Source organism: Streptomyces sp. NPDC052236 (assembly GCF_044548015.1).
Classification (GTDB): domain Bacteria; phylum Actinomycetota; class Actinomycetes; order Streptomycetales; family Streptomycetaceae; genus Streptomyces.
This window is the reverse complement of sequence record NZ_JBIUBL010000018.1, coordinates 57,672-115,342: the sequence shown is the minus strand read 5'-3', so window position 1 is coordinate 115,342 and position 57,671 is coordinate 57,672. Positions and strand designations below refer to the sequence as shown.

Below are 57,671 nucleotides of genomic sequence, written 5' to 3'. Positions count from 1 at the left end.
TCGAAGTACACGCCGGGCCAGCTGTACTGCACGGTGTTTCCGGCGTCCTTGACCCGCCCCGCGGTGTGCGCCTGTGCGAGCACTCCTGTCGCGCGGACCAGTTGCCACTGCTGGTTGGCCCTGCCCCAGTCGGTGAACTGCACGACCTTGGCGCCGTCCGCGGTGGAGGCGTTCTGGACCTCGACGGCCTTGCCGCTGTTGCGGTTGATCAGCCGGACGTGGCCGTCCGACGAGTCGGCCAGCCGGAACTGCTGGTTGGCGCCGCCCGCATCACCCCACTGCACGATCTCCGCGTGGTCGGCGGTGGAGTAGTTGTGGACGTCCAGCACCTTGCCCGAGTGCTGCGCCTTGAGCCGGTAGTAGCCGCCGCCCGAGTCGACGAACTGGAAGCGCTGGTTGGCGCCGCCATGGCGGGTCCACTGCGAGATGCCTGCTCCGTCGGCGGTGCTCGCGCCGGACACGTCGAGCGCCTTGCCGCTGCCACGGTTGACCAGCACGTACCAGCCGTTCGGATCCACCGTGGCCGCCTGCGCCGTCCCGGCGGCACCGATCCCGGCCAGGAGCGCTGCCAGTAAGGCGGTCACCGCGGCCAGCACCCCCGTACGCCTCCCGTGTCCCCACCACGACGCGCTGAATGTCATATGCATGCCATCTCTTTGCATTCGTGTCCCTTTCACTGAGTGTGGCCGCCTGCCCCGGACGCACGCTCCGAGGCGGCCCAGTCGCGTCGAAGTTCGCACCGTTGGCCGGCGATGCTGTTGCGGGTCCACTGCGAGAGGGTGCGTCATCAGCGATCGCGGCCGACCACGCGTCCGTCCCGAGGCGGCGATGGCGGCGCCCCCGGGGCACGCTCAGGCTCCGTAGGTCGCGATGTGATGCCGGTTCGCGTTGGTCCCGGCCTGGTACATGCCGCGCGGGTACCACTCGTTGTCGAAGGCGGGGACGCTGAAGGCACCCCAGTGGAAGTAGATCCCGAACTTCGCGTCCTGGAACCACTCCGGAGCCGGCGGGTGCTGGTCGACCGAGTTCCAGTCGGGCGTGTACGTGCTGGGCGCTGCCTCGGCGACACCGGCGCTGAACACACCTCCGGCAACGGCCGCCGTGGCCACGCAGGTTGCGGAGACCAGCAACTGGCGTCTGTTGATCGAGTTCGACATGGACACATCCCTGATGCGGAAGGGGACAGGAGGAATGCAGGGCCACGCATGAAGATCGGCCATGTCGCCATGGGATGTCAATCAGCGTGCAGGGATGAAAAACACCGTGTGGCCGAGATATTTGCCCTACTTGCCGCACTTTTTTATGCGTATTGTGCGCACTCAGACATGCCATGTCTGGCAGGCGCTTCATGGCTGGGTCCCACACTTGAGCGACCGAGATTGACGGGATGAATCTCGCCCCAAGGGCATCCTTGTCCATCCTTGAGCGCGCTCTGAACTGGGAATTCATGGCAGATCGAGCGAGGGGCCAGACAGCTCGCCAGTCAAACCCCATAAAGACATCCCATCAGTACTGCGCGGCGATACACCGATGTCGTCGAGGCGACACCTCTCCCACTACGGGACCGGCGCGAGGAAAAACCGATGAGACTGAGAACCGCCCTCTGTTCCACCGTCTCCACCCTGTCCGTACTGGCGCTGCTCAGTGCGTGCGGCAGCGGCTCCACCACCGCGGCGCCGGCGAGTGACACGCGCGCCGCGGGCCGTACGTTCGAGGCGATCCGGACCGACTTCGCCGATCCGGCCGCCGAACACAGCGACGAGGACTGGGACCAGTCGGCGCTGGACGACATCCTGCCCGCCGCGCGGGACCTGGGCAAGAGCGTGGTGGCGGTGGGCGTCTTCCACTCGGGACTGCTCGCGCGCGACCGGCCCGCCGAGGGCATGAAGTACGACTACCAGGACGCCCCGCCGGCTCTGGTCGCCCCGGCTCGGGCGATCGCCGAGGTCTGTGCGGCGCACGGGACCACTCTGCCCGCCGCCGCGATGGCCTTCCCGCACACGCATCCCAGTATCATCAACGTCACCCTCGGCATGCGGACTCCGGAACAGGTCGTACGAAACGTGGAACTCCATGATCAGCACGTCCCGGACGGCCTCTGGGACGATCTCCGCACTCAGGGGCTGATCGGGTCGGACATGCTCACGGGGCATAGTGGGGGGAGGGGGCGCGATGTCTCTGACGGACAAGGCCATTGAGCAGATCCGTGAGCTGATCCGGACCGGTGCCCTGCTGCCGGGCTCCAAGCTCCTACCGGAGCCGGACCTGGCCGCACAGCTGGGACTGTCCCGCAACCTCGCCCGGGAAGCGGTCAAGGCGTTGGCCGTCGCGCGGGTCCTGGAGGTCCGGCGGGGCGACGGCACGTATGTGACCAGCCTGCAGCCGAGCCTGCTCCTGGAGGGGCTCGGTGGTGCGGTGGAGCTGATGCAGGGCGACTCGGTCGCCCTGCAGGACCTCATGGAGGTACGGCGGCTCCTCGAACCGATCGCCACGGCCCTTGCCGCCACCCGAATCTCCGACGCCCAACTGGCCGAAGTGAAGCGGCACCTGGACGCCATGCGCGAGGCCCGCGACGACGTCGAACAGCTCAACGCCCACGACGCCGCCTTCCACCGCGTCGTCATCTCGGCCACGGGCAACGAGACCCTCCTCACCCTCCTGGAGGGCATCTCCGGCCGCACCCTGCGCGCCCGCATCTGGCGCGGTCTGGTCGACGACAAGGCCGCGGGCCGCACTCTCGCCGAGCACGAGGCGATCTTCAACGCGCTGTCCACCCGTGACGCCGCCCTCAGCCAGGCCGCCGCGCTGCTGCACGTGAGCAACACCGAGCAGTGGCTGAGGGAGCACCTGCGCTCCGGCGAACCCCTCCCCTTCGGGACGACAGCGCGGAAGTGACGGGCGGGCGCTGCCCGCCACGGTGCCAGGTCAAGCGGGGTCGGCCCCATCGGGGGTCGACCCCGTCCGCGTTCCCTGTGCTGGATCCGCGCTGGTTGACCTGACGTCTCGTCACCTGTCGTCATCCCTGATTGTCCGTACCGCTGCTGGATCGGCGCTGGATCTACCTGACGCATCATCAGCCGGATGAGGCGGCGTCCGGCTGTGAAATCCGCGGCCGTCGGTTCCGCTGTGAGGCTGTACGTGCACGGGTTCGGCGCCGACGTGGCTCGGACCCTGTTCGCGGTCATCGACGGCGAGGAACCCGTGTCCCACCAGGTCGCCACCCCCTCGCTCGCCCCGCGCGGGTCGACGGCGCAGGGGATGTGCGTCGCCCGCCGTGTCAGTCGCCACCAGACGGGTGCCGACGCCTGGCAACGTGCCTGTATCGGCTCCATCCGACCGGCGCAGAGCCCGCATTCCCGCCCGCGGTGAGAGGACAGGCACCTTCATGGAGATCGGCTACAAGTTGGCGTCCGAGGCTTTCGGGCCCGCAGGCACTCATCCGTCAGGCAGTTGCCCCGAGGCCGCCGGTTTTGATTTCGTGGAGATGAGCGACCATTTCCATCCCTGGCTGGACAACCAGGGGCACTCTCCGTTACCTGGACGGCGTTCGGAGCCATTGCCGTCAGGACGGAGCGGGTAGGGCTCGTCACCGGTGTCACCTGTCCTACGATCCGCCACCACCCCGCGGTCATCGCCCAGGCGGCCGCCACGCTCGCTCTGGTGTCGCAGGGGCGCTTCGTGCTCGGCGCCGGCTCGGGAGAGCGCCTTAGCGAGCACGTGGTCGGACGCGGCTTCCCCGACTCCGTCCGGGTCAGGCACCAGATGCTGCGTGAAGCACTGGAGACCATCCGCCTGCTGTGGAGCGGCGGGTACCAGTCGTACGAAGGAGCCCGTGGCCGCCAGCGGGCAGAAAGCCGCCCATATCGCGGCGGAACTCGGTGACGGTCTGTTCGCCACCGAGGCCAAACCAGAGATCCTGCGGCACTACCGCCAGGCGGGCGGTCAGGGGCCCGGTTACGCCGAGGTTCCCATGGCCCTGGGCCACCGACACGGAAAGCGCCGCACGGGCGGCCCTGGAGACGTCGCACTGGGCACTGACGGGCTGGCAGGTGATGAGCGAACTACCCAATCCAGTCAACTTCGAAGCCGCCACCACAGCGGTAACTCTCCTCACCGTGATCAGGCTTGGGTGCCATCTGGGAAGTGACACCGGGCGGGACCTGCTGCTGTCGAGGCTGGGACATGCTCGCTCCTGCGATTCGGTCGAGCTGGAGGAGGCGGCACCAGCCCGCCAGTATGCGCGCCGAAATGCACCAGAGGGGGCGGGTGCCTCGTGGTGTGCGACGCTCACCCAGGCCGGAACTCTGCGCACCACCCATACTCACCCGCCGACCGACGCCCCGCCATGTGGGAACGGCGCGCCGCGTCGTACCACGGCGCATTGGAACCATGGTGTTTGACCTGGGTTGCGCCGTGGCACCTGCGGAGGGCAGAGGTGTCGGCTGCGGACTGGCGCACACGGGCATCTATGGACAAACTGGGGCAAGATCGGCGGGTGGTAGTGGGCAGTGCACGCGTACGGCGAAGTCAGATGCAGGTGACGGTTCCACCGGCTTGGGTATTCGCACACACAGGGAAGAGAACTTCATGGTCGAGAGGACTGTGCGTACTCCTGCCACTCCGGACGCCCTGGTGGATCCGCTCCGCAACCATGGTGTGGGGTTCACGCCGGCCGAGCGGGGTGAGCTGGGTCTGACCGGGCGTCTGCCGTCCGGGGTGCTGGGGCTTGAGCAGCAGGCGCAGCGCGCGTACCAGCAGTTGCAGGCCCAGGGCACTGACCTGGGCAAGAACGTGTACCTGGAGCAGCTGCACGACCGCAACGAGACCCTGTACTACAGGGTGCTCACCGATCACCTGGTGGAGCTGTTGCCGATCGTGTATGACCCCACAGTCGGCGAGGCGATCGAGAAGTACTCCCACGAGTACCGCTGCCCCCGCGGCATCTTCCTGTCCATCAACCGGCCCGAGGACATCGAGAAGGCGTTCGCCACCCTTCAGCTCGGGCCCGAGGACGTGGACCTGATCGTGTGCTCCGACGCCGAGCAGATCCTTGGCATCGGCGACTGGGGCGTGGGCGGCATCCAGATCGCGGTCGGCAAGCTGGCGGTCTACACCGCGGCGGCCGGCATCGACCCGGCCCGCGTCGTCCCCGTGTCACTGGATGTGGGAACGGACCGCGAGGCGCTGCTGAAGGATCCGCTGTACCTCGGCAACCGGCACCCCAGGGTCCGCGGCGCCGCCTATGACACGTTCATCGAGAAGTACCTGCGGACGGCCTCCTCCATGTTTCCGCGTGCGCTGCTGCACTTCGAGGACTTCGGCCCCAGCAACGCCCGGCGGATCCTGGAGAGCTACGGCGACGACTACCGGATCTTCAACGACGACATGCAGGGCACCGGTGCGATCACCCTGGCCGCAGCTCTGTCAGCGGTCAAGGTCAGCGGTGTGCCGATGCGGGAGCAGAAGCTGGTGGTCTTCGGCGCCGGCACCGCAGGGGTGGGCATCGCCGACCAGCTGCGCGATGCCATGGTCCGTGACGGTGCGAGCCGCCGGCAGGCCACGGCACAGATCTGGCTGATCGACAAGCAGGGTCTGCTCACCCGCGACACCAGCGGCCTGCGTGACTTCCAAGAACCCTACGCGCGCGATCCGTCAGAGGTTGCCGACTGGGCGGCCGATGACAACGGGATCTCGCTGCTGGAGACCGTGAGACGGGTCAAACCAACCATCCTGCTGGGCACCTCCACCGTGCACGGGGCATTTACCCGCGAGGTCGTCGAGGCCATGGCCGAGGGCGCCGAGCGACCGCTCATCCTCCCGCTCTCCAACCCGACCTCACGCATCGAGGCCATGCCGGCCGACGTCGTCGCCTGGACAAAGGGCAAGGCCCTGATCGCCGTCGGCATCCCCGTCCCACCCGTCGAGCACGACGGGGTGACTTACCAAGTTGCGCAGGCCAACAACGCGCTGCTGTACCCCGGGCTGGGCCTGGGCACGATCGTCTCCGGCGCGTCGCGCGTGACCGACGGGATGCTGCTGGCGGCCGCCCAGGCGGTGGCCGGCCAGGTCGACGTCAGCGCGCCGGGTGCTTCGCTGCTGCCGCCGGTGGAGGACTTGCGGAAGTTCTCCGCGATCACCGCGGCGATGGTCGTCGAAGCGGCGGTCAGCGAGGGCGTTGCCACCCGCAAGCCGACCGATCCCGGCCGGGCCGTGCGTGAGGCCATGTGGGAGCCCGTCTACGACGACGGAGCGACGGCATGACCACCCGGCGGCCCGCGGCGGCCGGGGCCGACCAGGCCCCGAAGGTTCTCGACATGCCTGTCGGTCTGCACACGACCGGCACCCGACGGGAGACGGACTCGACGGGCTCCGTTGACGTCCCCGCGGACGGTACTGGGGTGCGCAGACCCAGCGGTCTCTGATCCACTTCTCCATCGGGGACGACCGGATGCCCAAGGCCGTCTACCACGCCTACGGCCAGGTCAAGAAGGCCGCCGCGATCGTCAACGGGCGAGGCGGGCGGCTGCCCGCCTGGAGGCCGATCTGATCGCGAAGGTGGCGGACGAGGTCATCACGGGCAAGCTCGACATTGGGCCGGCGGGCGTAGCCCCCGTGGAGCTGGTACTGGTCGACGACTGCCCCCGGGCGGCTTCTCCATTCTCCGTCACTGAAGCACAGTCGGGCTGCCGATCTAGAACCAGCGCCGTGTAGATAGGCGTGGGGCAGGTGTGTCAAGAACGGTCTTTTGCGTGACGATGGGACAGTTTCTGGTGGTGTGTGGTCTCGTCGTTTGTAGTGGCTGGTGCGGGCCTGGTGTTGTCTGCGGCGGCGCCAGTGTGACCAGTGCGGGACATGGTCGATGCTCGGACGGGGCCGGGCAAGTCGGCGGAGTGTGCTGCCGCCGACATGGCCGGCTGGGCCGGTGAACTCGAGGTGCGAGGGTGCCTGAGCCGTCGCCTCGGCCGCGGGGCCCCGGGTCGGCCCGGAGCCCCTGGTGCCGCAGCACGGAACAGACCCGCTCCGGAAGGCGGGCGGAGCCTCAGGTGCGGTAGCCGTAGTAGGTCGAGTTCGGGTACGACGCGATGATGCTGGACAACGACCTGCGATAGGTGTTGGTGTCATGGTAGGTCAGATACGGGACGCCGCTCGCACTCCGGTATGTGGTCATCATGGTGTGGTCCTTGGACCCGTCCTTGTCGAAGTCCATCTGCATGACGTCGCCGATGTCCAGCTGGTACACGTTCGCCAGGGCTGTGGAACGCTTGGCCGTCTGCGTGAACCACGACCACTCGTTCACCCCGATCCAGGAGACCGACTGGCCGGATGTGCCGTAATGCCAGGTGCCGTAGTCCTCGTTCGAGGTCGTGACCGGCTTCCACGCGCCGGCCTTCAGGGACTGGCTCACGAAGTTGGTGCAGTCCCCGCCTGCCGAGCTGAAGCTCCGGTATTCCGGGTTGTAGTTCTTCCAGTGCTTCTCGGCATAGGTGGCCATCGCCGTGTAGTTGTAGCCCGTACCGGTCTTCTTCTTCGGGTTTGCCGGTGCGGGATAGTTGGTGGCGGCGCGGGGTGCGTCGATGACCGCCATCGAGGTCAGGACCGGCGCCGTCGGGGCCGGCTCGTTGACCGGCCGGGGTCCCTTGTCCGTGCGCCGGATGTTCGACAGCCCCCATGTGCCGTTCGGCTGCGCCGTGAAGGTCAGTTCATGATGCGCCGTGAAACCCGTCGTGGCGGGCTCGTCCCCTCGGATCTTCTCGTAGGTCAGCGTGGTGGTCTCGGTGACTTGGATCGTGGCCTGCGGTCCTTGCACCGTGGTCTTGTCCACGGTGACCTTGGTGTCCGCGGCGCTGTAGGCCTCGTTCAGCGCCCCGAGCCGGGACCGCCTGTCGGCCAGCGAGGACAGTGCGCCATTCTCCTTCTTGGTCAGCTCGGCGGACAGACGCACGCCTCCTGCCGCGAACCTCGGCGCCTGACGGGCCACCTGGCTCCGGTCCAGCAGGGCGGCCGTGCGGTCGGTCAGTACGGCGTCCGCGACACGACCGAAGGTGTCGTTCGTCGCCCGGGTCACCTGGGGAATGGTGACCCGCGCGCCGTCGGCCGCATGGGCGTCGGGCAGGGGCAGGGACACGATGGAGAGGGCTACGATCGCAACAATCGCACCGTGGCTGCTCAACGTCTCTGATCTCACTGGGATTCTCCTTGACCCCGGGGCGGTCGCGCCCCGGGGGAAGGATCTTTACATGTTCTCCTTAATCATGATGATCCGGGGGTGACTTCGCGCGCAGCAGCGCAACTCGCGATGCCTGACGGTAAATTTGCCGCCACAGACTACTTCACCACCGTCGACCAGTCCGGTGACTGCGCAGGTTCCAGGCTGCGCAGCTGTTCCAGGACCTCGGGTGTCTGCACATCGAGCCAGTCGGCCAGTTCCCGAAAGGACACACAGCGGACGTCTTCGCGGACGCACACCGTCTTGATGACTTCGTCGACGGCCTCCATGTAGATGCCGCCGTTCCAGTCCTCGAAATGGTTGCCGATGAACAGAGGTGCCCGGCTTCCGTGGTAGACGCGGTTGAAGCCGTCGAGATAGGTCTTGGTGGTCTCCGCCTTCCACCGGGCGTGCTGGGTCGGATCACCCTGGGTCTCACCCTCGGACTGGTTGTAGAGGAAGTTGAAGTCCATCGACAAGCCCTGGAATTTGCCGCCCTCGTACGGGAGCATCTGCAGCGGGAAGTCCCAGATGCCCTCCTTCTTGACGGGCCAGATCTGGAAGTCGCCCGAAGAGCTGGCGTCGTAGCGCCAGCCCAAGTTCTTGATGGCGGGGAGCAGCTTCTTCTGCCCCTCCAGGCAGGGCGCGCGCCCGCCCGTGATCTCCCTTTTCGCGTCGAAGGGCAGCGGCGGCAGGTCGGCGTAGCCGGTGTTGGTCTTCCAGTTCTGCACGAAGGAGTAGAACTGGCGGATCTCGCTCCTCCACTCCTCGGTGCTCCAGTCGCCCCCGCCCTTGTCTTCGCAGAAGTGACCGTTGAAGTGCGAGCCGATCTCGTGCCCGTCCTGCCACGCCTTGCCGAGCTGCTCCAGCGTGGAGCGTATGTGTGGGCCGGTGGGGAAGCTGATCGCGGCGGCTCCCGGCTCGTGCTGCGGTGGGCGGTACAGCGTCTTGCGCTCCTGGGGCACAAGGTAGATGCCGGTCAGGAAGAACGTCATGTGAACGTCGTACTGCTTGGCCAACTCCCGGTAGTGGGTGAAGAGATGGTCGTCGCCTTCCAGGGCGCCGTCCCAGGAGAAGACGACGAACTGGGGTGGTTTCTCGCCCGGCTTGAGCCGCTTCGGCTTCAGCTGTCCCTTCTGTGGACCCGTGTACGACGTGGATCCGTCCCCGAGGACCTTCGTCTTGCCGTCCCACTCGGGCTCCTCGGCTGCCCGGGGTGCGCTCCCCCGGCTGTCGGGACCGTCCCGCTTCCCGCTGGACGCGGTCGGTATGGTGTCGTCCGAGCGGGTGAGCGTGAGGAAGGCCGTGGCGATGGACGCCACGATGAGGAGGACCGCCATGGCCAGGAAGACCGGGCTGGCGAAGCGGGGAGCACCGCGGGACCGGCGGCGACGGCCGGATGTCGACTTCATGCATTGCTCATTCTGCGAGGGGGGTCGGGGTTCGGTGGCGCGGCGCCTCGGCCGTCGGTGTCAGCCGAGCGGACTCATAACGCTCGACCAGATGCCGTACGGAATGCCGGCGTCGGGAGCGCCGGCCAGCCCCTTCAGGGGCAGCGGTTCGAGGCTCTTGGTCAGGTCCATGCGGTAGACGACGACGGCGGTCGACACGGACCGATTCGTGCCGACGTACCAGGCGGCGGTGTCGTTCTGCGTGGTGCCGCTCTTGCCTGCCACCTGGGCCGCGGTGGGGTGCTCGCCGCGGAACGCGTCCGTGAGTGCCTCGGTGACCTGGTCGGCCACCTCGGCGCGCATGGCGCGGCGGGGACGGGGCGTCTCCAGACCGATTTGGGCGCCGTTGCGGGTGATGCGCCGCACCGAGTAGGGCTCGGTATGTCTGCCTTCCGCCGCGAACGTGGCGTAGGCGTTCGCCATCCGGATCGCGCTGGGCGTGGAACTGCCGAGGGACAGCCCGGGCACCTGCGGTCCCATGCTGGAAGGGAGCAGGCCGGCCCCCTCTGCAACCTTGCGGACCTTGTCCAGGCCGGTGTCCATGCCGAGTTGCATGAACGGCGTGTTCACGGACTCGGCGAGCGCCTTGTGCAGGGTGATCGGTCCCCAGGACCTGCCGCCGTCGTTGTGTGCGGCGACCTTCTTGCCGCTGCGGTCCCAGTAAGGTCCCTCGGGTGTGGTGACCGGGACGCCGTCGTTTCCGTCATAGACGGCCTGAGGAGTGAGCGGGGTCGCCGGGATGTCGCGTTGCTTGCGGACTCCGTTCTCCAGACCGGCCGCGTAGACGAAGGGCAGGAACGCCGAACCGGCTTGGACGGTGGTGGCGTTGGACTCGTTGAAGCCCTGCTTGCGGTGATCCAGTCCGCCGTGGACGGCGAGTATCCGACCGTCGTCGGCCACCGAGGCGGCTCCGAAGTGCGCGGTCTTGGCCTTGTCCGGATCGCGGTCCTTCGCCTCCTTGCGGGCTCGGGTGACGGCTTTGGTGAGCGCCGTCATCCGTTGCCGGTCGAAGGTGGTGTAGACCTGGTAGCCGCCCAGGTCAAATTCCTTGTCCGAGATGTGCGCGGACTTCTTGGCGTACTGGACGGCCAGCTCCACGAGGTAGTCGCTCTGTTTGCCGGTCTCGTAGACCCCGTTCTGATCGACGGGCATGGGGAAGCGCGTGATGCTGTCCCGTTCGGACCTGGACAGCTTGCCTATCTCCACCATGCGGTCGAGGTTCCACGACCACCGTTCGACGGCCCGCTCGTGATTCTCGCGGCTCAGGGCGGGGTCGTAGAGACCCGCACCTTTGAGGAGGGACGCGAGAAACGCCGCCTCGCTGACGTTGAGCTCGCCGACGTCCTTGCCGTAGTAGGCCTGGGCCGCCCGCTGGATGCCGTACGTGCCGCGGCCGAACCAGCTGGTGTTGAGGTAGCCCTCCAGGATCCGGTCCTTGCTCGTGCTCCGGTCGAGTTTGATGGCGATCATCGCCTCGGAGAACTTGCGGCTCAGGGAACGGTCCTGGGTCAGGTAGACATTCTTGACGTACTGCTGGGTGATGGTGGAGCCGCCCTGCGTGTCCCCCTCGCCCACCGTGCTCCACACCGCGCGGGTGATTCCGCTGACAGAAATGCCGGGGTCGGAGTAAAAGCTCGCGTTCTCCGCCGCCAGAACCGCCCACCTCACATGCTCGGGAATGTCCTTCAACGGCATCGCCTGCCGCCTCACCCAGCCGGAGCGGGCCATCGGTGTTCCGTCGGACCAGAAGTAGACGTTGTCCTGCTGGGTGGCGTAGGTGTTGAGGTTCTTCGGTATGTCCGTGGTGGCATAGGCGACGCCCAGCAACGCGCCGCTCAGCCCCAGACACATGAGCACGATCGCTCCCCACTGGCGCACGGAGGGAACCCAGCGCGGCCAGCCGCTGCGGCCCGGCCGCGGGTAATGCGGTCGGAGCCGGCGGGCGACCGGCGCGAACCGGTCAACGAAGCGGCCGAGGATGGGGTGCCGTGCGGGACTGCTTCGGCCACCACGACGTGGTGCGTGACCGGCCCCGGCGCCCGTCGGGTGGGAGACCGCCTCAGCGTCCGGGGCGGCTCCGGCTTGTTCCCCGCTGCGGCGGTACCAGGGGGACTTCGGTGCGGCCCGGCGGCGATGAGAGCCACCGCCTTGCGGCCTAGCCACGGCAGGCTCCGGCGTGTGCACCCGCTGCGGGGTGTCCGACACCTGCCAAGCGGCATGCCTCGATCGTCACTGCGTTTACTCTCCCCACTTGAAACTGCTCGCGCGGGCAGAGCAAACGCCGCATTTGCGGCTACGAGCCCCTTATTCCCCGGCCTTTCGGCATGTCGCAGGCCTTCACAAGTTATCAATGAGATTGAAATATTTTCGATCAAGAACCGGATAGAAGTAACATAAACGGTCATCCTCTGCCCTCGACGCAGCAGATTGGCTTGAAAGCGCCGGTCGCAGAAGTCTATCCGCAGACTGCAGATGCAAATCGGTCCGAGGGGAACGTCATGGAGGGAGGGAGTGGCCGCCTTCGGCAGCGCTCGCTCATGCACATCTCCACGCGCCCCCACGGCAAACTGGCTTGATTATGTCTCTGGTCCCCCAGGCACATCCTGCCCCGCGTTGCCAGTTAGGGCAACATGATCACCGAGGCGCCGAGGAAGTTTCGGCACGGGCCCGGGACCGCTGGTGCCGACGAGGCCCGGTCCCGCGAAGCCGGGGACGTTGGCAACGTTCGCGGCCCTGTCGGAACGCGGCGTTCGACCGCTCCGCAAGGCCGACGAGGACCTCGAGTGTCACGGGGGGTTGCGCACGTGGGTGCGGGGAGCCGGGCAGGCCGCCCGGCCCAGGGCCGGTGAGGCCACCGCATGGGAGAAGGAGAACCGGCAGCTGCGGGCCCGGGTGAAAGAACTCGAGCTCGACCGGGAGATTCTGCGGAGGGCCGCGAAGTATTTTGCGGGCGAGGCCTGCTGGTGAGGAACCGTCAATCAACTACTGCACGGTTTGATGTTGCTTGTGTAGCCGGCGATCGTGCTCTGCAGGGCCTCGAGTGTGCGGGGTGGGGTGGGTCCGCCGGGCTGGGCGAGGGCTGCGACGATGTCGGTGTGGCGAAGGCCAGTAGGGGTTGTACCCGCGCCGGTTGGTGCTTCTCTTCTTCTCGCGCTCGCCTTGGCCTCCGCCAGGACCCCGACACCAGGTCTCGAGCTCCTCCACGAGCCGGTCGAACTGCTCGCGGGACATGCCGGTCAGGGCGGGGTGCGTGAGCAGGGAGGTGGCCTCGGCCGGGATCGGGGTGTCTTCGCCTGTTCCGGCCCGGCCGGCGGTGCCCGCTGAGCGTCGTATGGGGCGAGGGTGTAGTTCCACTCCCCGTGGAAGTCGTCACGCTGGACGCGCTGCGTGATCACTTTGCGTTCGGCCTTGGTGAGGGTGCGTCCGGCGGCGTAGTCGTTCTCGTCGAGACGGCGTTGACGGTCAGTCCCGTGCTGGTGCGGGTGGCCGCGATGCTTTGAAGCAGGATCTGGCAGCTGGTCAGCGGTCGTCCGCGCAGGGTGTGGGTGATACGGGAGAACAGGCGGTGCTCGACCTTGTTTTACTTCGATGTTCCAGGCGGGCAGAGCAGGATGCTGATGGTCAGTGCGCACTCGTCGGCGAAGGCGGCCAGGTCCTTCTTGAAGAGGTGGGAGTCGGCCGAGTTCGCTCCTCCGGAGTCGGCGGTGATCAGGAGCCGGGTGGTGCCGGGGTGGTCCCGCCGGTCTGCTGGTTCCACCAGCGGCGGATGGACTCTGCCGCGAAGGCGGCGGTGTTTCGGTCGGTGCCCGCGTTCACCCAGCCGGTGTCCCGCACCAGGTCGTAGACGCCGTACGGGATCGCGATCGGGGTCTACGATCGGCTCCTTCTTCTTCGCGTCCACGCTCACCACCGGCAGGCCATGAGCCAGGAACCGCTCGACCGTGGCAATGATGTGCCGGAACTGGGCGTCAAGGTCAGGGACGTGGTTTCCGGCACGGGTCTTGGCCGTGCCTTGGAGGGGTGAAGCCCATCGAGCGCAACAGCTTGCCCACGACCGGGGCGCTGACCGGATGGCCTGCTGCGGTCAACTCCCGGGCCAGGTCCCGCAGCGAGGTTGTGGTCCGGCGCAGTGGGGAGACCGGGTCGCCGACCTCCCGCGGCTCGATCAGGGCCTCAAGCGCCGGCACCGGTCCCGGGTCGCACTCGTCGGCCGGCCTGCGGCCACCGCCGGGGCGGCGCACCCGTCCCAGCACAGGCGCACCGACCGCGAGCGCGTGCTGCGCGTCGCCGCCGAGCTCGGCTACCGGTTTCTCGCCCCGCCAGAGGTAGTCGCCCTGCTCGGCGAGTACGACTCCGGACATTGCCTTGACCAGCGTGGACTTGCCGGCGCCGTTGTCACCGAGCAGGCCCACCACCTCGCCCTGGTGGATCTTGAAGCTGACATCGTCGAGGACGGTGTTCGGGCCGTACCGCTTGGTGAGGGAGACCAGCTCCAGCAGGACTTCGCCGGTGTGCTCCGCGGTGTCGGCGTCGGTGTTGGTGTCGGTTTCGATGGGGGACATGGTTGCTCCGTTTCCGGCGGTGGGCGCGGCGGCGCTCATTCCGCCTTCCCCTGCCGTCCAGCAGGGCCTGGGCCGCGCGGGTGTGGGCCTCTTCGGTGTAGTCGCCCGTGATGATCCGCAGCCGCTCGGCGGCGATCGTGCCGGTGCCTCCGTCGGGGTGCGCCATCTCGCGGTGGCCGAGCCCGACGGGATGGTCGAGGGCCGGCCCCAGGCCCTGGTCGCGGTGGTCCGTGCGACATCGAGGGAGGGCGAGGCGATCCGGCGGCCAAGTGCCGGCTCAGGGCCGAGCGCGTCGGCGGCGGCCTCCAGCGCCCGGGCACGGGTCTGCTCGCCGGCGCCTGGCGCTTGCGGAACGCCAGCGAGACCAGCGCCTTCGGCACTCCGGCCCGCGCTGCGACATCACCTATCGGCGGACGTTTCGCCGGTAGGTGATGATCATCCCTGTATCTCCCTATATCTCCCGGCATTTCCCTGCGATCGACGCGTTGACCGCGCGCTGAAAGCGCACTACCGGGTATCGACCGGGTCGGGGAGAGCCTTGACGGGGATGGTAGGGCGGTCTAGTTTCAGCGACTAGAGCGCTCTAGTAACGCCTCTGTCGCATTCGGTTTCTCCTGCCATTCACGTCATCCATGCCACCCGTGCGAAAGGGAATCGGTCAGCGACTGCGCAACGCGACCCGCTGCCCGTTCCTCTTGGGCGAATTCACGGCGCACCAACTCGGTTGTCGTACGAAGGGTCAGTTTCCTTGGGTGTTCGTAGACGTCGGAGTGGGCAGGGGCGCGCTCTGGCTGATGAGAGTGGTGACGTCGGCGATGTCGCTGCCCCGGCCGGTTGAGTCTCGCGGAACGCCACGCGCCGGCGGTGGTCGGCAAGCCGAGGGGGCGGCGTCCTCGCGTTCGAGCGGACCAGGGAACAGGGCGCACGGCAGGGAAGGCACCGCATGGTCACCGTACCCATCCTCGTGCTCTCGCCCTGGGTTCATCGGCTGTGCTGTGCTGTGCCGGTCGGTGGCGCGGCGTCGTGTCGTGCCACCGACCGGTGTCGGTGTCAGGCCGCTGTGAGGGTGGCCTGGGAGGTGAGCTGCTGCATGACCTCGGTCAGTCCGGCGACGACCTCGCCGTCGTCGGCGGGGTGGGTGTCGGCGAAGCGGGTGATGGAGCCGGGGATGGACAGCTTGGCGTCCTCCAGCACCTTGCCGCCGGCGATGCCCACGGCCTTGCGGGCCTCGTCCTGCGCCCAGACACCGCCGTACTGGCCGAAGGCGGTGCCGACCACGGCGACGGGCTTTCCGCCGATGGCGCCGGCGCCGTAAGGGCGGGACAGCCAGTCGATGGCGTTCTTGAGGACGGCCGGAATGGTGCCGTTGTACTCGGGCGAGAAGAGCAGGAAGCCGTCCGCCTGGCCGGCCGCGGCGCGCAGCCGGGCGGCGGCCTCGGGTACGCCGGCCTCGACGTCGATGTCCTCGTTGTAGAAGGGCACGTCGGCCAGCCCCTCGTACAGCTCGATCTCGACGCCCTCGGGAGCGTGCTTTACGGCCGCCTCGGCGAGCTGGCGGTTGTGCGAACCGGCACGAAGGCTGCCGACGAGCGCGAGGATGCGAACAGACATGAGCGGTAACTCCTAAGATATGCGGTCCGATCTAAACGGACCAAGGTCCGCTTAAGGTTGTACCAGCTAAACGGACCACAGTCCACTTCTGTTCCCGTGGCGCTACGCTGGAGCCATGACTGCGTCCATTCCGCCCTTTCCCGCACCGATCGACGTCCCGGACGGACGGATGGATCTCACGCTCACGTCTGTCGGTGAGCAGCCTCGGCTGCGGGCCGATGCGGCACGCAATCGCACCCGGCTCCTTGAGGTCGCGGCCGATCTCGCCGCAGAGCGCGGAGCCGAGAACCTGACCATGGATGCCGTTGCCGCTGCCGCGCAGGTCGGGAAAGGCACAGTCTTCCGGCGGTTCGGTGACCGCACCGGACTGCTCATGGCACTCCTGGACCATCACGAGCAGCAGCTCCAGGCCGCCTTCCTCACGGGCCCGCCACCGCTGGGGCCCGGTGTGTCGGCCCTGGAGCGGCTACAGGCCTTTGGCCTGGGTGTCATCCGCCACGAACATGCCCACCGTGGCCTCTACCTGGCCGCCCACGCGGAAGCCGCCCGGCGCTACACCGCCCCGTCGTACCGTCTCCGGATCACCCACGTGGCCATGCTCCTGCGCCAGGCGAAGGCAGCCGGTGACATCGAGCTCCTCGCGCACACACTGATGGGGTATCTCGACACCACGCTTGCTCATCATCTGATCGCCCAGCGAGGAATGTCGCCGGAACGTGTGGCAGCCGGCTGGCGCGACCTTGTCGCACGCCTGGGAACAGCGGCGTAGGCGCTCGGCGGGGTCGGCCGTCCAAGGTCGGTTCCGAGCACGTCGCATCCCGGGTTGAGTAGCTCGCCGTGGATCTTTCGGTATCCCAGGCGGGGTTTCCAGGGTGAGACGGAGTATCAAGCGCGCCGCCTGTTGCCACGTCGGGCGGGTGGCTTCGCCGCGAGTACGACGGCCCGTACATGATCTCCCACAGGCCGTCCGAGTGCTCGAGTACATCCACGGGCACGTGTGCTTCAGGCCGCACAGCTGCTCGCGGAACTCCTCGGCGTCCAACCCGACCCGGGCCGCGAGCTGCGGTATTTCACCATCGTTCAGGTGCAGGCACATGATGTCGGGTACGTCTTCGGACCGGTTGTCGGCGATGCCGAGGCTGCGCACGTACGCGACGGCCTGCCTGCTCACTGAAGCACCCCCTGGTTGGGCCGTCCGGAGGCATCCCGATGGTGATCCGACGGATCACTACGGACGATGGTGCTCGAGCCCCCGGCGCAGCTCCAGGTCTCCTGGGTCCGCTGCGCGGATCGGACGATCCGCGACGCCACCGCGAGGTACGTGCCGCAGGAAGCCGGCAGGGGCTCGTCAGGCGGTGCTTCACCCGTGCAGTGCCCCCAGTGGCGGTCGAAGGAGATTCCCCATGTCGTTGTCAAGCGGCTGCCGTGACGGGTGGTGTGGCTTGGTAGCACCGTCCGTCACGGATCAGGGCCCACAGGACATTGACTCTGCGGCGGGCGAGTGCGAGCAGGGCCTGCTTGTGTCCTTTGCCCTCGGCGCGTTTCCGGTGGTGGTAGATCTTGGATGCGGGGCAGAGTCGCAGGCTCGTCAACGACGACAGGTAGAACAACCGCAGCAGGCTGCGGTTGCAGCGGCGAGGCCGGCGAGCCGGTCGCTGGTGCCGAAGGCGTTCATGTCCCCGCCGGTCGCGGCGAGGAACTCAGCGCCGAGTTTGGTACCCATCCCGGCCGGGCTCAGGATCGCCTCTGCGTGCCGGTGCTCGCGAAACCGAGCCTCGATCAGGGCGTCGATCTCGGCGATCTCCTCTTCGAGGGCGATCACCCCCTTGGCCGACCGCACGATCACGGTGGCGGCCAGTTTCTTCCCGGCCGGCGCAGTGTGCTGGGCGTTCGCTGCATCCACCGCGGTCTTGGCGAGTGCGGTGGCTCCGCGGACTTTGCGGTTCCTCAGCCAGGTCTCGATGCGGCGGGCACCCGTCCGGCGTATCGCCGCCGGGGTCTGGTATCCCGTCAGCAGCGTCACCGGCCCCTGGTCGGTCAGGTCCAGAGCCCGCTCCAACGCGGGGAAGACCTCCAGGAGTTGAGCGCGCAGCCGGTTGATCTGCCGGGTCCTGTCGGCGACCAGGTCGGTCCGGCGAGCGGTCAGGACGCGCAGGTCCACCGCAACGTCGTCACCGGGCCGCAGCGGCGCCAGGTCGCGGCGCATCCGGGCCTGGTCGGCGATGACGAACGCGTCCTTGGCGTCCGTCTTGCCTTCGCCCCGGTAGCTGCCCGAGGCGCGGTTGACCGCGCGGCCGGTGATGTAGATCAGCGGCTGGTTGTGGGCTGCGAGCAGGCCAATCAAGAGTGCTGCCCCGCCGTGGTTGAGGTCGACCGCCCAGGTGACTTCCTCGTCCGGGGCGAGCACGTCCGCGATCAGCTCCAGCAGGGCCATCTCGTCGTTGAGCACGCGACGGGACAGCAGCCGTCTGCCGTCAGTGTCGATCACCACGCCGTGATGGTGTTCCTTGCCTGCGTCCACGCCCGCCCATATCCAGGGCACAGCCACCTCCGTCAGCTCGTCGTTCACCGTTCCCGGCAGACGACCTCGCCGACGCGTCCCTGCACAGCGATATTGCGTCGCACATCCCAACTGGCGGCCGAGTCGTCGCGGGGCTCCAGGCAGCCAATCTCCTTAAGCCGTCCAGCGGCTACACCATGCCGGCCACACCCGGAGCCCCTGGGCCCTCCGATCCCACGAATGACCAGATCAGACCCGACAAGAAAGGTAGGGACACCCCATGGGTCCTGTTGGCGTACGCCGGTGCCGACCGGCGGGACTCTTCCCGGCCGGCTTGGGTGTGTGTCCGGTCGCGGTCACCGTCGGCACGGCCGGCACATCGCGCACGGCCTGCGGAGTCAGGAGGTGATCACGTGAGGATTCCCCCCGGGTCCGGCGTCGGCTCGCGCCCGCCGGCGCTACGGATCCCGTCGAGTCCCGGAAGGTCACTGGCGGTCTTGGTGGGGATCCTGCTGGTCCTCCTCCTGTCGGCGTTTCTAACGGGTCGGTTCGGCATCGCGAACGTCAGCTGGGCCCTGACCTACACGGGTCGCATCACCGGTGCCATCCTCATCCTGGCTGCGGCCACCACGGTGTTGGGCGCTGCCGCGGTCGTGGACCACTGGTACCGGAACAGCTTCCCCTATTCGGGAATGGTCGCGCTGATCGGCACAGTCGCGGCATTGATGACCAACGGGATGCTCCTGCTCGAGACACTCAAGGGCGATTCCACGGCCTACCGGGTGCTGTGGGGCCTGCTCACGGCGGGTTCCCTGTGGGCTGTCATCGCGGTGTGGCGGACATCGGTCGTGATCCCCGCTCCCAAACGGGTGGCCGCGGCAGTGATTGTCTCCTCGTGTCTTGCGCTGGCCAATTTCGGCTACCAGTCCTTCTACAAGCCGTACCAGAGCGGGGCCAAGCCTGTCATCAAGTTGACCGTAGGGAAGCCGATGCTGAGTCAGAACCGTAAGGCGTTCTCAGTGCCGGTCGACATCAAACTCGAGAACCAAAGCGATCTGGGGTTCTACGTGCTCGGCGCGGAGTTCCACGCCATGGGGGAACGGGTGCCGCTGAGCCCGAGAGACCGGCTCCGCACGCAGTGGCGAGCCGATGCCGAGCAGTGGAGCAAATCCCACTTCCTGGAGACGCACCCGCTTTCCCGCAGGGAGATCCACCAGCCCGGCCAGTTGGTGGCGGCGCAGCCATGGATGCCGCCTGGACACTGGATCGAGTCAAATGACGAGTTCGTCACCCGAACGGTTGTGCAACTGCCTATCGGCACGCCCTACGACCAGTTGGCGTTCTACGCCACCGCGAGCTTCGCGCGCAAGGACCGGCTCGGCCTGGAGAAGGTCGACCCGAAGGGGAACTCCTGGTCTGGCGGCAAAGTGCCCCGCTGGATGAAGACGCAGAAAGACGTCGACTCCGTCATCTACCGCGGCAGAGTGCGCGAGAACAACGCGATCGACGAACAAACGAGGGATCCACGCTTCGTCACTGTCTATTGGACATTCGGCCCGCACGGCGCAAGCGTGCTCGAAACCATTACGCGAAGCGGTGAGGAAGACCGCAAGATGAGCGACGCAGAAACGCACGACTTGGTGAATCGGTACGGAATCGTCGAGGCCCAAACGGGCCCGTTCGAACAGACGCTGTGGGACATCAAGAGTCAGCGATGAGCGGCATGACCGCACCCCGCGTGCGGGGGCGCCGACGCAATCGCTCCAGCCACATCACCAGGGCGAGAGAGCTGTTCACGCGATCCCAGGAGTAGGCGTCCCCCACGCCGAGCTGCGCCTCCCTCACCGCCCGGCACAGCGTCTCGACGTCGAACATCTCCGCGACCAGCGGATGCCTCGCGGCGCGGCAGAGGTCGATGAGTTCCTCGCCATGTGTCCGCAAGCCGCGGGCGTAGACCTCGTCGAAGGGAACCTTGACCACCCGGCCGCGGATCCCGGGCGGGAGCATATCTGCCATGGCCTCGCGCAGAACCGCCTTCGGACGGCCCGGACGGAACGTGGCTTCGGCGGGGAGGCGGCGCATCGTGGCGATGACCTCTGGGTCGAGGAAGGGATGCGACAGGAAGAATCCGTCCTGCCGTGCGCGGTGCCAGGACAGTGGGTCGGGAGCGGCGATGTAATTGGCCGCCTCGTAGAGGGACTGTTCCGGCTGGCGTCCGAACATGAAGTGGCTCTCCGCGATGCCGGCCTCACGGTAGCCGTGAGCCCGCGCGAATCCGGACCGCAGCCATGGGGGGCGGGTGAAGCTGCCGAGGCCGCCGAGCACCGTTCCGCGACGGCGGACGAGCGCTGTGATGCGTTCGGCTGCCAGCGGCAGCGTCGGCCGCACGACGTAGGCGGAGACGACGTCCCGCAAACCCCGCTCGCTGCCCGCGGCCCAGGCACGTGCCTGCTTCGTCATCTGCCGGAGCTGTCCTGTGCGGGCCAGCCCGTGCAGGTGAAACGGGTTGGCGTCGGCAATCGGATCGGCTCCGCAGCCGGTCAGGAGGATGTCACAGCCCAGTTCCGCCGCAGCGGCGTGCAGCCTGCTCCAGAACGGGGCGCGGAAGGCGTGCGCATGAGGCTCGTCCGGATCTCCCGCGTGGTGCTGGAAGTCGTCGAAGTCGGCCACGTCGTCGACATCGACGACGACTGTGCGCGCCGCAGGTGCGTGACGGCGGATCTCCTCCATCGCCTCGTCGAGGTACGGCTGCTCCCCGGCCAGTTCTCCCCTGCCGAAGCCCCCGGCGAGAAGGACGAGGTCCCCGGGGTGGCCCTCTCCCGCGGCGAGCAGACGCGCTGCGAGCAACGCGATGCTGGTGGAGTCGGTGCCGCCGGAGACATGACATGCCGTCATCTCGCCCATACGGCGCCCAACAGCGTTCTCCAGTGCGAGGCGCAGGCTCTTCGCGGCCCCGCTCAAGCCGCGTCCGTCTGATGCCGGCAACGACGGGTCGTCGGCCTGACGGTCGCGTCGCGACACCCGACCGCGCATCTGCCCCGTGAGCGAAAGTTCCACCACCTCGCCGCCAAGGACGCGGTGCACCCCGGCGAAAGGGGTGAGTTCCGAGTGCGGTTGGGCCATGTTGCCCGTCAGGTACCGGCAGAAGTAGTGACGTTCCAGCTCCGCCGCGTCGCCCAAGCGGCGCGCCGAGGTACTCACCGAGCTCACGCGGCCACCGGACTCCCTGAAGTACAGGGGGGTGCGTGCCTGCTCGTCCCGTATCAGCAGGATGCGGTCGCGGCACACCAGGACAGCCGCGTAGTCGCCGGTCGGCAGACGCGGTGCGGCTCCCGGTCGGCCGAAGTCGTCGAGGAGGCGGCGCGCGCCCGCCACGCGGTCACGGAACGAGCCGACCCAGCCGACGACCGCCGCGGTACCGGCCCGTGAGGAGACCGTCGTCACGAGTCCCTGCCGCGCCATGTCCCCGGCCGCCCAGAGCTTCGGTGCGCCCTCGGCCCATTCGAGGCCGAGTGCTTCCACGTCACTGCCCTCCGCCGTCGATCGAGAGAACCGGCGCGAACGTGTGCCCGTGCGGATCGGCATCAGGGATGCACATGTCGGCCGAAGACGTCCAGGTATGCACGGCGAACGGATGCTCGCGCACACCGACATGCAGCACCGCCTTCAGGCCACGCCGCCGCAGCAGAACGAAAGCCGTCACGGCCTCGGCCTTGCAGTCGTCGTTGACGAGCCAGCTACTGCGGCTGTGCGATGTGACTGCTCGCTTCAGCCGTGCGACGTCCTCCGCGGAGGGGGTGTCCGCACGGGCGTACTCCGGGGCTGCCAAGGACAGGAGCCGAAGGACGCGCCCGAAACCCATGGTCCGGATCAGCAGGTGCACTCCGCGCAGCCAGAGCCCGACCTCGGTGTCGGAATGCTCCCTCGGGCGGGCCGTGGCACACCCGGCGTGCATGAGACTGGTGACGAGTTCCGCGCGTTCCTCAGCGCTCCCGTCGGTGAACTTCTGGATGTCTGCGGTTGCCATTCCCAGGAAACGCGTCCGCCTCCAGTCCGCGATCAGCGCTCCGCTCGACATCCTGGTGACACGGCAGTGCGGTGACAGGATCCGCGTCATGGCTACCAGGGCATCGGTATCCTCTGCCACCGCACATCCTCCAGGCGCGTGATGTCAGCCCATGTATCCGTGTCCGTCGTAATAGCTACCGCTGTAGCCCCGGATCAGACTGCCCTTGCCGAGAAGAACAAGCCCGCGTGGCATACGACGGCGCAGCAGTCGGAGAAACATCGCCCACCTCCAGGGTCAGGCAACCGTCAGTTAATTCCAGGCTACTCGGCCCCGGATGCCCCGCAAGCGGATTGCCGGTGACCCGCGCCGCGAAGCACGAGCGGTTCGCCGGGCTGCGTGGGCGGCAGTTCTCATCCGGCCGATTCGTTGGCAGCCAAGCACGGAGGGCATCCGCATCGCAGAATCGGCGGGCCAGGTCTTCGCCGAAGAGGGCAAGGCCGCCGCGCCGCAGGTAGCCGGTGCCCGGCAGGACGGGCCGGTCGGTGAGGCGCCGGTCGGCGGGAGTGAAAGGAACCTCGGGCAGAAGGGCTGCGGCGCTCCCTCGTCGTCCACATGCGCGTCAGCCTTCCCCCGCCCCCAGGACCAGCACCTGGATGGCCAGGACCGCCGCCCCCTGCGCCCAGTCATGGAAATCGGACACCTTCATTTCCAGCACCACCGGGTCCGCCAGCGGGTGGCGGTTCGCGAGGATGGCCTCCTGGACGGCCGTCCCCGCCACATCCACCAGGCCGACGCCTTCACCCGCGAGCAGGATCTTCTGCGGCATCGCGAAGTTGGCGATCTGGGCCACCAGCGTGCCCAGGCCCCGAGCCGCCTCGTTCAGTACGCGCGAGGTCAGGGGGTCACCCTCGGCGGCGAGGGTGAGGATCTCCGCGTAGCTCACCTCCCGGCCGACGGCCGCCTGCACCTGGTGGCGGATGCTGGGGATCGTCAGCAGTGCGATGGCGCTGCCGCGCTCTCCGTCCGGGGTGAGGGGACCGTACGGATCGACGATCCAGCGGCGGCCGACGCCACGCCCGTCCTCGGCGGTGCGGACTCGCTTGCCGCCGAGGACCAGGCCGTACCCGATGCCCGCCCCGATGGTGAGCACCGCGAATCTCTCCAGGCCCCGGCCCGCGCCGAACCAGGTCTCGGCCTCGACCAGCGCCGCGACATCGTTCTCCACGACCACCGGCAGGCCCGTGCGCTCCTCCACGAGGTCGGCGAAGTGCACTTCGTCCCAGCCCAGGAAGACGGACTCAACCACGGTGGACCGCTCCCGGACGCGACCGCCCACACCGATGCCGACTCCGGCCAGCCGGGGAAAGCCGCGCGCGAAGCCGTCCGTCATCTCCTGGAGAAGATCGGCGACCGCGTGCGGCTCATGGGTGGTGAGCGGACGGTCCTGGCGAGCGACGATGTCGCTTCTGAGCGTGGTGACCACGCCGTAGACCATATCCTCGGTGATCTTGAAGCCGGCGAAGTACCGGGAGTCCGCGACGATGTCCAGGGGCTGCGAGGGACGGCCCTGCCGGGACGAGGCCGTGGGCGTGCCCTCCTCCACCAGCAGGCCCGACTCCAGCAGCGGCTTCGTCAGCCGGGTAAGGCTGCCCGCCGAGAGGTTGAGCCGGCGGGCAATCTCGCTCCGTGAGAGCGGGCCGTGGGTGAGTACCTCGATCGCCACCGTACGTTCGCCGGGGCTCAGCGGCAGCCAGCTCTCGACACGTGTGCTCATGGAAACCTCTCGCACGAAGGAGTCATCCCCAAGATTTATTCTGTTACGGAACTAATGTCAACTGAACTTCACTGCCGCACTGCCGCAAAAGGTTCTTCCCGCCTGGCTATTGACGGGAAGTTTATTCCGGGTCGAAAGTAAGGGCTCCCCGAGGACGAGCCGCACATCAGGGAGTCCCAGATGACTGTCGCCTCCAGCAGTCCACCATCGCGCCTCCGCTTGCGCGGCGCGGTGAAAACCCGGACGAGACCGAAGAAAGAGGCCCATGAACGCGACGGCGGCGGGCGCGGAGACGGCGCCCTGGCAGCGCTCTTCATCGCGCCGGCCATGCTCGGCTACCTGGTGTTCCTGCTCTGGCCCACCCTTCGGGGCATCTGGCTCAGCTTCACCCGGTTCAACCTGCTGACCCCGGCCGAGTGGGTAGGCCTCGACAACTACGTACGCATGGTCAACGATCCCATCTTCTGGGCATCGTTGCGGGTCACCCTCGAGTACGTGTTCATCAACATCGGGGTGCAGACGGTCGCCGCGCTGGCCATCGCCGTACTCATGCAGCGGCTCACGCAGTCGTCTCTGCTGCGCGGCATCGTGCTGACGCCCTACCTCATCTCCAACGTGGTCGCCGGAATCGTCTGGCTCTGGATGCTCGACACACAGCTCGGCATCGGCAACGAGATCATCGGCGCCCTGGGCTTCGAGCACATCCCATTCCTGGCGGACGAGACCTGGGCGATACCCACGATCGCGCTCATCAACGTATGGCGGCACGTCGGGTACACCGCGCTGCTGCTGTTCGCCGGTCTCCAGGCCATCCCCCACGATGTCTACGAGGCCGCGAAGATCGACGGAGCGAGTGAGTGGCGCATGTTCTGGCGGGTCACGCTGCCGCTGCTGCGGCCGGTACTCGCGGTCGTTCTGATCATGACCGTGATCGGATCGTTCCAGGTCTTCGACACGGTCGCGGTGACGACCCTCGGCGGCCCGGCCAACGCCACCAACGTGCTCCAGCTGTACATCTACAGCTCCGCGTTCGGGCGGTTCCAGTTCGGCTACGCCTCGGCGATGTCCGTCGCGCTCCTCGTGGTGCTCAGCGTGATCACCATCATCCAGTACCGGGTCACCCGGGCCGGCCACACCGACCTCGGCTGACTGAAGGGAGTTGCTGACATGACCGCTGTGACGACCCCGACGCCCCCCACGCCCTCGACACCCTCAGTGCTGCCGACGCCTGCGACGCCCGTGGCGCCTCTGACGTACAAGCGCCTCCGGCGCCGGCCTTCCTTCGGGCGCATCCTGGCCTGGGCAACGATGATCGTGATCATCCTGATCACCCTGCTGCCCTTCTACTGGATCCTGCGCACCGCCGTCTCCACGAACGCCTCGCTCCGCGCCGATCCCGGTTCCCCCGGACCGGTGGGCCTCACCGCCGGCGGCTTCGCCAGGGTGCTAGGGCTGCAGAGCCAGAAGGAGGCGATGGCCCAGGGTGGTGCGGGCGGTTCCCTGGACTTCTGGCGCTATCTGCTCAACTCGGTGGGCGTGGCGACGCTGATCACCGGCTGCCAGATGTTCTTCTCCGCCATGGCCGCCTACGCCTTCGCCCGGCTCCGCTGGCGCGGCCGGGACAAGGTGTTCGCGCTGTTCCTCGCCGGGCTGATGGTGCCGTCGATCTTCACCCTGCTGCCGAACTTCGTTCTCATCAAGCAACTGGGGCTGGTGGACACCCTGTTCGGGATCGCCCTGCCCAGCCTGTTCATGACCCCGTTCGCGGTCTTCTTCCTGCGGCAGTTCTTCATGAATCTGCCCCGTGAGATCGAGGAGGCCGCCCTGCTGGACGGCGCCGGCAAGGTCCGGATCTTCTTCCGGCTGCTGCTGCCCATGGCGTCCGCGCCGGTGATCACTCTCTCCGTATTGACCTACATCACGGCCTGGAACGACTACTTCTGGCCGCTGATGGTGTCGTACACCGACAGTTCGCGGGTTCTCACCGTCGCGCTGGGCATCTTCCGGGCGCAGTCGCCGCAGACCGGCACCGACTGGTCCGGGCTGATGGCAGCGACGCTGCTGTCCGCGCTGCCGATGCTCGTTCTCTTCGGGTTCTTCGCCCGGCGCATCGTCAACTCCATCGGCTTCAGCGGAATCAAGTAGGGAGGCACCTCATGCTCATGCGAATTCGTCGCAGCGCCCCGCTCCTGGGCGCCCTCGCACTCTCCCTGACAGCCGGATGCGCGTCAGGTACCTCGTCCGACAGCGCGTCCTCCTCCCGCGAGGTCTCGTACTGGCTGTGGGACTCCAATCAGCTGCCCGCGTACCAGGCGTGCGCGAAGAGCTTCGAGAAGCTGAACCCCGGGCTCGACGTCAAGATCACCCAGCTCGGCTGGGACGACTACTGGACCAAGCTCACCGCCAGTTTCATCGCGGGCACCGAGCCGGACGTCTTCACCGACCACATCCAGAAGTTCGGCCAGTTCGCCGATCTGAAGGTACTCGCCCCGCTCGACGAGCTTCCGCTGACCAGCAAGATCAAGGACTCCGACTACCAGCCCGGACTCGGTGCCTCCTGGACCGGCCAGGACGGCCACCGGTACGGCGCGCCGAAGGACTGGGACACCGTCGCCCTCTTCTACAACAAGAAGATGGCCGCGTCGGCCGGCCTCTCCGCGGAATCCCTCAACACCCTGGACTGGAACCCGACGGACGGCGGCACCTTCGAAAAGGCCATCGCCCACCTCACGGTCGACGCGAAGGGCGTACGCGGCGACGAGCCCGGCTTCGACAAGAACCACGTCAAGGTCTACGGCCTGGCCACCAACGACGCCGGGGACGGCGACGGCCAGACGCAGTGGAGCAGCTTCACCGCGTCCGCCGGCTGGACCTACACGGACAAGAAGGCCTGGGGCACCCACTACAACTACGACCAGGAGGCGTTCCAGTCGACGATCAGCTGGTACTTCGGCCTCGCGAAGAAGGGCTTCCTCGCCCCCCACAAGGACTGGTCGCAGTCCAACGGGACTGATGTGCAGGTGGGCACGGGCAAGGCCGCGGTCGCCATGCACGGCTCCTGGATGATCAAGAACTTCTACGGCCTCAAGGGCATCGACGTCGGCACGGCGCTGACACCGGTCGGCCCGACCGGGAAGCGCGCCACCATGCTGAACGGCCTCGCGGACTCCATCACCAAGAACGCTCCGAACAAGAAGGGCGCGGAGAAGTGGGTCGCCCACCTGGCCTCCAACGCCTGCCAGAAGACGGTGGGCGGGCACGGCATCGTCTTCCCCGCGACCAAGGACGGCACGGCCGCGGCCGTCGCCTCATTCAAGAAGCAGGGCATCGACGTCACCGCGTTCACCAAGCCGGTGACCGACAAGACGACGTTCCCCTTCCCGATCACCAACTACGCGGCGGATGTGTACGCGCTGATGCGACCCGCCATGCAGGACATCTACGCCAACGGCGCGCCGGTAAGCGGCCTTGACCGGACCAACAGCCAGATCAACCTGCTGCTGTCCCAGTGACCCGGCACAGTGCCTGTCGTCCCCCACACGCACAACCTCAACCTCAGCGGAGGAAACCCCTATGACATTCACCCTGGGCATTGTCGGTGCCGGGCAGTTCGCCGGCCAGTTCGCCAAGCTGTTCCACGCCCATCCGGGAGTCAGCGAGGTCTTCGCCACCGACCTGCTCCCCGAGCGTGCCGCACAACTCGTCGCGGACGGGGACTTGGCAGGGACCTTCCCTTCGTACGAGGCGATGCTGGAGTCGCAGACCGTGGACGCGGTCGCGATCTTCACGCAGCGCTGGACCCATGGCCCGCTCGTCGTCCAGGCGCTGCGGGCGGGGAAGCACGTGTACTCGGCGGTGCCGATGGCCATCACGCGGGAGGAGATCGCGGCGATCATCGACGCCGTACGCGAGACGGGCCTGACGTACATGATGGGCGAGACCAGCCAGTACAACCCGGCCACCGTATATGCCCGCAACCAGATCGCCGAGGGTGCGTTCGGCCGGCTCTTCTACGCCGAGGGCGACTACGTCCACGACATGGATCTGGGCTTCTACGAGGCGTATCAGTACAGCGGGGGCGAGGAGTGGAAGGCCACCGCGAGCTATCCGCCGCTGCTGTATCCGACGCACTCGGTCGGTGGGGTGCTCGGCGCGTGGCAGACGCACGCCGTGAGCGTCTCCGCGATCGGTGTCCTCGATGATCGCGGGGACGGCGTCTTCGACAAGGAAGTGAGTCAGTTCGGGAATGACGTCTCCAATGCCACCGCGCTGTTCGAGGTCGCGGGCGGGGGATCGTTCCGTACGAACGAGTTCCGCCGGGTCGGCTATCCGTCGCACATACGCGAGTCGCGATTCCGGTTCTTCGGTACGGACGCCAGCATGGAGCAGCTGGCCACGGTCAGCTTCTGGCAGGACAAGAAGGAGGTCACGGATATTTCCGAACACCTCCAGCCCAAGCCCACGCTGCCGCCCGACGACCCGTCGCTCCAGCACATCGCCCCGGCGCTGCGGGACGTCTTCACGTCCGGGTCTGCGCCGGTGCACGACCGCGCCCGGCTGCCACGCGAGTTCGATCATCTGCCGAACGGCCACGAGGGAAGCCACCACTTCCTGGTGGACGACTTCGTGACGGCGGTCAATACGCGCACCCTGCCGCCGGTGAACGCATGGGTGGCTGCCCGCTACACACTGCCAGGCATCATCGCCCACGACTCCGCGCGGCAGGGCGGCGTCCGGCTGGAGATCCCGGACTTCGGGGACGCGCCCGGGGCCGCCTAGGTTCTGTTGCGAAAGTGCTGGTCACAGCCACTCGATGATGGCGGCAACCTGCACGGTGGCTTCGTAGCGGACGGCTGGTTTGTCGTATCTCGTGGCCCCACGGCCCGGTGCCTTTTCGGCCGGTTGATGCCGCACTCCGCCGCGCGGCGGTCGGCCACCGCGGGAACCGAGCTTTTTGCGGTTGCGGACTTGATCGGCATTCTCCGGGATCGTGCGGCCGATGCCACGTCTGCGCAGGTAGGCGCGGTTCGCGCGGGAGCCGTAGGCCATATCCGCGCGGGCCTTGTCCGGCCTGGCTGCTCGTTACAGCAGGTCCACAGGTGAGGAGCCATCTTCGGATGGCCCCTTTCGCGCGTCCGGGCGCGGCTGCGGAGCCCTCTTCCGCTCCTTGCTCCCATCGCTCCCCAGCGCCGCGGTCGCGGTCAATCGGGGTACGCAGCCGTTGCGGCCAGTAGGTGGCTGGCTTCGGGCCGGGGGAGAAGGGGCGAGGGGCTATGGCCAGGGGCTGGCTGGTCAGTTGGGCGGCCATGGTGCCTGATCTACGCTGTCGCAGCGGACGCATCAGGCAGGCGTTCATCACCAAGTACCTGAGCACCGAGGGCGGCCAGGTCACGGCGAAGACGGAGGACAACAGCCAGTCAGCGCTGCTGTGGGTCCTCAAGCTCGGGTTCTACGAGACGGAAGCCCAGCGCCGCACGCTCGTCGCGCTGCTGGCCGACAACATCGGCAACGACGCGGCCTACAAGGCGACGCATCCGAACAGCAGCCGGGTCAAGTACGCCGAGAACACGCTGTCCGTAGGTTTCCTCGGCGTCAACGTCCTCGCTCTGGTCCTCGCGGATGAGGGCCGTGGGGACCTGGCGTACAAGCTGCTGCACCAGGACGCGCTGCCGTCCTGGCTGTACTCGGTGAAGAACGGTGCCACCACCGTCTGGGAGCGCTGGAACTCCTACTCCGAGGACGCCGGCCTCGGCCCGGTCAGCATGAACTCCTTCAACCACTACGCCTACGGCGCGATCATGGAGTGGATGTACGCGTACATGGCCGGCATCGCCCGCGACCCGGACAACCCCGGTTTCAAGCGCTTCCTGCTGCAACCCCACATCGATCCGACCGGCAGGATCACGCAGGTGTCGAGCTCGTACGAGTCGCCGTACGGCGAGATCAGAAGCGAATGGACGCTCGACCACGCGGGCCGGACCCTGGTGTACGACGCGGTCGTGCCCGCGAACAGCGAGGCGCCCCTGCGCCTTCCGGCGGCCTCCGCCGATTCCGTCCGCGAAGGACGGACGCCGTTGGCACGCGTGGACGGGGTGCGTTTCCTCGGTCACGCGGAGGGGGTGTCCTCGTACCGGCTCCCGTCCGGCCGGTACCACCTGACCGTACGGCTCCACTGAGCGGCGGACGCGGTACGGACGTGACGCCGAGAGCCACATCGCGTGGTCAGCCGGTCGTGCCGGTCACCGAGGTGCGGGACTTGGTGACGTGGTACGTCACCCCGGCGCACTCGATCGTGGTCGTGCGCGTGCACCACGGCCGCACCGTCAGTCGAGTACGGCCGTGGTGGGGAGCACCTGTCAGGCGGACCGCAACTCGAACCAGTCGAAAGCCGCGCTGCCCCGCGTGGCGTACATGCCGAAGACGCGACCGGTGAAGCCGCCGGCGACCTCGGTGGTGAGGTAGCGGCCGTCGAGTTCGGCGAGGATCTCGAAGTCACCTCCGTCCGTCTCGTAGCCCAGGCGAAGCGTGTCGGGGCCGCCGACGCGGAGGCCGGGCGGGGGAGTTGCCTCAGGGTCCGTGCCGCGGGAAGTGACCGTGGGCGGCAGGACGTCGGACGTCGTGACGTCGATCCGCAGGGTCACGGGGCCGGACGGCACGGCCCGTTCGGCGATGGCATGGCGCAGTGGGCCGATCCTGGCGACCGCGCGGACCATGCCGTCGCCCGCCTCCACCTCGTAGTGGTGCGCCTCGTCCAGCCGTACCGCGAGCCCGCCCCGGCCGCCTTCGGCGACATCGGCCAGTGTGCGCGCGGTGCAGTCGGCGTCGCGCTGGCGGCGTCCTACGAAGAGCGCGCCGGGCTTGTCCAGGCTGTCCGCGCGGGCGTGCAGCACAAGGTGACCCGGCTGCTCATCGAGACGCACGGCCTCGGGGTCACTCCGCCGGAGCGAAACCCAGCAGGGAGCGAGCGCGGGGGAGTCGAAGTCGTCCCGGTCCGGCTCCTGCGGCCAGGGATGCGGCGGCAGCGCCGGGGCCTGCGCACGCAGCTCCAGCGGGCCGGGCAGCGGCCATTCGTCCTCCCACCGCACCGGTGTCAGGAACGTCTCCCGGCCCATGCCGTGGTACATCGGTGTGTCGCCGCGAGGCCTGGTGCCGAGCAGCATCATCCACCACGTGCCGTCGTGCGCCTGCACCAGATCGCCGTGGCCGGTGTTCTGCACCGGATGGTTGGTACTGCGGTGGGAGAGCACCGGGTTGGCCGGGTGCGGTTCGAACGGTCCCGGCAGCGTGCGGGCTCGGGCCACCGACAGCGCGTGGCCGCGTTCCGTGCCGCCCTCCGACAGCAGCAGGTACCACCAGTCGCCGATCCGGTACAGGTGCGGGCCCTCGGGGTACTGCAGTCCGCTGCCCGACCACATCGGCACCGGCTCGCCCAGCAGTTCGCCGGACTTCGGATCGATGCGGACCCCGCGGATCCCGCCCGACGAGAACACGCACCAGCAGGTCCCGTCCTCCTCCCAGGCCAGGTCGGGGTCGATGCCCGGTACGGCGACCGGCACCGGGTCCGACCACGGTCCCGCGGGGTCCTCGGCGGTCACCAGGACGTTGCCCGCCCCGGCGACCACGGTCGTGATCAGCCAGAACCGGGCATCGTGGTACCGCAGTGTGGGCGCGTACACCCCCGTGGAGGACGGGGCCGTGTCGGGCAGCGCAAGCTGCGAGGGCCGGTCCAGCGCGTGCCCGATCAGCCGCCAGTGCACCAGGTCACGGCTGTGCCAGAGCGGCACGCCCGGTACGTACTCGAAGCTGGACGTTGCCACGTAGTAGTCGTCGCCGGCCCGGCAGACGCTCGGGTCCGGGCTGAAGCCCGGAATCACGGGATTGTCGAAGAACGCCATGTCCATGAACGCCATGTCCATCCTGAGGAGTGTGGTCGGGGGAAGTGCGCCGCGCGGAATCGTCCGCGCGGGGTCAAGGGGTCCGGGCGGTGGCTATCGGAGCGTGAAGCCGAAGGCCGCCAGGCGGAGTTCACCGGTGAGCACCACGTACAGGTCGTGGACACCCGGGAGTCGGTCCGCCAGGTCGGCGGTGGTCGTGGTCCAGGCGTAACGGTCGCCGGTGCTCGGTACGGGCAGAGCGGCCAGCAGGGTGCCGCCGGGGCCGACCGCACGTGCCCACACCTTGAGCCGACCCTGGCCCGGCGCGGTACGGGACACCTCGGCGATGACGCCGCGGGCGTCGGTGGGCGCATCGGGGTCCGTCGGCGTCACGGGGTCGCCGGCCGCGCGGGTGGTGTCCACGAGGACGATGCCGGTGTAGTCGTGGCAGCCGGCGGCGTTCACCCGGCGCCCGACCGCCGTACGCGGTGCCGGCTCCGGGCCGGTGACCGTCAGCGGCGCGCTCAGCACCACGTTCCCGGCCGAGCGCGCGACGAGCACCGGGTACTCGCCGGGGCCGACGACGAAGGCATCCTCGGCGACCGACCAGTGGGCCGGCGCTTCGGACGCGTCCAAGGTGACCTCGACCTCCCGCGAGGCGCCGGACCCCGGGCTCACCTTGCGGAAGTCGGCCGGCTTCAGCAGCGGTGCCTCGTAACGCGTGCCGAGCGTGCGGACGTACAGCTGGACGGTTTCCCTGGTGACGGAGACGGTGACGCTGCCGTCCAGGGTGGTGCGCCGCGTGCTCAGCCGCAGTCCCGCGTGGTCGAAGTGGGTGTAGGACAGGCCGTGGCCGAAGGCATACAGCGGCTGTGCGCGGTGGTACTGGTAGGTCCAGCCGGCCTTGACGAGGTCGTAGTCGAGCCGGGCGGGCAACTCGTCGGCCCGGTACCAGTTCTGCGGCAGTCGGCCGGCCGGTTCGGCGTCGCCGAGCAGGACCGAGGCCGGCGCGTGGCCGCCTTCCTGGCCGCCGTGCGCGGTCCACGCCGCGGCTGTCGCGATCCGCTCGGCGAGGGTCAGCCGCGACGGCAGGTTCTCGACGCGTTCGGCGAGCGGGCGGGGCACGGAAGCGGGACTCACAGCGGGCAACCCCTTGGTAGCGAATGTCCCCCGGACGCGGTCGGCGATGACGCGCTCGCCGCTGAGCAGCTGCACCCGCTCGCCAACCGGGCCGCGGCACACGGCATCCGGATCGCGTACGAGGCACTGGCTTGGGGCCGCCATGTCAATGAAATCCGGCCGGACTGGCACTCCCCGGTCGAGAACGCGACTGTGCCCGCACACCGGATGTGCAGCCCACCACCTGGTCAAAGCCGCTCGAACCGGAACGCGGCCAGGGCTTCGCCCAGCTTCTCGCCGAGCGCCTCGGCCGCGACCAGGTCGCCGGCGTGGACGCTCAGGGTCGCACCGCTGTGCGAGACGGCGAAATGGAAGTTGGGCAGCTCGACCGCCCGTCCCAGGACCGGGAGGCCGTCGCTGGGGATGGGCCGTTCACCCACCCGAACGCTTTCCACGGTCGCGGCTCGGATCCCGGGGTACAGCGCACGGCCCGCCTCAAGCACTCTTGTCACCGCTGATCGCTCAACGCTGATCTCACCGGTGTCGGACACGTAGGCCGCACTGTCGGTCTCAGGGGTGTGCAGAAGGAGCCGTCCGGCGCCGTCCGGGCGTAGATGGACGTGCGGGGCGTGGATGACGCGCGACACCGAGACCGCGACCGGCGAGGTGTAGATGAGTACACCGCGGGTGTTGCGCATCGGCAGAACAAGGCCGGCGAGCTCGGCGATCCTGGCAGCCTGCGGCCCCGCACAGTTGACGACCGCGTCCGCGGAGAGCTGCCGCCCCGAGGCGAGCCGGACAGCGCGCACGAGACCGGCGGTCGACTCCAGGCCGGTGACAGGGTCGTCGCGTACCAGCTCGGCACCACGGGAGACCGCGTTGGAGAGCAGGTGGCCGATGAGGCGGGTCGGCTCGACCCAGCCCTCGCGCGGGAAGTAGGCGATCCCATCCGCCGGCAGTCCGGCGGGGTCGATGTCGGGTTCGAGGCGCAGCGCCTCCGCCCGGCTGAGCCAACACGCCTCGTATCCGTAGTCCAGGACGCCGGCGACCTTCTTGCGCAGTTCCTCGCGCCCGGCGTCGTCGGCGGCCCATTCCAGGTTGCCGCCCTCGTGGTACCAGTCGCTGTTGGGTACTTCGGCCGCCAGCTGCCGGTGGGCCTGCATGCTCGCGACACTGAGGTCGTGGTAGGGCCGTGGCTGCTTACCGCAGGAGTTGGTCCACGAGAATGTCGCACCCGAGGTGCCGCCCGCCGGCGCACCGGCGTCCACGACGGTGACGCGGGCACCCCGCCGCGTCAGCGAGGCAGTCACCGCCGCTCCGTAGACGCCGGCGCCGATGACAACTACGTGCTCAACCACGCTGATCTGCCTCCCTTTTCTCTCGCGGGGCGGGTGGCCGGGTGGGTGGCGGGACGGTGCGCCCAGTTCGGCACCGCCCGGGCCCCTGTGCGATGGCCACGCAGGCTCTGGCCTCGGGCGTGGTAGCGCACCGCGACGATGCCCCGGTGCGTCGTCCGCGTTGGTTGATGTTCAGGCAGGGCAGCGGGGATGGCGGGCACGCGTGCCGCGCAGAGCGATTTCTCGTGTCGGCCACCCCTTTGAGATGTAAGTGGTTACAAGCCGAGCATGCTCGGTCGCGTGCAGTCAACAGTCCCGGACCGCGATCGTCTCCGGCAACATCGGGCGCCCCGGCCGGCAGAGCGAGCACACCGAACAGCCAGTCGGCTGCGGGCGTCTGCCATCAGCAGGCCGTGGCTCGCGGCCACGGTGATGTCCGCGGCAGCGGGCGAGGAGGACCTGGACGGCTGCTTCCACCGTCGCGCCAGTCCTGATCATGTCGTCCACGACGACCCCGACCTGGGCGCCCACCGGCTCGCCGGCCTGCGTTCTACGGTCCTGCCGGGCGTAACCGAAATACGGTAGGACGGCGGTGATCTTGTGCGCGCCACCTCGGCGGTATGTATTCAGCAGCAGAAGCAAAAGCCATCATCGCCTCCACAGGTCACCACACGTGCGTTGGCGCTCACGCCGATGGTTCGGGGCTTTCGTAGCCTCGGCCCGCATGGTCCTCGCGTGCGAGGGCCGGAATGATGCCTCCGGCGAGGACGGTGCGGCGGCGGCTGTCGGAGAGTCTGTGGCGGACCTGATAGGTCTCGTCCTTGGTGGTGTTGTGCAGCCGTAGGTGGGGTTTGGCTCCGGGGGCCAGTGCGGCGTGCAGGTTCTCCAGTCGCAGCCGGTCGCCGGGGTCGATGTGGTCGTAGTCGGCCGGGTCGGCGAATTCCAGGGGCAGGACGCCGAAGTTGGCCAGGTTCTGCCAGTGGATGCGGGCGTAGGACTTGGCGATGACCGCGCGCAGCCCCAGGTGACGCGGGGTGATTGCGGCGTGCTCGCGGGAGGAGCCCTGGCCGTAGTTCTCGCCGCCGACAACCATGTGCTGGCCGGGCCTGCCCTCGGTGGCCAACTCGGCGGCGCGTCGCGGGTAGTCCGGGTCGATCCGGGTGAAGGTGAACTCGGCCAGCTTGGGGATGTTGGAGCGGTACGGCAGCGCCTTCGCCCCGGCCGGTGAGATCTCGTCGGTGGAGGCGTTGTCGCCGCACTTGAGCAGGACCGGGCCCGCCAGCACGTCGGGCAGCGGATCGAAGTGAGGCAGGCCGGAGATGTTCGGGCCCCGTTCGAGCTCGATACGGGCGGCCTGCTCGGGCGGCAGCGGAGGCTCGAGCATCGCGCGGTTGACCGACGCGTGCCCGGGAAGGCGGAGCCGCGGGTAGGGCACGCCCTCCTTGGCTGCCCAGTCCCGGGGGTCTGTGATCTTGCCGGTGAGGGCGGCGACGGCGGCCGTCTCCGGGGAGCAGAGCCAGACCGCGTCCTGTTCGGTGCCGGAGCGGCCGGGGAAGTTGCGCGGGAAGGTGCGCAGGCTGTTGCGGCCCACTGCCGGGGCCTGGCCCATGCCGATGCAGCCGAGACATCCGGCCTGGTGGATGCGGGCACCGGCGGCGATCAGGGCGAAGGTGGAACCCATCTTGGTGAGGTCGGCGAGGATCTCGCGGGAGGTGGGATTGACGTCGAAGCTGACGGCGGGGTCGGTCTGGCGGCCGGTGACGATGGCCGCGGCGATGGCGAAGTCGCGCAGCCCCGGATTGGCGGAGGAGCCGATGACTGCCTGCCCGACGGGCTCGCCCGTGACCTCGCGTACCGGGACGACATTGCCGGGCGAGGTGGGGCGGGCGATGAGCGGTTCGAGGGTGGAGAGATCGATCTCGTCGGTGAGGTCGTAGACGGCGTCCGGCTCGGAGGTGAGCCAGTGGAAGTCCGTCTCGCGGTCCTCGGCGCGCAGGAAGTCGCGCACCGGGGAGTCAGAGGGGAAGACGGAGGTGGTCGCGCCGAGCTCGGCGCCCATGTTCGCGATGACGTGCCGGTCCATGGCGGTCAGACCCGCCAGGCCCGGGCCGTGGTACTCCAGGATCCGGTTGACCGCCCCCTTGACGCCGTGCCGTCGCAACATCTCCAGCACCACGTCCTTGGCACTCACCCACTCCGGCAGATGGCCGGTCAGGCGGACGCCCCAGATCTCCGGCATGGTCACGTGCAGGGGCCGTCCGGCCATGGAGAGCGCGACCTCCAGGCCACCGGTGCCCAACGCGAGCATCCCGAGCGACCCCGCAGCGCAGGTATGCGAGTCCGATCCGGCCAGTGTCTTGCCGGGAACGCCGAAGCGTTGCATATGGGTGGGGTGGGAGACACCGTTGCCGGGCTTGGAGTACCAGATGCCGAAGCGGCGGCAGGCGGAGCGCAGGAAGGCGTGGTCCTCGGCGTTGCGCTCGTCTGCCTGGAGCAGGTTGTGGTCGACGTACTGGACGCTGACCTCGGTACGGACCAGGTCCAGGCCGAGGGCCTCCAGTTCCTGCATCACCAGGGTGCCGGTGGCGTCCTGGGTGAGGGTCTGGTCGATCCGCAGCCCGATCTCGTGTCCTGGTTCCATCCGCCCGTCGACGAGATGATCGACGATGAGCCGGTGCGCCAGCGTGCCGTGAGACCGCGTCACAAGGCCAGGGTGCGCGTGCTGCATCCGGGCGGCAAGCTGAAGGGCATGGCCCAGCGGTCGCCGGTAGTCGTACGCGCCTTGATGTACGGATCGCGTGTACGCATCGCATCCCGTGCGGCTGCTCGCGCACCAGCAGGCCGTCGGCCCACCGCGGGATCCGTCCGTCAGGCATGATCCACGAGTTGCGCGAAACCTTTCTGGCGGGCGCAGTGCGCACAGCAGAAGTACTGCCCGTCCGCTTGTAGGCCGTGGCCGAGGATGCGGCACTGGCAGTTGTCGCAGACCGGTGCCATCTTCTGGGCGGCGCACTCGATGCTGTCGAAGGTGTGGACCGCACCTGCGGCGTGCACTTCGAACGAGCTCTCGTAGTCGTTTTGGCAAACCTCGCACACGGCCATGAATGGTCAACTCCTCGTTGTTGCATGGACAAGCCGGAGTGCCTGCGTCGGCGTCACTGGAAGGTAGCGACAAGCCGCACAGCACTCGGGGCGGCACGTCGGCCCGCGCCCGAGCGGCATACCTGAAATCACTCTGCTGGGCGCGGGAAGACGCTATGGGTGTGGGCGGCCGCCCCGCCTCGGCCCGGCAGCCCGTCGTCCATCCATGACCCGGCGTATCTGCTGACTCCGGGTCTCTCCGGCGCGGAGCTCACTCTCTCGTCCGGACGTCGTCCGCCCGCTCGCCCTCCGCTTGAGATGGTTCGGTCCTGGGCACGTCCGGGTGCTGTTCCAGGGTGCTGCGCTCGTCCGGCTCGTTGCGCTCCCCCTCGGCCTGCGATGGGGTATGCGCGTACAGCCAGCGGTCGTAATCCGAGGCTCCGGATTGCATGACGGGCCTCCTTCGCTCGCTAACCCCATGTTTCACCTTCGGCCGTGACACGGCGAGAGGAGCGCGAGGGCTGTCCTGGGCGGCAGCCCAGGCTGTTTTGGTGCAGCCTGCGGGAAACTCGGGGGTGTGGCAGGGGTCCGCATCTCAGAGGAGATGACTGTGATGACGGCAAAAGCCGGCGAGAAGGCCCAGAAAACAGGGGACTTCTACTGCGCCCAATGTGACGGGAAAGTCCATGTGACGCAAGGCGACAAGATACCGAAATGCCCCAACGGCCACACTGAATTCGAAACCCGTCGACACGAACCGGATACGAAGTCATAGCGTGCCGCTCGCCGACGGCGCCCCCTTTGCGGTGACCTCGCACCCGGACGCTGAGGACCCGTGGCCCGGTCGGCTGGATGGGCTGTAGAGGACTGACCGACGGAAGAGACGTTCAGGGCGGGGTCCCGGTGGGTACCCGCTCACTTGCCCTGCCCCCTCGGGGCCGTGGAGCACGGAAGCCGCAGGGGCGACACGACGGGCACGACGGCATCGTGAACGGTGTGGTGGGACCGGTGCGTGAGACGTTTCGGCTCGGACACATCGCCGGCATCCGTGTCGGCGTCCACTGGAGCGTCCTGGTCATCTTCCTGATCATCGCGGTGGGCCTGTCGGAGGGGCGGCTGCCCGAGGCCCACCCAGGACGGTCCCTGTGGCAGTACTGGCTGGTGGGCATCCTCACGGCCCTGGTCTTCTTCGGGTCTCTGCTGGCCCATGAGGTCGCCCACGCGGTCGTCGCCCGCCGCAACGGCATGGAGGCGGACAGCATCACGCTGTGGCTGCTCGGCGGCGCCGCCCGACTGAAGGACGAGGCGCCCAGCCCGGGTGCGGAGCTGCGGGTTGCAGGCGTAGGCCCGCTGGTCAGCCTGGTCCTGGGCATCATGTTCGCGGCGCTGGCGGCCGTGCTGGTGGCACTGGGGCTGTCCGGCCTCCCCGTCGAGGCGGTGGCGTGGCTGGCCGGGATCAATGTGCTGCTCGCCGTGTTCAACGCCCTCCCGGCCGCTCCGCTCGACGGCGGCCGGCTGCTGCGGGCGTTTGTGTGGTGGCGTACCGGAAACCGGCTGCGGGCCACGTCGGTCGCCACCATCGCCGGCCGTGTCCTGGGCTGGTTCCTCGTACTGTTGGGCCTCTATCAGTTCCTCCTGGGTGGACTGGGCGGGCTCTGGCTGGCGCTCATCGGCTGGTTCCTCATCGCCGCCGCGACGGCCGAAGGAGGGCACGCGCAGATGAAGGAAGCGCTGAACCGGGTCTCCGTACGCCAGGCCATGACACCCGATCCGGTGTCAGCCCACGCCGGGTTGACCATCGAGGAACTGCTGCGGGGCCCCGCGTTTCGCTACCGGCACTCGGCCTTCCCCGTGATGTCCGACGACGACGCGGCGCCGGTGGGACTGGTGACCGTCCACCGTGCCCAGGAGAGCGCGGGACGGGACGGGATGGACACCACCGTCGCGGATGTCATGTTCCCCATGGACGAGGTCGTCACCACCGGTCCCGACGAACCCTTGGGCGGTCTGCTGCTCAGACTGGAGGCCTCGCCCGCGCGCCGCGCACTGGTGATGGAGCAGGGCCGACTGGTGGGGATCGTGTCCTCGTCCGACATCAACCGAGTGCTCAGCTGGCTCACCTCGACACCCTGGAACCGTGGCATCGGCGAGAGGCGCGGGTACCCGTTGTGACGACGGTGCGAGAGCGGCCCACTGTGCGGCACCAGCATCACCGAAGCGATGCCCGGCCCGACCGTGCCCCCCACCTATTGCCGCTGATGACGGCAGGGCCCACCAGCGCGTAGCGGCTCCTATCCTGGACGTGAGCCGGATCCGCGCCGAAGCGCGGCAGGTGATCCTGCGCGGCGATCGCGAGGTCGTCGCCCGCGGTGCCGACGCGGGCCAAAAGTACCGCCTGGCGCGGCGGCGCCGCGGCACGGTCGTGGACCGTGCGCCGCTGCACGACGTCCGTTTCCCACCGCGCCGCCCGCAGCCCGGCGCCTCGGCCGGCGGGTGCACATCGACCTCGCGCTACCGGGCACCCACCCGTCGTCGACACGTGGGGCGGCGAGTGACCATGCCGCATAACGTCATCGAGGACGTTCAGCGCCTCATCGGGCGCAAGCACTTGCCGCAGCCGGACGAACACGAGCGGTTCTGGGGCTTCCGGGCTGCTGGTCGTCCCGGATGAGGCTGAGCCGGCAGGCATCAGACGGTCCGGGCCGGAGATCCAGGCCCGGCGGTTGCACCGCGTGGCGTCGGGTACCGGCTGAGCTGAGGGTTCGGCTTCGCACCCCTACGCCGGTCATCCCTGAGGAGGCGGCATGATGCGAGTGCGCGATTCGGTAGTGGTGGTAACGGGGGCGTCGAGCGGCATCGGACGGGCCACCGCGGAGGCGTTCGCCCGCAAGGGCTGTGCCGTGGTGCTGGCCGCCCGGGGTGAGGAGGCGCTGGAAGCCGCCGCACGAGACTGCGAGCGGCACCGGGGCGCTCGGGCGCTCGTCGTTCCGACCGACGTCACGGACGTCGCGGCGGTTGACGATCTCGCCCAGCGCGCCGTGGAGCGGTTCGGACGGATCGACGTTTGGGTCAATGCGGCGGCCGTCACGGTCTTCGGACCGTTCGAGGAGGTGCCGCTGGAGGACTTCCGCAAGGTCATCGACGTCAATGTCATGGGTTACGTGTACGGAGCGCGGGCAGCGCTGCGCACCATGCGCAAGCAGGGCAGCGGCACGCTGGTCGACGTCTCCTCGGTCGTCGGGGTGGTCAGCCAGCCCTACACCCACGCGTACGTCATGTCGAAGCACGCCGTCCGGGCGCTCGGAGCGAGCCTGCGGCAGGAACTGCGGATCGAGGGGGCCAAGAAGATCCATGTGTGCACGGTGCTGCCGGCCAGCATCGACACCCCGCTGTTCCAGCACGCGGCCAACTACACGGGCCGGAAGGTCGTGGCCATGCCCCCGGTCTACAGTGCCCGGCGTGTCGCCCACGCCATCGTGGACGTCGTCCGCGTGCCGCGGCGCGAGGTGGTGGTCGGCCCGATGGGGCGGGCCATTGCGCTGCAGTCGCGGACGGCTCCCGGGCTGCTGGAGCGGGCGGCGGCGCGGCAGGTGGACCGGGCCCATCTCTCCCGCGAGGAGCCGGCCCCCGCGGTAGGACGACTCGGCGGTGAACTGCAGCCAGAAGGGTACGGCGCCCAGCCGTAGCGTCCAGTGCGGCTCCCACTGGTTGTACGTCTCGACGAGCAGCCGGTCGGCCGGCAGGCCCCGCCGGCGGTACCACCAGCGGTACAGGTCGGCCACGAGCGGGCTGAGGTGCTCCGGCTCGCCGATGGTGATGCGGCGCACCTGGTAGCCGCAGCGGGCCGCCAGTGCCGTGATGTCGGGCGTGAGGCTGTCGTCGTACCCCCACTCGGCCTCCGGGTACCGCTCGTCCGGCGGTGGGGCGTCCCACTGGCGTACCGGAGCGTTCTGCTCGGCGAGGTGCCGGGCGATGCGGTCGCTGCCGCCCGCGTACTCGTCGGCCGGCATACCGCCGAGGGCGCCGAACTGGAAGCGGTGCCGGTCGCCCAGTACCGACATGGCCCAGGTGAGGGTGCAGTCGACGATGAAGAGGGTCGCGCCCGGAGCGAGCCGCTGCTCCAGGAACCGTTCCAGCACCGCACCGAGCCGCAGCCGCTTGAACCGGAAGTACATGAAACGCACGAGCATCGCCCGGTCCTGGCTCGGGTCGTGCATATGACACAGGGCGAGGTCGGGGTTGGCCTCCACCAGCTGCCGGCCGAACTCCCGGCCCGCTTTCAGTGCCGCGCGCGGCTGGTCGGGGTCGAGCCGGGCCCGCACCGGTACCAGGTAGGTCTGGGGCAGGACGGGAGCGTGCAGGGCGGCTGCGAGGTGGACGGCGGCCCCGCTGCCGGATCCGATGAAGGCCGCGGGGTACGGGCCGGGGCCGTACTGAGCGGCGGTCCAGGCCGCGAGGTCCTCGCCGCCCACTCGGCGTACCCGCGTCAGCGGTGCGCCCTGCAGATAGGCGGCGAACACGAACAATCGCCGTCGCGCGGGGGAGGGCAGATGCGATACGAGGTCGGCCGGCCGCGCGGATCCGGGACCGACGCCGAGTCCTCTGAAATCCTTGCCGCGAAGGAACCGGCTCACCGCCCGCACCGCCGCCACCGAGGAGTCGAAGTCGCACAGGCAACGGGCCGTCCGCAGGCGCCGGCGCCAGAAGGTCGGCGGCCAGAAGAACGACTCACGAGCGGCGACAGCAGGCCGACAGCAGGCTCTTCCTCGATCCGCAGCGAGTACCCCGCGGCCGCGCTTCCTACCTCAGGCGTCGGTCAGGGCCAACCCGGTCGCGGTCCTGTGATAACCGGTTCCCACCGGTCACCCCACATGAGGAATATCCTCCGTATCATGCACCTTATCCGCACCAATACCGCAATATGGTCGAAGATCGGGCCATTGGGGGAATCAGCGAGGTGAAGCATGGACCGACCCGGTGAGGAACCTGTTCGGATGGGTCTTGAGGCGGGCGGCGCAGGGCCCGCACAACCCCGTGAGCGGTTCCTGCAGGGTGAGCCGGTTGAGACAGGCGTGAGAAGCCCGATCCTGCACTCGTGGCAGCGCTGTCTGTCTCTGGGCTTGTCACCGGACCAGTCCGACCCTCCCTACCGGGAGGATTTCGACCCGGACAGCCGCCTCGTCCGCGCGGCTGGTCCTACGCTCGACCGGCTGCAGGCCAGGTTCGCGGGCAGCCCGATGAACATCTCCCTCGCCGACGGGAACGGGACGGTGCTCCAGCGCCGTTTCGGAGAGCAATCCCTGGCCGGCGCTCTCCCGGCGTTCCAGCGTGTGCCGGGATTCGTGTTCGCCGAGCAGGTCGCCGGTACCAATGGCATCGGTCTGGCGCTCGCGGAAAGGCATCTCATTCAGGTCCACGGTGCCGAGCACTTCGCCGAGCGCTCCCAAGCGAACGGCTGCCGCGCGATTCCCGTCCGCGACCCGCTCAGCGGGCGCATCGAAGGCATCTTGTGCCTCGGCTATCCGCGGAGCGCCGCGGACCCGGTGCTGGACACGGTGATACGCGCGGCGGCCCAGGCCATCGAACGGCGGCTGCTGGACCAGAGTTCGGTGCGGGAACGCGGCCTGCTGCGCGCGTACCGCAAAGCCGGCAGCGCGCGGACCGGCGAGCCGTCGGGAACCGGGCACGCCATCGAGGTGGACGGACTGGCCCAGGCACTGCACCCCCGTGATCGGGCGATCATCGAAGAGAAGGCCACCGAGCTGATCTCCGCCGCGCAGCGGGCTGCCGTCGAGGTGCCCCTGTCCGGCGGTCGGCGGGTCACCCTCCTGAGCCGCCCGATGAGGAGCGCCTCGGGGGTGGAGGGCATCGCCATCGAGGCCGTCCTCCCTCCTCACTCACCGCTCTTCGCCCGCACACCACGACAGCACCACGCCATCCCGCACCCGGCCGGCCAGCCGCTCAGTCTCCAAGCGGACGAGCCGCTCAGCCTCAGTGTTGCCGCTGTCGCCCCGTCGTCCAGGCGGCCCGACGCCGTACGCGGCCGGGCCGCCACGACGGCCGACGTGAGCGGCAAGCCCGACGACACCACCACCACCGACACCACCACCACCGACGACACCACCAACGGGCCGGTTGGCGAGCTGGTGCTGGTGGGCGAGCCGGGGGTGGGGAAGCACGCTCTCGCGGCGCGCCGCCGCCTGGAGCTGCTGTCCGAGGCCAGCGCCCGCATAGGCACCACCCTGGATGTGTGCCATACCGGCCAGGAACTCGCCGATACGGCCGTCCCGCGACTGGCCGACTTCGTCACGATCGACCTGCCCGAGACCGTACTGCGCGGCGAGGAGCCCACCGACCCCCGCACCGACCTGCGCCGTGCGGTGGTCCACGGCATCCGCGACGACGGCCTCTTCCGTCCCGTCGGCAAGCGGGTCGACTTCCCGCCGACCACGCCCCAGCTGCGGTCCCTGACCAGCGGACAGGCACTGCTGGAACCCGACCTGGAGACCGCCGCGAGCTGGCTTGCCCAGGACCAGGACCCCGAGTACACAGAGTGGCTCCTCGCCCACGTCCGCTCCCTCATCGTCGTCCCCCTGGTCGCCCGCGGTGTCATCCTGGGCATCGCCAGCTTCTATCGCGCGCAGGACTCCGCCCCCTTCGGGGACGACGACCTTTCGCTGGCCCAGGAACTCGCCACCCGCGCCGCGCTTTCCATGGACAACGCCCGGCGCTACACCCGCGAACACACCATGGTGCTGGCCCTGCAGCGCAGCCTGCTCCCACACGGAGTGCCCGATCAGGACGCCGTCGAGGTCGCCCATCGCTATCTGCCCGCCGAGTCGGACGTGGGCGGAGACTGGTACGACGTCATCCCGCTCTCCGGCAACCGCATCGGCCTCGTCGTCGGCGATGTCGTCGGCCACGGAATGCACGCCGCCGCCACCATGGGCCGACTGCGCACCGCCGCACGCAACTTCGCCGAACTCGACTTCAGCCCCGACGAGGTCCTCACCCACCTCGACAATCTCGTGGTGCGCCTGGACCGGGAGGAGGGCAGGGACGACCCCGCATCCCATGGCGTCGGCATCATCGGCGCGACATGTCTGTACGTCATCTATGACCCCACCTCGCAACAGTGCACCATGGCCCGCGCCGGGCACCTGCCGCCCGCGCTGGTCCGCACCGACGGCACGGTGTCATTCCCCGACCTGCCTGCCGGGCCCCCTCTCGGCCTGGGCGGCCTTCCCTTCGAAGCCGCCGAGATCCACGTACCCGCCCACAGCCAGCTGGTCCTTTACACCGACGGACTCATCGAGGACCGCCGCCGCGACATCGACGTGGCCCTCGAGGACCTGCGCGGAGCCCTGGCCCACCATCCGAACCGGTCACCGGAGGACACCTGCCAAGCGATCCTGGACGCCGTGGCGCCCACCCACCCCGGCGACGACGTCGCACTGCTGGTCGCCCGCACCCACGCCCTGGACCCCCGACGGATCGCCACCTGGGACCTGCCCGCCGACCCGGCCCGCGTCAGCGAGGTACGTGCCGCCGCGACCCGGCAGCTGACGGACTGGGGGCTGGACGAGGTCGCGTTCGCCGCGGAACTGCTGCTCAGTGAGCTGGTCACCAACGCGATCCGGCACGGCGCCGGGCCCATCCAGGTACGGCTGCTCCACGCCCGCACCCTCATCTGCGAGGTCCACGACACCAGCAGCACCGCCCCGCATCTGCGCCGGGCGGCCACCACCGACGAAGGCGGCCGTGGCCTGTTTCTCGTCGCACAACTGGCCCAGGCATGGGGCACGCGCTACACACCGGGCGGCAAGGTCATCTGGGCCGAATGCGCGCTCGACGCGGCTTGAGCGACCCGTTGGCGTCACAACGGACCGCAGGGTGTCGGAAATGGGATATTAGATCCCATTGGTACCCCTGATACAAGCCGGGGTGAACTCGCCAGGCCGACCCTCGGAGAAGTCCGTGCATGACGCTCCCGACACTTCGGTGAACGCACCCGCGCCCGTCGAAGCGGAACCGCTCGTCCGCATACGCGGTCTCAGCAAGCGATTCGGCGGGACTCTGGCGCTGGCCGGGGTCGACCTCGACATCCACGGCGGCAGCGTTCTCGCTCTCCTCGGCCCCAATGGCGCCGGAAAATCCACGCTCATCAAAGTGCTCGCGGGCGTCCACCACGCCGACGAGGGAGAGGTGATGGTGGCCGGGCACCGGCTCGGGACCGATGCCGCCTCGCGGGCCATGTCCTTCATCCACCAGGACCTCGGTCTCGTGGAGTGGATGACGGTCGCCGAGAACATCGCCCTGAGCATCGGGTATACACGCCGCGCCGGACTGATCTCCTGGCCACGGACCCGGGAGCGCTGCGCCGAGGCCCTGCGGATCATCGCCGGACATCTCGAAGCCGACGCCCGGATCGCCGACCTCGCACCCGCCGAGCGCTCCCTGGTCGCCATCGCCCGTGCCCTGGCGACGCGCGCGAAACTCATCGTCCTCGACGAGCCGACCGCCAGCCTCCCCGCCGCGGACTGCGCCCGGCTCTTCGGCGTACTGCACACCCTGCGCGACCGAGGGCACGGCATCCTCTACGTCAGCCACCGCCTGGACGAGGTGTACGAGGTCGCCGACACCTTTGCCGTCCTGCGCGACGGCCGCCTCGTCGGCCAGGGCCCGCTGGCGGGCTACAGCCCCACCCATCTGGTGCACGACATCGTCGGCGAGGAACTGCCCAGCCACCCGCCGGCCGATGTCCCCGTCGGCGGCCCGGCCGTCCTGACCCTCGACAGCGTACGGACCAGGGAAGCCGGACCCGTCAGCCTGGAAGTGCGTGCCGGTGAAATCCTCGGCCTGGTGGGCCTCACAGGCGCCGGGCACAGGGACCTGGGCCGCGCCCTCGCCGGCTCCCGGCCTGTCCTCGGCGGGCGGGTACTTCTGGGCGGCCGGCCGTACGGCCCGCGTACGGTCGCCGCCGCCGTCGGCCTCGGTGTCGGCTTCGTGACCGGCAACAGGCAGGACGAGGGCTGCGCCGCCGAACTGACCGTACGGGAGAACCTCCTGGCCAACCCCCGAGCGGGCGGCCTGCCGGCGTTGCGCTGGATCAGCCCCCGCCGCGAGCGCGCCGAGGCCACCGGCCTGATCGAACGGTTCTCGGTGGTTCCCCACGACAGCGAGGCCCCGATCGCCACCCTGTCCGGCGGCAATCAGCAGAAGATCATGGTCGGCAGGTGGCTCCGAGTGGGCCTGCGCCTGCTCATCCTCGAGGAGCCCACCGCAAGCGTGGACGTCGGTGCCAAGGCCGCGATCTACCGCCTGCTCGACGACGCGCTGGCCACCGGCCTCGCGGTACTGCTCATCTCCACCGACTTCGAGGAGGTCGCGGGCGTGTGCCGGCGCGCCCTGGTGTTCGTCCGCGGGGCCGTGACGGCCGAACTGAGCGGCGCGGCACTCACCGTCTCCGGACTCACCCGGACAGCCTCGGCCATGCCCTCTCCCGGAACCCCGACGAACCGATGACCACTTCCCCCTCGCCCGGATCCCGACGGGGGTGGTCGGGCCGGTCGGGTCAGCCGCGCGGGCCCGGTCGATGGGGCGGACCGGGCGGGCACCTCATCGGCACCTACGGCCTTCTGGCCCTCACCGCCCTGCTGTTCCTGGTCTTCTCCGTCGCTCTCCCGCGCACATTCCCCACCCTGGACAACATCTCCTCGATCCTGTCCAGCCAGTCGATTCCAGCCATCCTCGCGCTCGGCGCGATGGTCCCCATCGTGACCGGCAAATTCGACCTCTCCATCGGCTACGGTCTCGGCCTGGCGCACGTCATGGTGATGCGGCTCATCGTCAACGACGGGTGGCCCTGGCCGCTCGCCTGCCTCGCGGTGATCCTCGGGGGGACGGTCGTCGGCATCCTCAACGGTGTCGTGGTCGAGTTCGCCAGGATCGACTCCCTCATCGCCACGCTCGGGACCGGCAGCATGCTGTACGCCTGCAGCGGCTGGATCACCGACGGCGGACGGATCATCCCCGGACCGCAAGGCCTGCCGGCGGATTTCACCCACCTCTACGACTCCACGTTCCTCGGCCTTCCGGTATCCGCCTTCTACGCGCTCGCCCTCGCGGTCGCCCTCTGGCTGCTGCTGGAGCGACTGCCACTCGGCCGGTACCTGTATGTCGTCGGCTCCAACCCCCGCGCCGCCGACCTCGTGGGCGTCCCCACCCGCAAGTACTCCATCTACGCCTTCGCCGGATCGGGCCTGATCGTCGGCTTCGCCGGTGTGCTGCTCGCGGCACAGCAGCAGATCGGCAACCCGAGCGTCGGCATCGACTACCTGCTGCCCGCCTTCGTCGGCGCCCTGCTCGGCTCCACCGCCATCAAACCCGGCCGCCCCAACGCCATGGGCACCCTCGTCGCCGTCGCCGTCCTCGCCGTAGGCCTCGCCGGTATCGGCCAGCTCGGCGCCCAGTTCTGGGCAACCCCGCTGTTCAACGGTGGCACGCTGCTCATCGCCGTCGGGCTGGCCGGATACGCGGCCCGCCGCCGGCTGCGTACCGGCGCCACCAGCGCCACCGTGGCCCGCGAGTCGCCCACCAACCCGCCGGCGCCTCCGGCCGCGCCGACGCAGGACGGCACACCCGGGAGCACTCCATGACTCACCGGCACCGCCTCCATTGGCGCCGACAACGGGCTGCCGAGGCAAGCACGTCCGACCGCACCCCGCTCATCCCTCCGCGAGGAGCTCCCGTGCACTCCCACCGCAAGACCCCCCTCACCGCCGCCGTACTGCTGGCAGCGACAGCCGTCCTCGCCGGCTGCGAGCGCGGCGCGTCGACCGGTCCCAGGGATTCCACCGAGGGCCCGAGCGGTTGCCCCGCCGTCGTCGCCAGGGCCGAGGCGGCCGTCAGGCAGGCCGAGCAGGCCAACGTCTCCTGGAACGGCCCGACCAGCGGCCCCGCGGCGGTATCCGGCAAGACCATCGTCTACGTCGCGCAGACCATGACCAACCCCGGCATCGCGGGCGCCGCGAACGGTGTGAGGGAAGCCGCGAAGGTCATCGGCTGGAACGTCCGGGTGATCGACGGAGGAGGCACCCCGGCCGGCCTCCAGGCCGCACTGAGCCAAGCCGTGGCCCTCAAGCCCTCGGGCATCGTCATCGGCGGCTTCGACCCCAACTCGACCTCACGGCAAATCGCGCGGGCCAACGCGGCGGGCATCCCGCTCGTCGGCTGGCACGCGGTCGATGCCCCCGGCCCCAGCAGGAAGCCCGAGCTCTTCACCAACGTCACCACCAAGGTCGAGGACGTGGCCAGGATCAGCGCGGACTGGGTCATCTCGCGGTCCAACGGCAACGCCGGGGTCGTCATTTTCACCGACGCCTCGATTCCCTTCGCCAAGAACAAGTCCGAGCTGATCAGGAAGGAGCTCGCCACCTGCCGAGGCGTGAAGCTGCTGGCGTACGAGAACATCCCGATCCCGGACGCGAGCAGCCGCACCCCCCGGGAGGTCTCCTCCCTCCTCGCGCGCTTCCAGAGCAAGTGGACCTACTCCGTCGCCATCAACGACCTGTACTTCGCCGATGCCGCCCCCGCCCTCCGCGCGGCCGGCGAACCGGGCTCCGGCCCTCCCTTCAACATCGGCGCGGGAGACGGCGATCCCTCTGCCTTCCAGCGCATCAACAGTGAGCAGTACCAGGCCGCCACCGTTCCCGAGCCGCTGTACCAGCAGGGCTGGCAGATCATCGACGAGTTCAACCGCGCCTTCGCCGGCCGACCCGCCAGCGGATACGTAGCGCCCGTCCACATCACCACGGCCGCCAACAGCGACGGGGCCACGACCTGGAATCCGGCGGGCTACCGGGAGGCGTACCGGGAGATCTGGGGCAAGTAGCACAAGGCGCGATACACGTGTGCGGCGTGCCGTCGGCTGAGAAAAACGCTTGGACTCCGCGGACGCTGTCGCGGGACACTGCGATGGTTTCGGCATCTTCCCGGAGAAGTTCTGACGGGCTGCCGCACGACAACACAGGGGTGGGATGGGATCGCCTGAATCGCGCGAGGTTTCGCCGGGCAAGGGCTCGGTGCTCCTCGCGCTTCGTTATTACGGACGGGAGTTGGCCCGGCTCCGGCGGCTGACGGTGCCCGCGATGCTGCTGCCGGCGCTGGGCAACATCGGCATCAACTACATCGCGCCGCTGGTCGTCGCGAAGCTCGTCGGCAGAATCGCCGGCGACGCCGATATCACCATCGGCTCGACGCTGCCCTACGTCCTCGGCTTCGCCGGCGTCCTGCTGCTCGCGGAGATACTGTGGCGCATCGGCCTGCATTTCCTGAACCGCGTTGACGCCCTGGGCATTGAGCATCTGTATGTGAAGGGCATGGACGAGTTGTTCGCCAAGGACGCCGCGTTCTTCCACGACAACTTCGCCGGGTCGCTGACCAAGCGGGTCCTGAGCTTCGCCTCCCGCTACGAGGAGTTCGTCGACACGCTGACGTTCTCGGTCGTCGGCAGCTTGGTGCCGCTGGTGTTCGGGTCGGTGGTGCTGTGGCGGTATGAACCGCTGCTCGTTGTCGGGCTCTTGGCGATGATCGCGCTGACGGCGCTGTGCGTGGCACCCCTCATCCGTCGCCGCCAGGCGCTTGTTGATCAGCGTGAGGAGGCGATCGCCCGGGTGTCGGGCCACGTCGCCGACAGCCTGATGAACATGGACACGGTCCGGGCGTTCGCCGCCGAGGAACGCGAGGCCGCGGAGCATCGCCGGCGCGTCGCGGAGTCGCGGCGGCTCACGCTGAGGTCGTGGGACTACGGCAACCTGCGCATCGACACGCTGGTCGCGCCGATGTCCGTGCTGACCAACGCGCTGGGCCTGCTGCTCGCGGTCGCTCTCGGCGGGGGCAGGCTCGGTGTGGAGGCGGTCGTGGTTGCCTTCACGTACTACACCAACGCGACGCGGATCATGTTCGAGTTCAACCAGATCTACCGCCGCTTGGAGAGCTCGATGACGGAGGCCGCGCAGTTCACCGAACTGCTGCTGACGCCGCCGACCGTGCTCGACCCGGCGTTGCCGGAGCCGCTGCTGTCCCGGGGCGCCGATGTCCGCTTCGAGCAGGTGACCTTCGCCCACGCGGGCGCGGAGGCGCTCTTCGAGGGTCTCGACCTGGCTGTGCCCAGCGGGGCGAAGATCGGTCTTGTCGGCCGGTCGGGCGGGGGCAAGACCACGCTCGCCCGGCTGCTGCTGCGGATGACGGACATCGGCGCGGGCCGGATCCTGATCGGGGGCCAGGACATCAGCAGGCTGCGCCAGGCCGACCTGCGCAAGCTGATCGCCTATGTCCCACAGGACCCGGCGATGTTCCACCGCACGCTGCGGGACAACATCGCGTTCGCCCGGCCGGACGCCACCGAGGCCGAGATCCGCCGCGCGGCTGAGGCGGCGCACGTCACGGAGTTTGCCGACGCGCTGCCGGACGGCTTCGACACCATGGTGGGCGAGCGCGGTGTCAAGCTGTCCGGCGGACAGCGCCAGCGGGTCGCTCTCGCCAGGGCGATCCTGCGCGACGCGCCGATCCTGCTGCTCGACGAGGCGACCAGCGCCCTGGACTCCGAGAGCGAGATCCTCGTCCAGGAGGCGCTGTGGCGGCTCATGGAGGGGCGGACGGCGCTCGTGGTGGCGCACCGGCTGAGCACGGTCGCCACCATGGACCAGCTCGTCGTTCTGGACCGCGGGCGGATCGTCGAGCAGGGCAGGCACCAGGAGCTGCTCGCGTCGGACGGCGCCTATGCGAAGCTGTGGCAGCACCAGTCGGGCGGCTTCCTCGACGACAGCCCCGCGCAGGCCGACCTGAACTGAAGGCGAGCCGACAGGTGTGGCCCTCCGCCTGCCGACAACCTCGTCCGCGCAGCTCATGCGGGCCTATTCGTACTCGTGGAGGACAGATGACGGACACTGCCGTCGGCGCCCCGCCTGCGGCCGACCTACGTCGGCCGAGCGGCCGGCGCGGCCGGATGTTCGGACTGCTGGGCTGTGGCGTCATGCTCGCCGGACCGTTCGCCCTGCTCGTCGTACGGCTGACGGGGCTGGACGCGGGAACACCGCTCGCTGTGCCCATCGTGCTCTTCCCCTACGCGGCCGTGCTCAGCGTGCTCGTGCTGAGCGCCATGCTCGCCGTTCCCGCTCTGCGCTCGCGATGGGCGGTGACCGTCGTCGCAATCCTCACGACGGCTCAAGTCGCACTGCTGGTACCGCGCTTCATACCGGACCAGCGACAGGTTCCGGCACGCGCGGCCGAGTTGCGCGTGGCCACCATCAACGCTGACGTCGGCAGAGCGGATCCGCGGATGCTGGTGCGGCTGGTCCAGACCGAGCGGATCGACGTACTGGCCGTGCAACAGCTGCCGTCCGCCGGCGTTGCCGCGCTCGCCAAGGCCGGCCTGGACACGCTGCTGCCCCACCACGAACTCCACCCCGAGTACGACTCCTCGATCTACTCACGCCTCCCGCTGACCCGCGGCGGCCCGCTGCGCGCCGACACCGCCTGGCCGCAGACCACCGCGGACGTGACGGTCGGCGGACGCACCGTACGGCTGGTGGCCGTCCACACGTACTACCCGCTCGGCGACGCGAAACGCTGGACACGGGACATGACCGCCCTCACTTCCGTCGCCCGGGACAGCGGCCCGGACACCGTCCTCCTGGGGGACTTCAACGCCTCGCTCGACCACGCGCCGATGCGCAAGCTGCTCGGGTCCGGCCTCACGGACACCCACGCCGAACTCGGCCACGGATGGGTGCGCACCTGGCCCGTCGGCATGACCCTCGTACCGCCTCTGGTCCAGCTCGACCACGTCCTGCACGGCTCCGGCCTGGCGGGCGTCTCCGTCGGCGAACGGACCGTGCCGGGCACGGATCACCGGGCAGTCGTCGCCGTGCTGGCGCTGCTGCCCGCGAGGGGGCGTGCGCCGACGGGTGTTCGCGCAGGATCGTGGTGAGCAGCGTGCCGTCGCCACCGCCCACGTCCACGACCGTTTTGAACCGGCCGAAGTCGTAGCGCGACGGCACCACAGCGGCAGTCGCACGCGGCCGGCAAAAAGCCGCCTACGGGAGGAGCTGGCGTACGAGTGCGTCCGCGGCCCACCGTTCCCAGCGTGACGGTGGCCAGCCCCGGCCGGTGACCAGCAGAGCGTAGGTTTCCGGACCGAGCACGGTCAGGGCGATGTCGGCGGCCGACGCGGCGTCGTGGCCGTCTCGCAGTGGGCCGTCGACCTTGGTCACCAGGGCCTCGGCGAAGCGCAGTTGCACGGTGTGCCGCTGGTGCTGGCTGGTTCGCCACAGCTCGGCCAGTTCGGGGTCGGCGGCGGCAGCGCCGCGTACGACCTCCAGGACGGGCGCGGCGCGCTGCAGGATCTGGCGGGCGCCGGCGGCCTGTTGGGCGAGCTGGGCCGCGGCTTCGGGTTCCTCGATCACTGCGCGGGCCCACGGGCGGTCGAGCGTCGCGAGGGAGGTGGTGTCCCCGGCGATCACTGTGTCCAGGAGTTCCTTGAGGAGGGCGCGCTTGTTGCCGAACGTGAAGTACACGGTCTGCACGCCGACTTCGGCCGTACGCGCGATGTCCTCGATGGTCGCGCCGGCCCAGCCGCGCTCGGTGAACAGCTGGGCGGCGGCGTCGAGCATGCGCCGCCGGGTGCGGCGGGCCTTCTCTGCGCGGGTCATGGGCGCGGCCACGGGGTCTCCTCGGGACACAAGCTTTGACTGTAGTGGGACTACAGTGTAATTCATTGGAGTATGACTACAGCGAAGTGCGATGGCCCGGCCGGCCGGATCCTCGTCGTCGGCGGCTACGGAGCCGTGGGGGCGACGGTGACGTCCACGCTCGCCGAGTGGTTCCCCGGGCGAGTGGTTCCCGGCGGGCGTGACGAGGCCCGGGCCCGCCGGCATGGAGGCGTACGGATCGATGTGAGCGACCCGGTCGGCTTCCGGCAGGTGCTGGACGGGCTGGGTGACGTAACGGCAGTGGTGCTGTGCGTCGAGCCGCCGGACGCCGTCATCGCACGGGCCTGTCTAGAGCGCGGCATCCACATGGTCGACATCGGCGCCACCCGGCGGCTGCTCGACGCCGTGGCGGAACTGCACGGCCTGGCCGTCGGCGCCGGGGCCACGGCCGTGCTCAGTGTCGGCGTCGCACCCGGGCTGACGAATCTGCTGGCTCGCCGGGCCCATGACGCCGTCGGCGGTGCGCAGCGCCTCGATCTCACCGTGCTGCTCGGTTCCGGCGAGCGGCACGGCGTCGATGCGGTCCGCTGGACCGTCGCCGGTCTGGCCGAACCCGTCACGGCCCGTCCGGAGCGGACCGTGCTGCCGGGATACGGGACGAGGACCGCCCATCCGTTCCCGTTCTCCGACCAGCACTCGCTCTCCCGCACGCTCTCAGTCCCGGAGGTGACCACACGGCTGTGCCTGGACTCCCGTCCGCTGACCGCCGCGCTCTTCGCGCTGCGCCGTACCGGATTACTGCGGACGGGAACGGCGAGGCCGGGTGTACAGCGGATGCTGACCGCGGCCTTCAGCCGGGTCCACCTCGGCGGCGACGGCTTCGCGGTACGGGCCGACGCCCGCCGCGGCGACCGGCACGCTGCCTACGCCCTGACCGGACGGGAGCAGAGCCGCGTTTCCGGCCTGGTGGCCGCGTACGTCACCCGAGCGCTGCTCACCGCGGCACTGCCCGCGGGGGTCCACCACATCGAGCAGCTGCGGGCACTGGCCGACCTGCCCGAGACGCTGGCCGCTCACGGTGTCACGCTGCTGCGCCGCCTCGACCCACAGCCTCAGCGGTGAGCGGCGACTGGCGCGGCGGCGACTACACCGCCGTCGGCGATGCCTGGGCTCATGCCGCCCACGACGTGATCGCCCTGGCGCTGGCCGACCTCGGACACCCGGCGGACACGCCCGTACCGCGGGTACTGGACGTGGCCACCGGCTCCGGACCGGCGGCTCTCGCCGCCGCTCGGGCCGGTTCCGGGGTCGTGGGAGTGGACCTGGAGCCGGGCCTGCTGCGGGTCGCTGCGGAACGGGCGCGGCGGGCAGGGCTCGCGGGGAGGGCGCGGTTCGTCGTGGGGGACGCGCTGGCTCTGCCGTTCCCGGCGGGCACGTTCGACGCCGTCCTGTCCACCTTCGGCGTGATGTTCGCGCCCGACCCCGGCCGTGCCGCCGCCGAACTGGCCCGGGTCTGCCGACCCGGGGGAGTGCTCGCCATCGCCTCCTGGACACCGGACGGGGTGATGGGCCGGATCGCCCCGACCGTCACCGAGCACCTCAGCCACCACCCACCTGACGACTCGCCCCTGACCGTGCGCCCGACCCTCTGGGGGGACCCTGGACACGTCCGCACCTGGTTCGCGCCGCTCCCGGTCGCCGTGCGGACGCGCGTGCTGTACGTCCGGGTCGCCTACCCGTCGGTGGCGGACGCCGTCCGCTTCTTCGAGAACAAGCCAGGACCGCTACGTGCGCACCGTACGGCTCTGGAAGCCGCCGGGCGCTGGGAGAGGGCCCGAGCCGCCCTGGCCGCGCTGTTCCAGACGCACAATCAGGCGGCCGACGGCAGCCTCCTGATGGACGTCCCCTACCTCCTGACCCTCGGGCGGGTCGCCGATCCGACCGACCAAGCCGATCCAGGACATCAGTAACGTCAGTCCGTGAGCGCGACGAGAACATGGCTGTCGCCGAATTGCCAGACAGGGGTGATGCGGTGGAAGCCCGCTTGCCGCAGCAGCTCGATGTGCCGGGTCAGCGTCAGGTCGTTGTCGTTCCCTCCGTTGTTGCCGAGTGCCGCCTGCCGCCGCTGGCGCTCGGTGAACAGGTCGGTCAGCTCGGGGTCCTGTGCCGCCGCGTTCCACCAGGACGTCCAGTCCTCGTGGAGGCAGGTGTGTGAACGCTCGGCCCGGCGGCGGCCCACGTGTGCGGTGAGTGCGGCGCAGTAGGGGTCGGCCTGGGCGAAGTGGTCGCCGTTGATCAGGGCGCCGCCGGGGCGCAGCAGTGAGGCGAGCTGCTCGTAGGTGCGCAGCAGAACCGCTTCGGGGAGGTAATGGAGGGCCGTGGTGGAGACGGCCGCGTCGAGGGGGCGGTCCAGGCCGAGGGCGTCGGTCCATCCGTCGTCCCCGATCACGGTGTCCACAAAGCGTCCGGTGTTCGCGTGATGGCTACGGCCGAGTTCCAGGAGGAGGGGGTCCATGTCGACGGCGACGATTTCCGCCCGCGGCAGCCTCGCGGCGAGCCTGGCGGCCAGGGAGCCGGGGCCGCAGCCCAGGTCGAGGAGCAGCGGATGGGTGCGGTCGGTCGTCACATGCTCCACGACGTCGGCGATCACCGTGAACCGTTCTTCGCGGTCGGTGGCGTAGTGCTCCTGCTGGGCTTCCCAGCGTTCCACCCACAGCTTGGCCGTCGCCATACTCACGCCCATCGGTCCCTGCCGCCTCTTCCGTCTCTCACCCCTCAGCTGCGTTCGACTCTACAGGTGGAAACGGTTTCCATTACATTTTCAAAGCGTCGCCAGTACGGTCAGCAGACGGTCGATCTCCTCCGCCGTGTTGTACACATGCACACTGACCCGCACCGAACCGTCGTGGTGATCCGCGCCAGCCTGGCACAGGCTGTCCGCACGCACCATGAATCCGTGACTGAACAGGATGAAGCCGAGGTCGTCGGAGGGGATGCGGCGGTGCCGGAAGGTGACGATGCCGTGGCGCCGTTGCGCGGTGGAGTCGGCGGCCAGACTGGCCTGGCAGCCCAGGATCTCGTACGGAGCCAGCCGGCGGAGCCGGTCGGTGATCCGGGCTGTGAGGGCGGTGGTCCAGCGTGCGATCCGGTCCGTGCCCGCCGCGTGCAGCCAGTCCAGAGCGGCCTCCAGGGCGGCGATGGCCACGGTGTTGGGGGTGCCGTACCAGCCGCCGGGACGGAACTGAGCGCCGCGGGCGTTGCGGGCCCAGACGGCTCCGGAGCCGGGCAGGGCCAGCGCCTTGTGTCCGGAGAAGACCACGAAGTCCACGTCGAGTTCGGTCACGGACACGGGCAGATGACCGATGCTCTGGGCAGCGTCGAGACAGATCGGCACGTCCGGGCCGACTGCCTCCCTGATGCGGTGGACGTTCATGTCGCCGCCGTAGACGTGGTGGATGTGTGTGGCGGCGACGAAGCGGGTGCGAGGGCCGACCGTCCCGGCGAGGGCCCGGTGGTCGTAGTCTCCGGACGCCGCCTGGTACGGCAGGGCGCGCAGGTGCGCGGTGATGCCCCGCTGTCCCAGCAGCCGCTGGGCCTCCAGCCAGGGTTCCAGGTTCGCCCGGTGATCGGCGAAGGGGACGAGGATCTCGTCGCCGTCACTCAGCTGGTCGGTGAGCCAGTCGCGGGCGACGCTCCGCAGCCCTTCGGTGGTGCCGCTGGCGAAGTGGACGCCCGAACGCTCCCGGTCGGAGTCGCCGAGGAAGTCCTTGACGCGCTGCCGGGTGCGTTCCACCATTGCCGTCGTCCGGTTGGCCCACGGGTAGGCGCCCCGCCCCGCGTTGGCGTTGGACGTCGTCAGATAGGCAGACGTGGCGTCGAGGACGGCTTGCGGCTTCTGTGAGGTGGCCGCGCTGTCGAGATAGACCAGCTCCGGGTGGCCGGTGATGATGGGGAACTGCTCCCGCAGCTCCCGCTGCCAGTCGGCCAGCTCCTTCAGGTCGTCGTGCGGTCCCTTGTCGAACATGGGCAGCTTGTCCACCGCGTCAGTCCCGGACCAGTGGGGCGCCCGCGTCCCGCCACGCGACGATGCCGCCGGACAGGCTGTGCACGTCCGGATGGCCCATGCGGGTCAGCAGCGCGGCGTAGCGGGCGGACTTCTCGCCGACCGGGCAGGCCAGCAGCACCGGCCGGCGTTTACTGAACGGCAGGCCGCCCCGTACGAGTTCGCCGAAGATCTCGTCCACGATGTTGACCGATCCGTCGATGTGCAGCGCGGCATACGCCTGCGGTCCGCGCAGGTCGATCACCAGCGGCTGCGGCTGACCGTCCGCGATCCATCGCTGAGCGTCGCCGGTGTCGATGACCTGGGCCTCCGTCCGTACCTCGGCCTCGGTGAGGGCCGCCGGCGAGTTCTTCCGGGGCGGCCGGCCGAGG

The 57,671-nt window shown here is 69.1% G+C and carries 43 protein-coding genes and 9 pseudogenes (2 of these 52 cut by a window edge); 27 read left to right on the top strand and 25 right to left on the bottom strand.

Translation table 11 applies throughout. From position 1 onward, the window contains the following. Nucleotides 1–641: the 5' portion of an RICIN domain-containing protein gene (locus ACIHCQ_RS27445; RefSeq protein WP_399667821.1), read on the bottom strand. Its footprint begins 913 nt before the window's first position; 641 of the gene's 1,554 nt are visible here — the first part of the coding sequence; the start codon lies at nt 639–641; its stop codon lies beyond the left edge, outside the window. A 216-nt stretch (nt 642–857) separates the two neighbouring features. After that, nucleotides 858–1,157 (bottom strand): annotated as a pseudogene (locus ACIHCQ_RS27440) (alpha-L-fucosidase); the annotation flags it as partial. Nucleotides 1,158–1,769: 612 nt separating this feature from the next. Between ACIHCQ_RS27440 and ACIHCQ_RS27435 the strand changes: the two are divergent. The 6 genes and pseudogenes from ACIHCQ_RS27435 to ACIHCQ_RS27410 form a co-directional block, all read left to right on the top strand. Continuing rightward, a pseudogene (locus ACIHCQ_RS27435) lies at nt 1,770–2,198 on the top strand (aldo/keto reductase); the annotation flags it as partial. Further along, nucleotides 2,173–2,895, top strand: a complete 723-nt coding sequence (locus ACIHCQ_RS27430) for a FadR/GntR family transcriptional regulator (protein ID WP_399667650.1) — start codon at nt 2,173–2,175, stop codon at nt 2,893–2,895. The pseudogene ACIHCQ_RS27435 and the gene ACIHCQ_RS27430, both read left to right, overlap by 26 nt. A gap of 225 nt (nt 2,896–3,120) precedes the next feature. Then, nucleotides 3,121–3,252 (top strand): annotated as a pseudogene (locus ACIHCQ_RS27425) (LacI family transcriptional regulator); the annotation flags it as partial. 133 nt (nt 3,253–3,385) lie between these two features. Next, nucleotides 3,386–4,226, top strand: a pseudogene (locus tag ACIHCQ_RS27420) (TIGR03557 family F420-dependent LLM class oxidoreductase); the annotation flags it as partial. Between the two features lie 361 nt (nt 4,227–4,587). Beyond that, a complete protein-coding gene (locus ACIHCQ_RS27415) occupies nt 4,588–6,261 on the top strand; it encodes an NAD-dependent malic enzyme (RefSeq protein ID WP_399667647.1) in 1,674 nt (557 codons plus the stop codon). Beyond that, nucleotides 6,258–6,422: a hypothetical protein gene (locus ACIHCQ_RS27410; RefSeq protein ID WP_399667644.1), complete on the top strand. Its 165-nt coding sequence runs from the start codon at nt 6,258–6,260 to the stop codon at nt 6,420–6,422. The genes ACIHCQ_RS27415 and ACIHCQ_RS27410 overlap by 4 nt, the downstream gene beginning before the upstream one ends. Nucleotides 6,423–7,039: 617 nt before the next feature. On the opposite strand, the gene ACIHCQ_RS27405 is transcribed toward ACIHCQ_RS27410, so the two are convergent. The 3 genes from ACIHCQ_RS27405 to ACIHCQ_RS27395 form a co-directional block, all read right to left on the bottom strand. Continuing rightward, nucleotides 7,040–8,185: an amidase domain-containing protein gene (locus ACIHCQ_RS27405; RefSeq protein WP_399667641.1), complete on the bottom strand. Its 1,146-nt coding sequence runs from the start codon at nt 8,183–8,185 to the stop codon at nt 7,040–7,042. Between the two features lie 140 nt (nt 8,186–8,325). Continuing rightward, complete coding sequence (locus ACIHCQ_RS27400; RefSeq protein WP_399667638.1) at nt 8,326–9,618, bottom strand: hypothetical protein; 1,293 nt, start codon at nt 9,616–9,618, stop codon at nt 8,326–8,328. 60 nt (nt 9,619–9,678) lie between these two features. Next, nucleotides 9,679–11,637, bottom strand: coding sequence for a transglycosylase domain-containing protein (locus tag ACIHCQ_RS27395; RefSeq protein WP_399667818.1), 1,959 nt, complete (start codon nt 11,635–11,637; stop codon nt 9,679–9,681). Nucleotides 11,638–12,453: 816 nt separating this feature from the next. Between ACIHCQ_RS27395 and ACIHCQ_RS27390 the strand changes: the two are divergent. Beyond that, nucleotides 12,454–12,609, top strand: a pseudogene (locus ACIHCQ_RS27390) (IS3 family transposase); the annotation flags it as partial. A 439-nt stretch (nt 12,610–13,048) separates the two neighbouring features. Here ACIHCQ_RS27390 and ACIHCQ_RS27385 read toward each other — a convergent pair. The 3 genes and pseudogenes from ACIHCQ_RS27385 to ACIHCQ_RS27375 all read right to left on the bottom strand — a co-directional run bounded on the left by ACIHCQ_RS27385 (nt 13,049) and on the right by ACIHCQ_RS27375 (nt 15,830). After that, nucleotides 13,049–13,729: pseudogene (locus ACIHCQ_RS27385) on the bottom strand (hypothetical protein). Further along, nucleotides 13,632–14,219: an ATP-binding cassette domain-containing protein gene (locus ACIHCQ_RS27380; protein WP_399667636.1), complete on the bottom strand. Its 588-nt coding sequence runs from the start codon at nt 14,217–14,219 to the stop codon at nt 13,632–13,634. Before ACIHCQ_RS27380 ends, ACIHCQ_RS27385 begins: the two are co-directional and overlap by 98 nt. 1,050 nt (nt 14,220–15,269) lie before the next feature. Then, nucleotides 15,270–15,830 (bottom strand): NAD(P)H-dependent oxidoreductase, encoded by a 561-nt coding sequence (locus tag ACIHCQ_RS27375; protein WP_399667633.1) that lies wholly within the window; start codon nt 15,828–15,830, stop codon nt 15,270–15,272. 115 nt (nt 15,831–15,945) lie between these two features. Here ACIHCQ_RS27375 and ACIHCQ_RS27370 point away from each other — a divergent pair, with 115 nt between their 5' ends. Continuing rightward, on the top strand, nt 15,946–16,599 hold the full coding sequence (locus ACIHCQ_RS27370) for a TetR/AcrR family transcriptional regulator (protein WP_399667630.1): 654 nt from the start codon (nt 15,946–15,948) through the stop codon (nt 16,597–16,599). 228 nt (nt 16,600–16,827) lie between these two features. Beyond that, nucleotides 16,828–17,004 (top strand): hypothetical protein, encoded by a 177-nt coding sequence (locus ACIHCQ_RS27365; protein WP_399667627.1) that lies wholly within the window; start codon nt 16,828–16,830, stop codon nt 17,002–17,004. 238 nt (nt 17,005–17,242) lie between these two features. On the opposite strand, the pseudogene ACIHCQ_RS27360 reads toward ACIHCQ_RS27365, so the two are convergent. Further along, nucleotides 17,243–18,372: pseudogene (locus ACIHCQ_RS27360) on the bottom strand (IS110 family transposase). 458 nt (nt 18,373–18,830) lie between these two features. On the opposite strand from ACIHCQ_RS27360, the gene ACIHCQ_RS27355 reads away from it, so the two are divergent. Further along, a complete protein-coding gene (locus ACIHCQ_RS27355) occupies nt 18,831–20,048 on the top strand; it encodes a hypothetical protein (RefSeq protein WP_399667624.1) in 1,218 nt (405 codons plus the stop codon). Here the strand turns inward: ACIHCQ_RS27355 and ACIHCQ_RS27350 are convergent. The 3 genes from ACIHCQ_RS27350 to ACIHCQ_RS27340 form a co-directional block, all read right to left on the bottom strand. Next, nucleotides 20,032–21,852 (bottom strand): asparagine synthase-related protein, encoded by a 1,821-nt coding sequence (locus ACIHCQ_RS27350; RefSeq protein ID WP_399667622.1) that lies wholly within the window; start codon nt 21,850–21,852, stop codon nt 20,032–20,034. The genes ACIHCQ_RS27355 and ACIHCQ_RS27350 overlap by 17 nt on opposite strands. Before the next feature lies 1 nt (nt 21,853). Continuing rightward, nucleotides 21,854–22,477 (bottom strand): lasso peptide biosynthesis B2 protein, encoded by a 624-nt coding sequence (locus ACIHCQ_RS27345; RefSeq protein ID WP_399667619.1) that lies wholly within the window; start codon nt 22,475–22,477, stop codon nt 21,854–21,856. Between the two features lie 481 nt (nt 22,478–22,958). After that, nucleotides 22,959–24,113 (bottom strand): ROK family protein, encoded by a 1,155-nt coding sequence (locus ACIHCQ_RS27340; RefSeq protein WP_399667616.1) that lies wholly within the window; start codon nt 24,111–24,113, stop codon nt 22,959–22,961. 180 nt (nt 24,114–24,293) lie between these two features. On the opposite strand from ACIHCQ_RS27340, the gene ACIHCQ_RS27335 reads away from it, so the two are divergent. The 4 genes from ACIHCQ_RS27335 (at nt 24,294) to ACIHCQ_RS27320 (ending at nt 28,892) form a co-directional block, all read left to right on the top strand. Beyond that, nucleotides 24,294–25,262, top strand: a complete 969-nt coding sequence (locus ACIHCQ_RS27335) for a carbohydrate ABC transporter permease (RefSeq protein WP_399667613.1) — start codon at nt 24,294–24,296, stop codon at nt 25,260–25,262. Nucleotides 25,263–25,280: 18 nt separating this feature from the next. Continuing rightward, nucleotides 25,281–26,258, top strand: a complete 978-nt coding sequence (locus ACIHCQ_RS27330; protein ID WP_399667611.1) for a carbohydrate ABC transporter permease — start codon at nt 25,281–25,283, stop codon at nt 26,256–26,258. A gap of 17 nt (nt 26,259–26,275) precedes the next feature. After that, nucleotides 26,276–27,625 (top strand): ABC transporter substrate-binding protein, encoded by a 1,350-nt coding sequence (locus ACIHCQ_RS27325; RefSeq protein WP_399667816.1) that lies wholly within the window; start codon nt 26,276–26,278, stop codon nt 27,623–27,625. Nucleotides 27,626–27,686: 61 nt separating this feature from the next. After that, a complete protein-coding gene (locus ACIHCQ_RS27320) occupies nt 27,687–28,892 on the top strand; it encodes a Gfo/Idh/MocA family protein (RefSeq protein WP_399667608.1) in 1,206 nt (401 codons plus the stop codon). Between the two features lie 21 nt (nt 28,893–28,913). Here the strand turns inward: ACIHCQ_RS27320 and ACIHCQ_RS27315 are convergent, their stop codons facing one another. Then, nucleotides 28,914–29,162: a hypothetical protein gene (locus tag ACIHCQ_RS27315; RefSeq protein ID WP_399667605.1), complete on the bottom strand. Its 249-nt coding sequence runs from the start codon at nt 29,160–29,162 to the stop codon at nt 28,914–28,916. 284 nt (nt 29,163–29,446) lie between these two features. On the opposite strand from ACIHCQ_RS27315, the pseudogene ACIHCQ_RS27310 reads away from it, so the two are divergent. Beyond that, a pseudogene (locus tag ACIHCQ_RS27310) lies at nt 29,447–30,289 on the top strand (alpha-L-rhamnosidase C-terminal domain-containing protein); the annotation flags it as partial. Between the two features lie 180 nt (nt 30,290–30,469). Here ACIHCQ_RS27310 and ACIHCQ_RS27305 read toward each other — a convergent pair. From ACIHCQ_RS27305 to ACIHCQ_RS27275, 7 genes are all read right to left on the bottom strand, one after another. After that, nucleotides 30,470–32,008, bottom strand: a complete 1,539-nt coding sequence (locus tag ACIHCQ_RS27305) for a glycoside hydrolase family 43 protein (RefSeq protein ID WP_399667813.1) — start codon at nt 32,006–32,008, stop codon at nt 30,470–30,472. A 93-nt stretch (nt 32,009–32,101) separates the two neighbouring features. After that, nucleotides 32,102–33,271 (bottom strand): glycoside hydrolase family 3 C-terminal domain-containing protein, encoded by a 1,170-nt coding sequence (locus tag ACIHCQ_RS27300; RefSeq protein ID WP_399667603.1) that lies wholly within the window; start codon nt 33,269–33,271, stop codon nt 32,102–32,104. 83 nt (nt 33,272–33,354) lie between these two features. Next, nucleotides 33,355–34,464, bottom strand: a complete 1,110-nt coding sequence (locus tag ACIHCQ_RS27295) for an NAD(P)/FAD-dependent oxidoreductase (protein WP_399667600.1) — start codon at nt 34,462–34,464, stop codon at nt 33,355–33,357. 285 nt (nt 34,465–34,749) lie between these two features. Beyond that, the gene (locus ACIHCQ_RS27290; RefSeq protein ID WP_399667598.1) at nt 34,750–35,085 is read right to left on the bottom strand and encodes a ribose-phosphate pyrophosphokinase-like domain-containing protein; all 336 of its coding nucleotides are present in this window, start codon (nt 35,083–35,085) and stop codon (nt 34,750–34,752) included. 43 nt (nt 35,086–35,128) lie between these two features. Further along, nucleotides 35,129–37,171 carry an aconitate hydratase gene (locus tag ACIHCQ_RS27285; protein WP_399667595.1) on the bottom strand — a complete coding sequence of 681 codons (2,043 nt, stop codon included), beginning with the start codon at nt 37,169–37,171 and terminating at the stop codon, nt 35,129–35,131. A 140-nt stretch (nt 37,172–37,311) separates the two neighbouring features. Continuing rightward, nucleotides 37,312–37,545 carry a hypothetical protein gene (locus ACIHCQ_RS27280; RefSeq protein ID WP_109382240.1) on the bottom strand — a complete coding sequence of 78 codons (234 nt, stop codon included), beginning with the start codon at nt 37,543–37,545 and terminating at the stop codon, nt 37,312–37,314. 250 nt (nt 37,546–37,795) lie between these two features. Continuing rightward, nucleotides 37,796–37,975 carry a hypothetical protein gene (locus ACIHCQ_RS27275; protein WP_399667592.1) on the bottom strand — a complete coding sequence of 60 codons (180 nt, stop codon included), beginning with the start codon at nt 37,973–37,975 and terminating at the stop codon, nt 37,796–37,798. Between the two features lie 153 nt (nt 37,976–38,128). On the opposite strand from ACIHCQ_RS27275, the gene ACIHCQ_RS27270 reads away from it, so the two are divergent. The 10 genes from ACIHCQ_RS27270 (at nt 38,129) to ACIHCQ_RS27225 (ending at nt 52,516) form a co-directional block, all read left to right on the top strand. Next, entirely contained in the window at nt 38,129–38,299 is a 171-nt protein-coding gene (locus tag ACIHCQ_RS27270; protein ID WP_399667589.1) for a hypothetical protein, read from the top strand. 233 nt (nt 38,300–38,532) lie between these two features. Continuing rightward, complete coding sequence (locus ACIHCQ_RS27265; protein ID WP_399667587.1) at nt 38,533–39,696, top strand: site-2 protease family protein; 1,164 nt, start codon at nt 38,533–38,535, stop codon at nt 39,694–39,696. A gap of 130 nt (nt 39,697–39,826) precedes the next feature. Further along, complete coding sequence (locus ACIHCQ_RS27260; RefSeq protein ID WP_399667585.1) at nt 39,827–40,195, top strand: hypothetical protein; 369 nt, start codon at nt 39,827–39,829, stop codon at nt 40,193–40,195. Between the two features lie 133 nt (nt 40,196–40,328). Further along, entirely contained in the window at nt 40,329–41,210 is an 882-nt protein-coding gene (locus ACIHCQ_RS27255) for an SDR family oxidoreductase (RefSeq protein ID WP_399667583.1), read from the top strand. A 1,278-nt stretch (nt 41,211–42,488) separates the two neighbouring features. Continuing rightward, nucleotides 42,489–45,386, top strand: coding sequence for a SpoIIE family protein phosphatase (locus ACIHCQ_RS27250; protein ID WP_399667581.1), 2,898 nt, complete (start codon nt 42,489–42,491; stop codon nt 45,384–45,386). A 115-nt stretch (nt 45,387–45,501) separates the two neighbouring features. After that, complete coding sequence (locus ACIHCQ_RS27245) at nt 45,502–47,049, top strand: sugar ABC transporter ATP-binding protein (protein ID WP_399667579.1); 1,548 nt, start codon at nt 45,502–45,504, stop codon at nt 47,047–47,049. Continuing rightward, entirely contained in the window at nt 47,046–48,182 is a 1,137-nt protein-coding gene (locus ACIHCQ_RS27240) for an ABC transporter permease (RefSeq protein WP_399667576.1), read from the top strand. Before ACIHCQ_RS27245 ends, ACIHCQ_RS27240 begins: the two co-directional genes overlap by 4 nt. 92 nt (nt 48,183–48,274) lie before the next feature. Further along, nucleotides 48,275–49,417 carry a substrate-binding domain-containing protein gene (locus ACIHCQ_RS27235; RefSeq protein WP_399667573.1) on the top strand — a complete coding sequence of 381 codons (1,143 nt, stop codon included), beginning with the start codon at nt 48,275–48,277 and terminating at the stop codon, nt 49,415–49,417. Nucleotides 49,418–49,562: 145 nt separating this feature from the next. After that, entirely contained in the window at nt 49,563–51,377 is a 1,815-nt protein-coding gene (locus ACIHCQ_RS27230; RefSeq protein ID WP_399667570.1) for an ABC transporter ATP-binding protein, read from the top strand. An 86-nt stretch (nt 51,378–51,463) separates the two neighbouring features. Then, nucleotides 51,464–52,516: an endonuclease/exonuclease/phosphatase family protein gene (locus tag ACIHCQ_RS27225; RefSeq protein WP_399667566.1), complete on the top strand. Its 1,053-nt coding sequence runs from the start codon at nt 51,464–51,466 to the stop codon at nt 52,514–52,516. On the opposite strand, the pseudogene ACIHCQ_RS27220 reads toward ACIHCQ_RS27225, so the two are convergent. Continuing rightward, nucleotides 52,491–52,598 (bottom strand): annotated as a pseudogene (locus ACIHCQ_RS27220) (methyltransferase); the annotation flags it as partial. The gene ACIHCQ_RS27225 and the pseudogene ACIHCQ_RS27220 overlap by 26 nt on opposite strands. A gap of 24 nt (nt 52,599–52,622) precedes the next feature. Continuing rightward, complete coding sequence (locus ACIHCQ_RS27215; RefSeq protein ID WP_399667563.1) at nt 52,623–53,249, bottom strand: TetR/AcrR family transcriptional regulator; 627 nt, start codon at nt 53,247–53,249, stop codon at nt 52,623–52,625. Between the two features lie 60 nt (nt 53,250–53,309). Here ACIHCQ_RS27215 and ACIHCQ_RS27210 point away from each other — a divergent pair, with 60 nt between their 5' ends. Further along, a complete protein-coding gene (locus ACIHCQ_RS27210; RefSeq protein ID WP_399667560.1) occupies nt 53,310–54,359 on the top strand; it encodes a saccharopine dehydrogenase family protein in 1,050 nt (349 codons plus the stop codon). Further along, entirely contained in the window at nt 54,356–55,207 is an 852-nt protein-coding gene (locus ACIHCQ_RS27205) for a class I SAM-dependent methyltransferase (RefSeq protein WP_399667557.1), read from the top strand. Before ACIHCQ_RS27210 ends, ACIHCQ_RS27205 begins: the two co-directional genes overlap by 4 nt. Nucleotides 55,208–55,209: 2 nt before the next feature. Here the strand turns inward: ACIHCQ_RS27205 and ACIHCQ_RS27200 are convergent, their stop codons facing one another. From ACIHCQ_RS27200 to ACIHCQ_RS27190, 3 genes are all read right to left on the bottom strand, one after another. Beyond that, nucleotides 55,210–55,980, bottom strand: coding sequence for a class I SAM-dependent methyltransferase (locus ACIHCQ_RS27200; RefSeq protein ID WP_399667554.1), 771 nt, complete (start codon nt 55,978–55,980; stop codon nt 55,210–55,212). A 78-nt stretch (nt 55,981–56,058) separates the two neighbouring features. Further along, a complete protein-coding gene (locus ACIHCQ_RS27195; protein ID WP_399667810.1) occupies nt 56,059–57,261 on the bottom strand; it encodes an aminotransferase class V-fold PLP-dependent enzyme in 1,203 nt (400 codons plus the stop codon). A gap of 19 nt (nt 57,262–57,280) precedes the next feature. Then, nucleotides 57,281–57,671 carry the end of a pyridoxal-phosphate dependent enzyme gene (locus tag ACIHCQ_RS27190; RefSeq protein WP_399667551.1) on the bottom strand. It continues 938 nt past the right edge of the window, so 391 of the gene's 1,329 nt are visible here — the last part of the coding sequence; its start codon lies off the right edge, out of view — the gene reads right to left on this strand; the stop codon is at nt 57,281–57,283.

Coding starts and splice junctions, on each gene's coding strand:
- ACIHCQ_RS27430 (WP_399667650.1), top strand. CDS start 2,173: ATGTCTCTGACGGACAAGGCCATTGAGCAGATCCGTGAGCTGATCCGG.
- ACIHCQ_RS27415 (WP_399667647.1), top strand. CDS start 4,588: ATGGTCGAGAGGACTGTGCGTACTCCTGCCACTCCGGACGCCCTGGTG.
- ACIHCQ_RS27410 (WP_399667644.1), top strand. CDS start 6,258: ATGACCACCCGGCGGCCCGCGGCGGCCGGGGCCGACCAGGCCCCGAAG.
- ACIHCQ_RS27400 (WP_399667638.1), bottom strand. CDS start 9,618: ATGAAGTCGACATCCGGCCGTCGCCGCCGGTCCCGCGGTGCTCCCCGC.
- ACIHCQ_RS27380 (WP_399667636.1), bottom strand. CDS start 14,219: ATGTCCCCCATCGAAACCGACACCAACACCGACGCCGACACCGCGGAG.
- ACIHCQ_RS27375 (WP_399667633.1), bottom strand. CDS start 15,830: ATGTCTGTTCGCATCCTCGCGCTCGTCGGCAGCCTTCGTGCCGGTTCG.
- ACIHCQ_RS27370 (WP_399667630.1), top strand. CDS start 15,946: ATGACTGCGTCCATTCCGCCCTTTCCCGCACCGATCGACGTCCCGGAC.
- ACIHCQ_RS27340 (WP_399667616.1), bottom strand. CDS start 24,113: ATGAGCACACGTGTCGAGAGCTGGCTGCCGCTGAGCCCCGGCGAACGT.
- ACIHCQ_RS27335 (WP_399667613.1), top strand. CDS start 24,294: ATGACTGTCGCCTCCAGCAGTCCACCATCGCGCCTCCGCTTGCGCGGC.
- ACIHCQ_RS27330 (WP_399667611.1), top strand. CDS start 25,281: ATGACCGCTGTGACGACCCCGACGCCCCCCACGCCCTCGACACCCTCA.
- ACIHCQ_RS27325 (WP_399667816.1), top strand. CDS start 26,276: ATGCGAATTCGTCGCAGCGCCCCGCTCCTGGGCGCCCTCGCACTCTCC.
- ACIHCQ_RS27320 (WP_399667608.1), top strand. CDS start 27,687: ATGACATTCACCCTGGGCATTGTCGGTGCCGGGCAGTTCGCCGGCCAG.
- ACIHCQ_RS27315 (WP_399667605.1), bottom strand. CDS start 29,162: ATGGCCTACGGCTCCCGCGCGAACCGCGCCTACCTGCGCAGACGTGGC.
- ACIHCQ_RS27305 (WP_399667813.1), bottom strand. CDS start 32,008: ATGGCGTTCTTCGACAATCCCGTGATTCCGGGCTTCAGCCCGGACCCG.
- ACIHCQ_RS27300 (WP_399667603.1), bottom strand. CDS start 33,271: ATGGCGGCCCCAAGCCAGTGCCTCGTACGCGATCCGGATGCCGTGTGC.
- ACIHCQ_RS27285 (WP_399667595.1), bottom strand. CDS start 37,171: ATGCAGCACGCGCACCCTGGCCTTGTGACGCGGTCTCACGGCACGCTG.
- ACIHCQ_RS27280 (WP_109382240.1), bottom strand. CDS start 37,545: ATGGCCGTGTGCGAGGTTTGCCAAAACGACTACGAGAGCTCGTTCGAA.
- ACIHCQ_RS27275 (WP_399667592.1), bottom strand. CDS start 37,975: ATGCAATCCGGAGCCTCGGATTACGACCGCTGGCTGTACGCGCATACC.
- ACIHCQ_RS27270 (WP_399667589.1), top strand. CDS start 38,129: ATGACTGTGATGACGGCAAAAGCCGGCGAGAAGGCCCAGAAAACAGGG.
- ACIHCQ_RS27255 (WP_399667583.1), top strand. CDS start 40,329: ATGATGCGAGTGCGCGATTCGGTAGTGGTGGTAACGGGGGCGTCGAGC.
- ACIHCQ_RS27250 (WP_399667581.1), top strand. CDS start 42,489: ATGGACCGACCCGGTGAGGAACCTGTTCGGATGGGTCTTGAGGCGGGC.
- ACIHCQ_RS27240 (WP_399667576.1), top strand. CDS start 47,046: ATGACCACTTCCCCCTCGCCCGGATCCCGACGGGGGTGGTCGGGCCGG.
- ACIHCQ_RS27230 (WP_399667570.1), top strand. CDS start 49,563: ATGGGATCGCCTGAATCGCGCGAGGTTTCGCCGGGCAAGGGCTCGGTG.
- ACIHCQ_RS27225 (WP_399667566.1), top strand. CDS start 51,464: ATGACGGACACTGCCGTCGGCGCCCCGCCTGCGGCCGACCTACGTCGG.
- ACIHCQ_RS27210 (WP_399667560.1), top strand. CDS start 53,310: ATGACTACAGCGAAGTGCGATGGCCCGGCCGGCCGGATCCTCGTCGTC.
- ACIHCQ_RS27200 (WP_399667554.1), bottom strand. CDS start 55,980: ATGGGCGTGAGTATGGCGACGGCCAAGCTGTGGGTGGAACGCTGGGAA.
- ACIHCQ_RS27195 (WP_399667810.1), bottom strand. CDS start 57,261: ATGTTCGACAAGGGACCGCACGACGACCTGAAGGAGCTGGCCGACTGG.